We start from the raw sequence: 57,671 nt of genomic DNA on the forward strand, positions 1-57,671 counted from the left end.
AAAAGTACATTACGTGTTTTTTAGTTTGTTTGAACGAAAGTTCATTTTGTTTTCGTTCTTAAGTTGATGGGCATGTGTAATTGCCCCTGATTCCCTTATATTTTTATAAGCGAGCACCGAGTTGTTTAGTTCCCCTTGTTTATCTGGTACAATTTCCTTTTTCAAATCTAACACAAGATCTTCTGTACTTTTCCAGTCTTCTATATAATAACCGTAATATTTCGTCTTTTCTTCATCCGGTACGAGCTTTGCGTATTTCTCAAAATCTTGATCATTTACAATGAGATATTCACTATCATTAAAAACAGAAAAAGGAGTTGGCTTATTTAATTGAACAGACTGCGTTTGTCCGTTAATTTTAATTTCATGCGGTTTCGTACGATCTATCTTCATCATATCGTTCGCCATATCCGTTATGACCATCGTTGCACTACCTGGTGCATTATGAACTTCTCTAACTTGCTCTCTTTTTTGTTTACGTACTTCAGCGTTATATTCTTTTTCTGAAACAATCGCCATTGGCATTTCATGTTCACTGTTAAACATCGTGATTTTTTGAGTTCCAGGAAGTTTTACGTACGTTACTTCTCGCGCTTCTTCAAATCCGTGTTTTTTTATTAATTGTTTTGCTTTTCCTTCTTTGATGACATTATGCGTATATATTCCCTTTTCCTCATACGAAATAGCATGCGGGGTACTAGTTACTGCCTTATAACTCATATCCTCAAAAAATACGTACAGCGTACCAACTGCTGAAGATACTACCGCCGTAATGATAGAAATTACAAATAAAAAACGAGCATTATCTTTCATTTTATAAATAAGATTGCTAAGTACAAACATATTTGGATATGTATAAAAAGATTTTTTTCGTTTTTGTAACGCCTTTAATACAACTGTACTACCTTGTGTAAACAGCAAATAAGTTCCGCCTATCGTCAGCCCTACAATTGGTAAAAACAGAATGATAAAATTCATAAATGTTACTTGGAAGCTAAGTACATATGCAACAATAATACATCCTATACCAACTACGCATAACCATGTAAATGCAAAAGGCTCTACTTTTTGTTTTCTTGCTTCTCTTAATAAATCGATAATTTGCAAGCGTCCTACTGTCCAAACGCTAAACAATGATAGGATTAAAAATAGAATAAAGTATACACCTGCTGTAATCAAAACCGCTTTACTATTCCATACGAGTGGAAGTGTTTTATCTATTTTCAATATTACGCTTAATGCTTGGAAGAATAATTTTGAACAAAGCATACCAAGTCCAATACCTACTACAATTGCAATACTACCTAACATAAGCTGCTCTAATATAATCATTCGGCCAAGTTGAGATTTTGTTCCGCCTATTAATGTTAATAGACCAAACTCTTTTTTCCTTGCTCGTAAAAATGTTGAATTTGCATATAAAATAAAGAGTGCTGAGAAGATGACTACAATATAATTCATTGATTCTAACCCTTTTGAAATCATCTCCCTCATACTAATATTACCGCCTACAACATCTGGATGATAAATGAAGGAAGCATACATGAAAAATACGACTATCGATAAACAACTACTTATAAGAAACGCTTTATAATTACGCCAATTTCCTTTTACATTATTAAGCGCGAGCTGGCGAAAGTTCATGATATTCCCCTCCTAGCATCGCAAGTACGTCCAGAATTTCTTGGAAAAAGGCTTGTTTCGTTCTTCCCTTATGTATTTCTGAGAAAATCTCTCCATCACGTATGAAAAGAATACGTTCGCAATAACTCGCCGCTACTGGATCATGCGTTACCATTGCAATTGTTACTTTCTTTTGTTCATGCAAATCTTGCATCGCGCTCATTAATGATTTTGCCGACTTAGAATCTAAGTTTCCAGTTGACTCATCTGCTAAAATTAGCGTCGGTTCATGAATGATCGCTCTCGCAGCTGCTGCACGTTGTTGTTGGCCACCTGATACTTCATATACCTTTTTGTTTAAAATGCCCTCGATATTTAAAAACTTTGCAATCTCAAGCACTTTTGCATCGATTTCATTTACAGATTTCTTCGCCATTACAAGTGGTAAAATGATATTTTCTTTAATCGATAACGTATCAAGTAAGTTAAAATCTTGGAAAATGAATCCTAAATGTGTACGGCGAAACTCCGCTAATTTTGCAGCACGCATTTGATTAATTTCTTCCCCATTTACAAGCACATGACCTGAAGTTTGCTTATCAATTGTGCTAATAAATTTAAAAGCGTTGTTTTTCCGCTCCCTGAAGGACCCATAATCCCTACAAATTCGCCTTCTTCTATTTTAAAATTTATATCATTTAAAGCAGTCGTTGCTACTGAACCTTTCGATTGGTACACCTTCGTTAATCCTTTTACTTCAAGAACACTCATTTCTAATCCCCCTATGTGTTTTCTTCTTACATTTACTATAAGAAAAATAAGAAAAAGAAACGAGTGATTTCCCTTACAAAACGTTTTGTTATCTTACAGTTTTGTCATTTTTCTCATTAATGTATGATATTCTTCATCTTTTGCAAATTGGAACGTGAATGTTGTCCCTTCCCCTTCAGCCGATTGCACATACATACCGTGATGTAAATTATCACAAATTTCCTTCGTAATATATAAACCCATTCCAGTCGCTTCTCTCGTTTTCCGGCCATTTACCCCTGTAAAGAATGGATCAAATATACGCTTTACATCTTGCTCTGGAATACCGATTCCATTGTCCTGAATATGTAATAACACCTTTTGATCTTTCTCTTCAATTTGAAATTGAATTTCCTTTTTCTCTGCTTCCGAAATTTTTGTATACTTAATTGCATTTACAACAATTTGTCCTATAGCAATACTGAGCCATTTTCTATCAGAGGCAACCATACAAGTATCTTCCTCAAACATCACTTTCGGAAATACAGACGATTGAATGAAAGACTTTCTATTTTCATTAATAATACCTCTAATAATATCTATCACATTTACTACTTCTACTTTATAATCTTTCGCAAACTGCTCTAACCTTGCCATATGTAACGCTAAATCTAAACCATTTAGTATGCGATTATTTTCTTCACGAATACTTTCAACTGTTGCCCTTGCTTCACGATGCTCTTTACCAAACTTCTGTAATAGTAACTCAATAACAGATACCGGTGTTTTCATTTGATGAATCCATTGGTTCATAAATATCATTTGCTGTTGTTCTTTTGCATGTTGTTTATGAACTTCATTCATATATTGCTGTCTTAATAGCGTAAACGATTCAACGACCATCTCTTGCTCTGCCGTATAAGAAGTATCAATAAGTAAGGAATCATGTAATGTATTTCCGCCAGTAACATACTTTTTAATCCTCTTTAAAAACACACTCCGTTTTCGGTAATCGTAAATGAGATATACAGTAAAAACAACTGTCCCTAATAAAAGTCCGTATAACCATGTATTCCAATCAATAGATCGCTTTTCTAAAAGACTTTGCAACTGCAAAACGAGCCCAAATAAACAGAGGCTAACAATGTAAGAAAGAATTAAAGAAAAGCGGTCCATGAGGTAATCTTTAACCTTCATGTCCTTCTCCCCACTCTGTAAGAAGCGCATAACCGTATCCACGTTTCGTTACAATTGCATTTTTAATGCCTAGCTCCTCTAGTTTCTTTCTTACACGTTTTACATTTACGGTTAATGTATTATCATCAACAAAAGCTACCTCATCCCAGAGGGCTTCTAACAATTCTTCGCGCGTTACATATTGATCTGCTTGTTTCATTAAACACTCTAATAAGTAAAATTCATTTTTTGTCAGTTCTGTTTGTTGCCCTTGCCACTCAACAACGTGCTGAGATGGGAATAACAACAGTCCATTTACACCTAAACAATCGCTTTCTGCCGCAGAAGCATATTCACCATACCCACGACGAAGTGCACTTTTTACCTTAGCCATTACAATGTCTAAATGGAATGGCTTCGTAATGTAATCATCTCCGCCATTTTCAATTGCCATTACTTGATCCATTTCCCCCGTTCTTGCAGAAACAAAAATAATTGGTGCATTCGATACAGTGCGGATTTGACGACACCAATAGAAACCATCAAAATACGGTAAATTAATATCAAGTAACACGAGATGTGGATTTACTTTTACAAACTCATCTTTTATATGTCGTAAATCACTTGCTCGAAATGACTGATAGCCATACCTTTCTAAAGGCTCCTCTAATATCCCCGCGATTTTTTCATCGTCTTCTACAATTAATATTTTATACATGTTCACTTTCTCCCCATAAAAAGTTCTTATAAAACCACTTCTTTTTCTATTATAAATTGAAAATTTAATTAGTGGGGATTTTTTCCTGTATAAATCAGACTTTTACGATATAAAAAAAGACTGCCATATTTCGGCAGTCTTAGTCGATAAATTCAAATTCATATTCAAGAATTTTTACAATATCTCCGTCTTTTGCACCACGTGCACGAAGCGCTTCATCAATACCCATTCCGCGCATTTGGCGAGCGAAACGACGTACAGATTCATCACGTGAGAAGTCTGTCATCTTGAATGTTTTCTCGATATCGTAACCAGAGATAACAAACGTGCCATCACTTTCACGTGTAATGTCAAATTTAACACCTTCAGTCTCAAGTTTGTACATTACACTTGTATCAGACTCATCCGCAACTTCATGTATTGGGAATTCAGGTGTTGTTTCTAATAAGTTCGCTACTTCAAATAGTAAATCACGAACACCTTGTTTCGTTACAGCTGAGATTGGGAAGATTTTTACTTCGTCTCCCACTTTCTCTTTAAATGCTTGTAAGTTTTCTTCTGCATCTGGCATATCCATTTTGTTTGCAACAACAACTTGTGGACGCTCCGTTAAGCGAAGATTGTATTCTTTTAATTCATTATTAATCGTTACGTAATCTTCATATGGATCACGGCCTTCTAAACCAGACATATCAATTACATGCACGATTACACGTGTACGCTCAATATGACGCAGGAATTGATGACCAAGTCCAACGCCGGCATGTGCGCCTTCAATTAGTCCAGGAAGGTCAGCCATAACGAAGCTGCGGTTATCACCTGTTTCAACAACACCAAGGTTTGGAACGATTGTTGTAAAGTGATACTCTGCAATTTTCGGACGTGCTGATGATACGACAGATAATAATGTAGATTTACCTACACTTGGGAATCCAACAAGTCCAACGTCTGCTAGTACTTTAAGTTCTAGAATGACATCACGTTCTTGACCTGGTTCCCCATTCTCAGCAATTTCTGGCGCTGGGTTCGTAGCTGTTGCGAAACGTGAGTTACCACGGCCACCGCGGCCACCTTTTGCAATTACAGCTGTTTGTCCATGTGTTACTAAATCCGCAAGAATTTGACCTGTTTTTTCATCTTTTACTACCGTTCCTGGCGGAACTTTAACGATTAAATCTTCAGCTTTACGACCGTGCTGCCCTTTACTCATTCCGTGCTGACCACGATCAGCTTTGAAATGACGTTGGTAGCGGAAGTCCATTAATGTACGTAAGCCTTCTTCAACAACGAAAACAACATCTGCACCTTTACCACCGTCGCCACCTGCTGGACCACCTTTTGGAACATACTTCTCACGACGATACGCAACCATTCCGTTACCACCGTCGCCGCCTTTTACATATATCTTGACCTGATCTACAAACATTATTTCACCACACTTTTTTCAATTGGTTGTAATATAACTGAGACTTCTTCGTCTCTTACTGTATAAGAAATGGAATACCATTTATTGTTTTGGTTCGCAAGCCAATTCTGTAGTTCTTCTACACTCGTTAGCTTACCACGAAAATCAAAAAAGAAACGAGCATTCTCCGCGTCACATTCAATTGTGATACAAACATAATTTTCAACATATACGTCTAAACTATGCTGAAGCATTGAGAAAAATTGATTCGTCCATGTACATACAGTCTCATCTAAGTGAGATAAGTTATGTAAATTCCCTAATACTTCGTACTCCAATAAGCACGGCTGCTGTTTCCAATTATATGTTAAAATCCACTCTGAAAATAAAGGCATTGATAGCCCCATCAGATTGGATTCTTGTCTCGCTTCTTGGACAAAACGATCGATGAGACTATGAATTTCTTCCACTTTTCCAAGGGAAAGGTTTCCTTTCACCATCTGCATACGATTGAGCCAATCATGTCTTGAATGGCGCAATGCATCTATAATTGTCCATTTTTTATTCATTTAGATACTCCTTAATATAGAAAAACTCTAACCTGCACTCAGGTTAGAGTTTTCCGTGAGTTCTTATGCTTCTTGAGCAACAGGATATACGCTCACTTGTTTGCGGTCACGGCCAAGACGCTCGAAGCGTACTACGCCGTCAACTTTCGCGTATAAAGTGTCATCGCCACCACGACCAACGTTAACACCTGGATAAATTTTTGTACCGCGTTGACGGTAAAGAATTGAACCACCTGTAACCGTTTGACCATCTGCGCGTTTAGCACCAAGACGTTTTGACTGAGAGTCACGACCGTTCTTTGTACTACCTACACCTTTCTTAGATGCGAAAAACTGAAGATCTAATCTTAACATACGTTACACCTCCTGCACTTTTTCTATTAAACGGATATACTTTCCGTAATCAAGTTCGATCGTCTTAAGCGAAACAACCAATCCTTCTAAAAGTATCTGTGCTTTTTCTGCTGTATGAACGTCTAAATCATTAGGCAATTCATACGTTAAGAATCCACCATCACTTCCGAGTTCAATAGTTGCCTGCACATTACAAAGTTCTTCCACAGCATTTATGGAACCAAACACAACCGCTGTAGTTCCAGCACAGACAAGATCTTGTCCATGTGGCGCATAATCGGCATGTCCAGTCATTTTAAATGATTGGATACTTCCTAATTTCGTGCGACTTATCGTAATTTTAATCATGTTAACCAGAATTAAGCGTTGATAGCTTCAACAACTAGCTTAGTGTAAGGTTGACGATGACCTTGTTTCTTACGATTGTTCTTTTTCGCTTTGTATTTGAAAACGATGATTTTCTTAGCGCGACCGTGTTTTTCAACTTTCGCAGTAACTGTTGCACCTTCTACAACTGGGCTACCAACTTTCACGTTTTCGCCACCAACGAAAAGAACTTTGTCAAAAGTAACAGTTTCACCAGCTTCAACATCTAATTTTTCAATGTAGATTTCTTGACCAGCTTCAACTTTGATTTGTTTTCCACCTGTTTCGATAATTGCGTACATACTTGCACCTCCTCTTAATTACTAAGACTCGCCAAAAACGAGGTAGACATAAATGCCTTTAAGGAACCTGTCTTGTGCGGTTGTAGCATATAGCCGTTTAGGTGCTATAAACTATAACATAAAGATGTTATCATGAATCATAGACTATTGTCAATGAAAGTTCTAATAACTATTTTTTCCGTTCTATAATTTCTTTTTTACTTCCAAAACGGATAATAGCGTACTTTTCGATCATATCATCTTTGAAATAAATTTCAAATGGAATATTTTTTTGTAATTCTTTTTGCAAAAATTGTTTTTGCAGTTCTTTAGGTGCAGAGATTAATACCGCCTCATCTTCTATATTTCCATATGTAATTAGCTCTCTCTCTAGCTCATACGCAATCGTTTCATATGACATCACATACCCTGTCGCTTTACACGGTGCACACTCTTCAAGTAATACGTCACGTAAAGAATGTTTTTTACGTTTACGCGTCATCTCTAAAATCCCTAACTCTGTAAACCCAAGCACCCTTGTATATGTACGATCATGTTGCATAGCAGCGATGAGACATTCTCTTATTTTTTCTTTATCTTCTCTTCTTTTCATATTAATAAAGTCAATTAATATCATACCACCAATATCACGCAGTCTTAATTGACGCGCTATCTCTTCAGCTGCCACTTCATTTGTACGAAGGACTGTATCTTGTAAATTCTGTTTTCCAGTAAACTTACCCGTATTCACATCAATTACAGTCATCGTCTCCATTTGCTCCACAATTAAATAAGCGCCATTCGGGAGCCACACAATTTTTTGAAGTGCTTTCTCAATTTCACGCTCTATTCCAAAATGGTTAAACATTGAAGATTTTTCATTATAAAAGGACACTTTCTCTTTACCAACTTTTTCTTCTAACTCTTTTACTATACTTCTTGTATCTACAATTACTTTTTCAATCGTTTCAATCGGATTCTCTTGAAATACACGATCTAAAAAAGTCGCCGGTCGATGAAGTAGTAACGGTGCCTTTCCTTGGCCCTCTTTTCTTTTTAACTCTTCATATAACTGCTGTAACCTTTGCATTTCAGCTTGTATTTCTTCAATTTCTCCTTTTTCAGAAGCAGAGCGGAAAATATAACCTCCTGTCCCTTCCACTTCAATTTGGAGTAGTTGTTGCCTTCTTTTATTGTTTTTTATTTTCCGAGAAACCGCGCGCATTTCATCATATGGCATATAAACGACATATTTCCCGGTAAATTCTATGTTCGCTGTCAATTTTGGCCCTTTCGTATCAATTGCCTCTTTCACAACTTGTACGAGTACCGCTTGTCCTTCATGTATTCGATAAGAAGATGGTACATCATCGTACGAAAGATACGCATGTTTTTCTAAACCGATATTTACAAAAGCTGCGTTCATTCCAGCAATCGTTCTTACGATACGTCCAACATAAATATGCCCAACAATCTCTTGTTCTTCATTTCGTTTCCATAAAAACTCAACAATTTTCTTATTCTCTTCAATTGCAACGCGTTTTTCCGATCCAGCGTAGTTCATATATAACGTTTTCAAAATACTTTCCTCACTTTATAATCTTCTTTGCTTTTACAATAATAAAAGATTAGTGCTAACGTCAACACTAACCGATTAATTCTTCAACAGATGAAGTTGTTCGTTTTTCAGTAAAATACGCATAAAGCAATTCATTTTCATCCAATGTGTAATGTTCTTTATATTTTCCGCGGACGATAATAGAATGCTTATAGCCTCTACGAAATTTTGTGAATATCTTATATAAATGATCTTCTGATTGCACCTCAATCGGTGCAATCTTTTCAATTCCTCTTTTGTTCCCATAATAACGTTCTAATAAAAAACGCATAAAGGCATACCGTCTTTGCTTCCATTCTTGATATAACGACACCGCTAAAAATATGAGTAGTACCCACATCATAATATTGTTACTATTCCAAAGTAACTGCCATCCTAGTATGACACTAAAAAAAACACATGATAATTTCATCATCTTTTCATGTGCTTGTAAATAAGGAAAACGATATGATAGTACGTTAAACAATACTTTTCCACCATCAAGAGGCCAAATAGGTAGTAAATTAAACGCTAAAATAATTATATTATTCCACATAAAGAAATAATATAATTCCGCATGAAGCCAACCAGCTTCAAACAACATATAGCCTACCGCCATCATCCAAATATGTTGAATAGGTCCTGCAATTACAACAACTAGTTCCTCTTTCAATGATTTATTCCCATGTTCCTCAAGCTCAGCCACACCACCAAACGGCAAAAGTTGAATCTTCTTAATACGCCAATTATAATGTGCCGCTGCAAAAGCATGCCCAAGTTCATGGATGAGAACGATACAAAATAACAGTAGTAACTCTTTAAAACGTGCCGTGAAAATACCAATGACAATAATAACCCAAAACAACGGATGTACTGAAATCTTTGTTAAAACATCTCTATATTTAATCAAATGAAATCACCTGAATCGGATCAATAAATTTTTCATCCTTTTTTATTGCGAAATAAAACTTACCATTTTTATTATTCGCATCATTATTCACTGTTCCAATTTTTTGTTTCTTTGAAACGTAATCATATAATTTCACTGACATATCATTTAAATTTGCATACCATGACTCCGTACCATCTGCATGCTGAATTTGAACTGTATTACCAAGTTCCTCTTTCTTGCCCGCAAAAACTACTAGCCCTTCATTCACTGACTCAACAGTTGCATTTGTAGCTGTTTGTACAAATACACCTTGGCCATTTTTTTGAAACCCTTGCATTACCTTTCCGGAAGCAGGAATGGCATAATCTTTTTGCTGAATCTTTTCTTCTTTTTTCTCATTAGGCGAATAGAACACGAGCGGTTTTCCAAACTGTTTTTCGTACCATTTCGCTACAGTAGCAAACTGAAATTCTTCTTTCATCACTTTTTCTGTAACAGCTTTAGCACCGTCAAAAGAAGCTGGTGCATTCTTATATAAAATAGCGACAGAAAGAACTAATATTACTGATAACAATACTTTGAAGAAAAACACTTCTTTTCGAAATAAAGGATGAATTTCCTTTTCTCCATCTTCAATAAATACTGTTTCACTATCAAAATTCCCTCCAGCAAAATACTGCTCTTCCTCCATCCTTTCTTGCTCTGCCTTCCTCTTCGCAATCCGTTTTTTAATTTCTTCTACACGTCTATTCTTCATACTGTCTCCTTTCTTTCGTTAAGCTAATGTACATAGAAACAGTTGTATACAGTTTGTACATATGTATGAGCTAGGTATGGAAGATATTCGTGTGAAGAAAAAAGAAAGCACTCCGCAAATATGCGAAGTGCTTTTAACGGATTCCAAAGAAGTTTTTCACCTTTGTAAATACCGATACCTTTTCTTGTTCAAATGCTTGTAATGGGACATTCTCACCCAACAAACGTCTTGCAATATTACGATAAGCTAACGCTGCTTTTCCGCTCGGTTGCAACGCTACAGGCTCACCTGTATTTGTAGCACGAATAACTTCATCATCATCTTCGACAACACCAAGAAGCTCGATTGACAATGTACGTACGATTTCATCAACATCTAACATATCCTGTTCATCAAGCATATGACTACGCACACGATTAATAACAAGTTTCGGTGGTTCAATATCCTCTTTTTCTAAAAGCCCGATAATACGATCCGCATCGCGCATTGAGGATACTTCTGGCGTCGTAACAACAATTGCTTTATCCGCACCAGCTACCGCGTTTTTAAATCCCTGCTCAATCCCCGCAGGACAATCAATTAATATGTAATCATAATCTTGACGTAATACTTGTATTAATTCATCCATTTGTTCAGGTGTTACCGCTGATTTATCACTCGTTTGTGCTGCAGGTAATAAATAAAGATCATCAAAACGTTTATCTTTAATAAGAGCCTGAGGTAAACGGCAACGCCCTTCAACGACATCAACAAGATCAAATACAATACGATTTTCCAGCCCCATTACTACGTCTAAGTTTCGAAGACCGATATCTGTGTCAATTAAGCACACTTTCTTTCCAGATAACGCTAGGGCTGTCCCAATGTTCGCAGACGTTGTAGTTTTACCTACACCGCCTTTTCCAGATGTAATTACTATTGCCTCTCCCACAGCTATACAATTCCCCTTTCTAACTTTGTTAAATTAGGTCTAAGATGAGTGAGAAGTTGCAGTCGATCGACAACAATGTGATTGTTCTCATTAATATACGCACATTCTGCCGCCTCCGCTCCGTCTTCTTTCTCTTCCGGAGCCCGCATTGCCACATCACTAATTCGAAGTTGCATCGGGTTCATAACAGATGCAGCGATTACAGCATCTGAATCCCCATAATAGCCCGCATGTGCAATGCCTCTTAATGATCCTACGACAAAAATATTCCCCCCAGCGATAACCGTTCCGCCTGGATTAACATCACCAATTAACAATAAATTTCCTTTTACATGTAAAACTTGTCCAGAGCGAACAATTTTGGAAATAGGGACGATTTCTGTTTCTTCTTTCCAAGCTATTGCTTCCTCTTTCGTTATAACATCACTTTCAATCGAATCCACAACGAGATTCTTTTTATTACGAATTAACGTACGAATCTCTTCTTGTTGGACTTCTGTTAAATAACGGTTTCCTACTTTCACATGCACTTCAATTAAAGAGCGTCCATCACCATCATAGTAATGTGTAGAAAGCTTTTCATCCAATTCCTTCAATAATTCAGAGAATGAACAACAATCATCTAAATGAAGGGTTATTCCGTCTTTTGTCCCTTTTATTGTTACATTTTGTTGCTTTTTTTCTTCCACTAAAGTTCACCCCACCGATTCAATTCGACATAAAATTAGAAAATCCTTTTTTCTTTTTCTTCCATCGCTTTTGAAAGACGCACTAAATATCGTCTCAGTGGGAAACAAACTATCAATAAGAAAATTGCATTTAGCAATAAAGTAGACAGGAGACGATCTGTGAAAAAGACATACGCCGACATATGAGTACGTCCTAACAAAGTTAAAAATCCATACACATAATACTCTAATGCTACTATGCTAGCTAGTACGATAGAAGTAACAATAAATAAATTCAATTGTAGTACCTTCATCACACTATAAACTAAATAAACTAAAATCGGATACGCAAAAATATATATACCAACAAGTTCCGTGTATACGGTATCAAATAAGAAACCAAATAATAGTCCGTAATAAATCCCTTGGACCGGACTATAGTACACAGTAATAAAACATAACACAATGATAAAGAAATGAGGTGATGCTATACTGTCTTTCCAAAAAACCTCTGTTGGAACAATAGTAGCAAACATATTTTCAAATAAAAAAGCAAAAAGGAGCAAAAGAGGAAGAGCTGCTCTTTTTAAAATCTTCATCATCTCTTCTCCCCCTCCTATTCTAATGGCGCTGAAGGCGTTTCACGTTTCGCAACTACAACATGCTCTACGTCATTTAAATCAGCGGCTGGCTTTACATAAGCTGTTTTTGTTAAACCGTATGGATCCTGCTGAACTTCAACGATTTTTCCAATTACAAGACCTTTCGGGAAAATATCACCGAGCCCAGATGTTACAACTAGTTGATCCTTATCTACCGGTGCATCAGAACCAATCTTTGTGAAAAGAAGTAAGTGCTTTTCTTTATCGTAACCTTCAATCAATCCAAAGATTTTCTCATTCCCTTGTACGATAGCAGAAACACGATTTGTTCGGCTCATAGAACTTAACAATTCTACTGATGATGTAAACTGAGATACACTTTTCACTCGTCCCACTAAACCTTGTGGAGTTAATACAGCCATATCTTTTTTTATTCCTTGCTGTGCCCCTTTATCAAGTCCAACTAAATCGTACCATTTATCTGGATTACGAGAAACAACAGTCGCTGGAATTTCAGTATAACCGCTATTTAACTTATCTTTACCCGTTAACTCTTGTAACTTCTTGTTATCATCTTCTAATTGTTTTACTTTCCCTGATAGACCTGCATAATTGTCTAATTTTGCTTTTAATTCTTTATTCTCTTCATACGTGCGCTTTACATCCTCTACATTTTCAAAGAATCCAGCTACGTATTTCGCTGGCTTTTGGAATACACGTTCTACAACACCAACAGTGTCTTTAACAAACTGCTCTGGCCATGTTAAACTGTTCCGTTCTTTCAATGAGATTCCAATCAATGCCACGAGAAGAATAATACTAACTAACAAAACAATTAATCTTTTGTTTAAGAAAAACTGTGGCACGTTCACACCCTCTTAATTTCATTGATTTTTATTTTGCAATATTATCGAGCAGCAGTTTTGAAAAGATCGATATTGTCTAATGCTTTACCCGTTCCAATTGCTACGCAATCTAATGGGTCTTCTGCAACAAGAACTGGCATATTTGTTTCTTCACTAATTACTTTATCTAAGTTACGTAGTAATGCTCCGCCACCTGTTAATACGATACCACGGTCCATAATGTCTGCCGCTAATTCAGGTGGAGTTTTCTCTAACGTATTTTTAACAGATTCTACAATGGCATCTACTGTATCTTTTAATGCATCTGCAATTTCTTCTGGCTGAATTAGTACTGTTTTTGGTAAACCACTTACTAAATCACGACCGCGAATTTCCATAGGCTCGATACCTTCTGGCTCGCCTGCAGAACCGATTTCTAATTTTAATGCTTCAGCTGTTCTTTCACCGATCATTAAGTTGTAGCTTTTCTTAATGTACTGAATGATTGAATCATCCATATCATCACCAGCAACACGAACTGATTGACTTGTTACAATACCACCTAAAGAAATGATTGCAACTTCTGTTGTACCGCCACCAATATCAACAACCATGCTACCAGTTGGTTCCCAAACAGGTAAGTTTGCACCAATTGCTGCTGCAAATGGTTCTTCGATAGGATAAGCATCACGAGCACCAGCTTGACGAGTCGCATCGATTACTGCACGTCTTTCTACAGCTGTAATACCAGATGGTACACATACCATTACATAAGGCTTACGTGAGAAGAATCCATTTGATTTTTGAGCTTGTTGAATGTAATATTTCATCATTGTTGCTGTTGTTTCGTAATCAGCAATTACACCGTCTTTCATCGGGCGAAGTGCCACAACGTTTCCTGGTGTACGACCAATCATTTGTTTTGCATCGCTACCTACAGCAACGATTTGTTTCGTATCAGTTTGTAACGCTACTACTGAAGGTTCACGTAAAACTACACCTTTTCCCTTTACATATACAAGCGTGTTCGCAGTTCCTAAGTCTATTCCAAGATCGCGAGTAAAGCCACCAAATCCAAACATATTATTTATCTTCCTTTCTTGTTTTCACGGACTCATTTTTTCTTACTTTATATTATAAAAACAGTACGTTTTTTATATCTTTATCCTTTTTGTAGATAATTTTCTACAAAAAACTCATAAATCACATTATAAAACAAAATAAGTAAAAAGCATAGTCTTAAATATGACCTTTTTCCTTTAAACTCACGAATTTATGGTCACCTATTATAATATGATCGAGCACTTCAATTCCGATAATCCGACCGCATTCTACTAAGCGTTTTGTTACTTCAATATCTTCTCGGCTCGGCGCTTGAATTTATCAATAGTAATGTATCAAAAACATAATAAAATCAAACCCTTCACTTTAGCTACATGTATTCAACGCGTTTGGATCAAAAAAATAAGGGCAGGCCAGTGAATTAAAATGAACAGTATTGTTGATTATTCATAAATAAAAAAGGACCTAAATTCATGGTCCTTTTTATGGTGTTCTTGTTTCACTAACGCACCCGTTATTTTAAGTCCACTAATTCACAATTAACTTGGTAAATTAGTATTCCCTTTTGTTTCCCTTTTTTACGAACTCCCACTCGACCTCAATATTTTTTCTAACCCTTTGAAGAAGATTGAAGATTGCTTTTGTTTCTTCTTGTGAAAACCCAGATAATGCGACACCATTGGAATACTCTCCTTCTCTTTTTAAAAACGGGTATACTTTCTCACCTTTCTCAGTTGGAAACAACTTTTTAACCTTTTTATTGTTTTCATCGTTCCTTTTTTCAATAAAACCTTCGGTTTCAAGTTTTTTTATTGCACGGGCTGCTGTTGTTCGGTCCACTTTTATCATTTCCGCCAACTTGTCTTGAATAATGCCTGGATTCTCATATATTCGAACAAGATACAAATATTGTCCTTTTGTTAGGCCATATTCTTTAAATTCAATATTGCTAATCGAATCTAAGGCTCTTGCTATCATTCCAATTTCACGAAGAATTTCCGTCATTATGTATCACTCCCGATTTTTTGTTGCATTTGCAACGAAAATCATATAAATTGTTTTAGGTATGAACTAATTATGACTTGTTAAAAAGAATAAATCCAGAAAGGGACGAAGATAAGTGGAGTTAATAAGAATTACAGTAGATGAGGATTTAAAGACAGCATTTAGTATAAGGAAAGAGGTATTTGTTGAGGAACAGGGCGTACCAATAGAAGATGAGTTTGATGAATTTGATACGCTGAGTGGAAAATGTAAGCACATATTAGTCTATTACAATCAACAACCAGTTGGTACGGGAAGGATAAGAACCCTTGATGGCTTAGGTAAATTGGAGAGGATTTGTATCTTAGAACCATTCCGTAAATTTGGTCTTGGAAAAGTAATTATTAATGCATTAGAAGAAATAGCAAAAGTAATGGGACTGTCCCAAGTAAAATTACACGGACAAACGCAAGCAGAAGGTTTTTATAAGAAACTTGGTTATCGGACTTCATCTGACCCATTTATGGAAGATGGAATCCCACATATTCTTATGCTTAAAGAATTGTCTAAAAAAAACGATAAAGATTTTGAGTAAAGTGAAATATACTTTCTATATATTAGGAATTATAATATTAACCCTTGGTATCTCTCTTACTATACAATCAAACTTTGGAACATCACCATTTGATGCACTTTTGGTAGGTCTATCTATAAACGTAGGTCTTACTGTGGGAAGTTGGGAAATTATAGTAGCTTTAATACTGATATGCTGTAATGCATTTTTAAAAAGACAAAGACCTGAAGTTCTGGGGTTGGTAACAGCCTTTATAACGGGTATTGGTATTGATATGTGGCTTTTCTTATTACACAATCTGATAACACCTGAACTATGGTTAACTAAACTTATTTGTTTTGGAATTGGTTTAGTTGTTATTGGGTTAGGCACTGCAATTTATTTACAAACAAATTTTGCACCAATACCAATTGACCGTTTAACATTAATCATACAAGAATTAACTAAAACGAATATACTGTTTTCGAGAACAGTCATTTATCTCCTATTCTTGATAATGGCAATCGTATTTAGTGGACCAATTGGCATTGGAACTTTATTAACCGTTTGTTTAGGGGGGGTAATACTTAATTTCTTTATGCCAATTACTGAAAGAGTATTAGACCTCGTTTTAATTAAATCTGGTACTTCAGTAAAATATGATTCAGATAAAAACCATTCAATATAGAATGGTTTTTGATTTGTTTCTTCAACTAACCCCCCGTTAACTTAACAGGAAAAATAAAACTCCAGGTTATCATTTCACTTCTATATTGAAATTAGATATAAATCTTAAGAGACACAATGCCGCTAAAACAACTTTCCATGTAATTTTTGAACTTGATCTTTTAATTGTTTGTTTTCTTCTTCTAATGCCTTTATACGGCTTTTTAAGGTCTTTATTAATACATCCTCTGAACGAGAGCTTTTACTTTGTTTACGGGGAACTAATTCACTTATTTGCATCCCCCTTAGGGTCTCTACTCTAGTTCTAATATCTTTTTGTTTGTAAAGCCATGACTTTGAAACATTTGCCCTTTGTGCAACGGAGTTAAAATTAATCTTCTCTTTTTGTAGTGCCATTTCTGAGATTGTCTTTTCTACTCTAATTCTTGTTTTCTCCGACTTTTCTTTTGATAGTTGAATTATGGCAGTTGTGTTACTCTTTCTAGTCATCTTTATTCGTCTCCTTTAACGAATGAATAATCTGCTCTAATCTATTTTTAACACGTTCGTTAGTTTCAACCTGACGCTGCCATTGGTTCTGTTTGGCTCTATTTAGTATTTCCTTAGTTCGGTTTAAATGCTCTTCATGTTCATTTAGAAATTGTTTACTTGTACAGAAGTTCGTACAATCTAAACAAGCATTTGCGTGTGGACAAGGTCCAGCAATTACTGGTAAACGGCAATAGCCATTAGGAAGTGCTTGTGCATTAATATTCTTTTTAAACCATTGAAGATCTGTATTGTCAGCTTCAGTATTTTCCTCACTTAAATCCAGAATGCTACCGTTATTCGTTACTAAAGTTTCCTTGAATTTCGTAAATTCCTTCTTAAGGGTTTCATCAAAAATATGTGCATATCTCGCCGTCATTTCCGGTGATTCGTGACCCAAGAATTTCTGGACAATATGCTGTGGCACTCCGTTATTTATCATTCTAGTGCCAACTGTATGTCGAAAGGCATGAGCATGAAACCGAAAAATTTCCCCTTTGCTGTCCGTTATCTTTTCTTCATAAGCTAATTCATTTAATTTAACCCTAAAGGTATCTTGCTTTAATGGCGAGCCATCTTTTCGGGGAAATACATATACACATCTATCATCGAGTTCATCAGCCACTCTTTGCTCTTGAACTAATATCAATGCAGCAATTTCTTTAGAAATAGGAATGATATGCTCTTTCTTCATTTTCCACTGATAATACTTTAAAAAACAATCCCCTTCTTTATCTGTTATAACGCTCCCTTTTTTCAATGTACAAAGCTCACTGATACGCATTCCGCATTCTTGAAGTACCATGACCATTGTAGCTACATAAGGTTCCAATTTATCTAATTTCCCATTTAATTGTTCGAGTATATGTTCATCAATATAACGTGGTAGTGCCTTCGGCACTTTAGGATAATCTTCTTGAAATATAAGGATTTTAGAAGGCGTATCCTTCCAGTCATACCTTTGAATTGTAGTGAAAAAAACATCTAAAGTAGATATTCGTCCGGTTACGGTACTAGGTTTTAAACCTTTTAAATTAATATAATTATAATATTGCTCAATTTCATTTCTAGTTAATTGATGGATCCTTTGTATACCTTCACAATTTTTGTTCATAAAATTAAAAAACTCTTTTAATTTTGAAGCAATATCTACTACGTGAGAAAAGCTGGCTGTGTTTAACATTAGTTTACAATACCGCTTAACTATTTCTTTAAAATAATCATTTTCAAAACCCTTAAAATTAATCGTGTATTCGTAGGATGTTGGATTTACCTTATCTTCCGGTAATGATAGTTTTCTTCGATTCCAAACATCTTTTTCCCATTCTTCACCATCAAAATAGAAATCCTCATAGAATTCCATAAACTGTTTAAGATGAGTAACGTAATAGGAATTCGCATGTACAGTAACTTTCTGTTGATTTATATCAAGTTTGTAGTTAGTAGTCGTACTTTTTATTCCTTCTTCTGCTAAGTAAGTTCGGTATTCTGTCAAAGCCTTTTTTATAGGTACTTCAGTTATCGATGTGATTTTAGGATATTTTAAATTTAAAAACCCCATCATCCGGCTTATCACTGTTCCTTTTCTAATCCAAACAGATTTTGCATTCCATGCTCCATTATTCAAGTGAAGGTAGTAAAAATATTTTAATTCTGTTTTCAACCAGACATTTTCCACCTTATCGAAATTCACCCAACGATTTCTTAGTGACGGATTCTTACTTAACTCAATTGCACTAGGATGTGGACAAATTCTTATATCCCATCTATCTGCTGCCCAATATCCTTTTAAAACACTTGTCATATTAGCTATTTTTTTATTAATCTCTGTACTAGCGATAAGTTTTCGATTAGTTGCTACACTCGGAAATTTCATTGTCATGTTTCTCTCCCTTGAAGATACTTTTTATATTCATTTTTCATATCTTGATCAGAAAGATGAACATACGTATCAAGTGTTGTTTGTACATGGGCATGCCCTAATCTTTTTTGTACATATGCAGCATCCCATCCACTTCTAATAAGCTCTGTGGCATGCGTGTGACGTAATATATGGGCAGTGAAAGTAATCCCTGTCCGTTTTCCTAGTCTTCTTATTAGGTCTAATACACTTTGATATTTTAGAGGGTGGCCAAAATAAGAATCTTTAAGATTAATAAATATATAATCATGATCTAAATCTTCCCCATATTCATGCACTAAGTAATCGGTATATAAAGCCATTAATTCCTTGCTTACATCGATTGTTCGTTCTTTTTTCAGTTTAATATAAGCTCCATTTTCATTGTGATCCCTTGGCCTAATGTTAATCTGGTTATCCCATGTAGAAATATCTTCAATACGAAGGGATAATACTTCTCCTATCCGAAGTCCCCCTTCATACATAAGCATAATAAGTAACCTATCTCTTTTAGTATGACATGAATCAATTATTACCTTGACTTGTTCATGTTCTAATACTTGTACAAGTTTCTTTTTGACTCTAAGCTTTAAAATATTTTTATTATAAGATTTTCCTTTATTTATATGGTGAAGAAGCCCCTTAAAATTTCTTCCCCTTGTCTCTTTAGACATGTCTATAGCTTTAAAGTCTCCTGTACGATTTAAATACTCTAAGAAACTAGTTACAGCATTAAGTATGGCATTAACTGATGTTTCTTCTCTTTTAGCCCTCTTTGGTTGTAAGTCTATTACCTTTACATTCCCAGTTGGATTTCTTAACCATCCCACAAAGTTTGCCATTTCCTCAAATTGTAAATCTTCTAACCTAATTCCTCTCTGGCTCATAAATTCGTAGAACAGCTTGAGATGATAGCAATAAGTTTTAATCGTATTTGGTGCTTTCCCCGTATTATCCAAGTACTTTATAAATTTCTTAACCGGTTCTACTACTTCAAAGTTTTTATCTAGCAGTATGTATAATGGATATGGTTTTTCCTCCACAATTACTTTCTGAACTTTCATTTCTCCACCACCTTTAAATACTTTAACTACTATGAACTATACCTTTATATATTAAATAGTTAAAGCACTAAAATTAAAAAATCCTAAACTTCGAGTACTTAGAGTACTCTAGTTTAGGATACTATGTTTAAAGGGTCTCCTGAGGGATGGTTATGAAGACATATGATAGAGGCTGCTGCACGGCGAAATGCTTCTTTAAAAACTTCCCTGGGATGTACAATTGAAGAGTTTAAACTTCCAATAAAAATCGTTTGCCTATGTATAACTTGATTCTTTGTGTTCAAATAGAGACATACAAAATGCTCCTGTTGCAAGAAGCGCATTTCTTCCATCATATATCTGGCGCAATCTTCCGGGCTTCGAATGCTGTATCTATTTTGATATTCTAAACGCACCATTCTTCTACCGAGTTCAAAAGCAGCGATGAGCTGTGATGCCTTCGCAACTCCAACACCATGTATACTCACTAACTCTTCTAGCGTTGCGTCTTTCAACATACGTAAACCATCAAAATGATGCAAAATTTTATCCGATAACTTTAAAACTGTTTCTTCTTTAGAACCTGTTCTGAGTAACACTGCAAGAAGCTCCCGATTGGATAAACTTCCAGCCCCTTCTAACAATAAACGCTCCCGTGGCTGTTCTTCTTTGACAACATCACGAATACCGTTCATTTCTCCACCCCTTTATTTGTTCTCTCAAAGAAAATCCCATGCAGTTTTACGCATGGGTTACATCAATATTAAATTGTTTTAATTCCCGAACAAGACGTGAAATTGGTAACCCAACTACACTATAGTAGTCCCCTTGAATATGTTGAACAAAAATAGATCCTTTACCTTGAATCCCATAACTTCCTGCTTTATCCAAAGGCTCTTTTGATGCAATGTATGTGTCAATTTCCTCTTCTGTTAATTCCCAAAACGTAACTTCTGTACGCTCGTAAAAAGTGACTGTTTTGTCCTTTGCTATAATTGCAACACCTGTATACACCTCATGTGTTTTCCCTGATAATAATTGCAACATTTCTTTCGCCTCAGCCCCATTAGATGGCTTTCCAAGAATACGCGACTCATATGTAACAATTGTGTCTGCACCTAACACAATATAATCACTGTTATTTTCTGCTACCGCAGATGCTTTTTGCAGGGCAAGGGACATAACAATATCAGAAGGCGATGAATACGCACCAATCGTTTCTTCTACTTCACTTACAACAATTTCAAATGGTACACCCGCTAACTCAAGCAATTCCTTCCTGCGAGGTGATCCTGAAGCTAAAATAATTTTTTTCATATTTTCTCCTTCCTTTCTCACATGAAGCAGAATCATTTATATCAATCGTATCAAAGGAATAGTTTGTCCACAAATAAAAGAAATATTATTTTCTCTAAACAAAATAATACTTCCTTACCAAAACACGATTATATTCCTGTCATAGAGAAAGCACTTTACTCTAAATTCAAAAGAAAAGAAAGAAGCCTCTACACTTCTTCCTTCGTCATTTCATTATCCTATTATTTCACCTTTTGTGAAACAATTTTTTCGTATGAAAGTATACCATCAATGATAACTTGATTTAATTTCGCTAATGATTCCTTATCATCTTTTCCATCCTTCACTGTTTGCACAGCTACCGACGTATACATATACAATTTCTTCGCTTCTTCCTGCTTCATACTTTTCCCTTCTTTTTCAATCGCTTTCCACTCTTTTTCGATTGCACTTATATCTTTTGCATTACTTTTTTCACTAGCTTGTACGCTAGAAGCATATTTTGCTAAATGAGTATATAATGGCTGTACTTTTGTTAAAAACGCCCCGATTTCTTTATCATCTTTAAGTAACGCTTTATCTGTTATATCCCAGTCCTTTTTCAATACGGAGACATTATCTTTTTTATACTGCGTCATTAATTGGTTTATGCCTTGTTCATCGCTAGCAATACCAACAACTAATGCATACTTATCACCGCTCGGTTTTAAGGCTGCTACACCTCCATTACCTTTCCACTCTTCAAGAGCGGCCTGTCCCTTTTCTTCAGAAGAATAGATTCCTCCTTGAACAAAAAATAATTTCATTGGATCTAATGACGTTCCTGTCTGTGCTTTTGTTTTTCCCTCTTTTGGTGCTGGTGTTTGTTCTGCCGTTCCACCCACCTTTGATTCTTCCTTTCGCATCTGCTTCGAAGCTGTTACTTCACTTCCTCCTGTCGCACCTTGTCCTTTCAGTAACTGTAGCATCCCCATCCCAAACGCCGTACCAATAATAATTGCAGTTGCAACGATTGCAATTAACGTATTGCTCCACTTCTTTCGATTTTTTTCCGTAGACGCTACTTTTGATTTTTGAAACGGAACAACGTTTTTTGGCCTTTCACTTTCTACTACCATCCAGTCAAATTCATCTTTCTTCTTCTCCTCATACTTCGCTTCTGTTCCATTCACTTTCACTGAGATCGTTCGTGATTGCTTGTCCATACACTCACACCTCACCTCTTATCGTTGTCCGCATCATATCATATTCATTTCACAAAAAAACGAGATATTTGTCAGAGGAATTCGCCAAATAACCCTATATATTTATCTTATATGTATGCATTTGACTTCATTTGTAGAACAAAAAAACTAGATAGTACAGACTATCTAGTTTTTTTCGCGAATATATTTTCGAACTTCCGAAATGAAATAAAGAGAACCTGTTATGATAAAAACATCATTTTCTCCAAGCATTTCAACCTTCGTATCAATTGCCTCTTTCCAATTTTCAAAAACTAATTTTGACTCTTCCTTTGCATACGATGCAAGCTCGCCTGCTGAAATAGCACGATCAAAGGCGAATGTTGTAAAAATAATTTCATCGGCGATGCTTTCTAATTGACCTACCATATTGTGCAATTGTTTATCACCAAGGGCAGTAAATAAAACTATTACATTTTTATCTTTGTAATGTGATTCTACCGTTTTCACAAGACTTTCAATACCTTCCGGGTTATGAGCACCATCTATAATAATATCCGGATTACTTTGCAGTTTTTCAAAGCGCCCCACCCAATACGCTTCCTGTAATCCCGTTCTTATTTCTTCTTCCTCAATTAAAAATGATAAGTATGTTTTTACATACATGACTGCCATAAGTGCAAGTGCTGCGTTTCCTACTTGATGGCTGCCTTTCATTGTGATTCGCACATCTTCAAAAGAGGCGAAAGGACAAGTGAAATCGAACTGTTCTCCATCTTCACTAGACTGTTTATGTAACGCTGTAAAATGGTTGCCCATCTCGTATAAGTTTGCCTGATTTTCCTTTGCAACTTTTTGAATGACTTGCAACGCTTCCTCATCTTGCACACCAGTAATAACCGGAACACCAGACTTAATAATTCCCGCCTTTTCATATGCAATTTCTCCTAATGTATTACCTAAAATATGCATATGATCGTGACCGATATTCGTAATAATCGTGAGAACTGGATGAATCACATTCGTAGAATCAAAGCGCCCTCCAAGCCCTGTTTCAAATAAAACAACATCACAGAAATTAACTTTACCGAAGTAACAAATTGCCATAACAGTAATAATTTCAAACTCAGTCGCTTCCCCTAAATCCGTTTCATCTAGTTTTTCAACGACTGGCTTTACCATCTTTACAAGTTCAGTAATCTCTTCATCTGCAATTGGTGTTCCATTCACACTAATACGCTCGTTAAATGTTTCAATATAAGGGGAGGTAAATGTTCCTACCTTATATTTTGCATTTTCTAACATGTAGCGCATATATGTTAACGTTGAACCTTTTCCATTTGTACCAGCAAGGTGAACACATTTTATGTGACGCTCCGGATTTCCGAGCTCTTCTAGCATCCATCTCATTCTTTCTAATCCCGGTTTAATACCAAACTTCAATCGGCTATGAATCCACCCTATCGCTTCTTCGTATGTATGTATCACGTATGCTTTCCCCTTTCAAAAAACAACCTTCATAACCCTATTATACGCAAAGAAAAGAGACTCACCAATATAGTGAGTCTCTAAAAAGCATTTTATTTCTCAAGATCTGCTAGACGTTGGCGAACTGCTTCGCGTTTTTCTAGGTAATCTTGCTCTTTCGCACGCTCTCCTTCAATAACTGCTGCAGGAGCTTTCGCTACGAAACCTTGGTTTGAAAGTTTCTTCTGTACACGTTCTACTTCTTTGTCGAACTTCTCAAGCTCTTTCTCAAGACGCGCTCTCTCTTCATCAAGATTGATAAGATCAGCTAACGGTAAGAATAACTCTGCACCTGTTACGATTGCAGTCATTGCTTTTTCTGGCGCTTGTAAGTCCGTTTGAATTGTTAATTCGCTTGGGTTACAGAAACGCTCAATGTAAGAGCTGTTTTTCGTAAGTTGAGCAAGTACAGCCTCGTCTTTTGCTTTAATTTGCATTTGAACTTTTTTGCTCATTGGCGTATTAACTTCTGCACGGATATTACGAACAGAACGAATGATATCAACTAGAAGGTGCATTTCTGCTGCAGCTTCTGCATCTTGTAAATCTTCGCGTACTGTTGGCCACGCTGCTACTGTAATAGATTCGCCTTCGTGCGGTAAATGTTGCCAAATCTTCTCTGTTACGAATGGCATGAATGGGTGTAATAGACGCATTGTTTGGTCTAATACGTAAGCTAAAATAGAACGAGTTGTTTTCTTAGCTGCTTCATCTTCACCGTATAGAGGAAGTTTCGCCATTTCAATGTACCAGTCACAGAAATCATCCCAAATAAAGTTGTATAATGAGCGACCAGCTTCACCGAACTCATATTTATCCATGTTACGTGTTACGCTTTCGATTGTTTCATTTAAGCGAGTTAAAATCCACTTATCTGCAACTGATTTTTCACCAGTTAAATCGATTTCTTCATATTTCATGTCATCCATGTTCATTAATACGAAACGTGATGCATTCCAAATTTTATTAATGAAGTTCCAAGTAGATTCTACTTTCTCCATGCTGAAGCGTAAATCTTGACCTGGTGCACTTCCCGTTGATAAGAAGAAACGCATTGCATCTGCACCGTACTTCTCGATAACTTCCATTGGGTCAATACCGTTACCAAGAGATTTACTCATTTTACGTCCTTGCTCATCACGAACTAAACCGTGAATTAATACATCTTTAAATGGACGCTCGCCTGTAAACTCTAAACCTTGGAAAATCATACGAGATACCCAGAAGAAGATGATGTCATAACCAGTTACTAGTGCATCTGTTGAATAGTAACGCTTGAAGTCTGCTGCATCTTCATTTGGCCAACCAAGTGTTGAGAATGGCCATAGTGCTGAACTGAACCATGTATCAAGTACGTCGTTATCTTGATTCCAGTTTTCAATATCTGCTGGTGCTTCTGTACCTACGTATACTTCACCAGTTTCTTTATGATACCAAGCTGGAATGCGGTGTCCCCACCATAATTGACGAGAAATACACCAGTCGTGAATATTTTCCATCCAACGTAAATATGTGTTTTCGAAACGCTCTGGTACGAACGTTACTTTCTCTTCTTCTTTTTGCTGAAGCGCTACTGCCTTCTCAGCAAGTGGAGCCATTTTTACGAACCATTGTGTTGATAAGTAAGGCTCAACAACTGCACCACTACGCTCACTATGACCTACTGAATGCATATGAGGCTCGATTTCTACTAATACGCCCGCTTCTTGTAAATCTTTTACTAACGCTTTACGGCACTCGAAACGATCCATACCGTTATACTTACCAGCTTTTTCGTTCATCGTTCCATCTTCGTTCATTACTAAGATACGTGGTAAGTCATGACGGTTACCTACTTCAAAGTCATTCGGGTCATGAGCTGGCGTAATTTTTACAACACCTGTTCCGAAATCTTTTTCTACATACTCATCAGCAATAATCGGAATCTCACGGCCTACGATTGGAAGTGTAACTGTTTTTCCGATTAAATGCTTGTAACGATCGTCTTCTGGATGAACCGCTACCGCTGTATCACCAAGCATCGTTTCTGGACGAGTTGTTGCAAGACGAATGTGGCCAGATCCATCTGTTAACGGATAGTTCATATGGTAGAATGCACCTTGAACTTCTTTATGAATTACTTCAATATCAGAAAGAGCTGTGCGTGTTGCCGGGTCCCAGTTGATAATATATTCACCGCGGTAAATTAAGCCTTTTTCGTATAATTGAACGAATACTTTATTAACCGCATCAGATAAACCTTCGTCTAATGTGAAACGTTCGCGAGAATAGTCTAGTCCTAAACCAACTTTCCCCCATTGTTGACGAATGTGAGAAGCGTATTCTTCTTTCCATTCCCAAGCCTTTTCAAGGAATTTCTCACGGCCAAGATCGTAACGTGAAATACCTTCTTCACGAAGTTTCCCTTCTACTTTCGCTTGTGTTGCGATACCCGCATGGTCCATTCCTGGAAGCCACAATACATCGTAACCTTGCATACGCTTCGTACGAGTTAAAATATCTTGAAGAGTTGTATCCCAAGCATGACCTAAGTGTAACTTACCAGTTACGTTCGGAGGTGGAATTACAATTGTATACGGTTGTTTCTTCTCGTCTCCTGTTGCTTCAAAATATTTGCCTTCTAACCACCACTGATAAAGGCCTTCTTCAACGGACATATGATCATATTTAGTTGGTAAATTCTTTTCCGTGTTTGACATTATTTTCCCTCCTTAAAATAAAAAATGCCCCTCATCCAAAAAAGGACGAGGGACATCGCGGTACCACCTTTATTTACAAACAAATTCAGGAATTTGCTTATACTCTTAATTTGATAACGGACAAATCCGTCTTTTCCTAATGAGAACTATTCCGTTCAGAAAAGATGCTCCAGGGCTACCTTCTAACATAACTATCTAGAGAATCTCCCAGCTAATGATTCTCCTCTCTGAAGACGTTTCTTGTTATACTCTTCCCCTTCAAGGCATTTATATGATTGTTAATTATTATATACAATAGTGTAAAAAACGAAACCTTATTCGTCAAGATAAATTTAATACTACAGCTTTTTGAGTAAAAAAAGAAGATAAGTAACATCCTCTACTTACCTTCTTTATCCGTTCCCTTGCTGGGCAGCTTGTAATTGCGAAAGGAAATATTCTATATTACTAACGAGCCAATGCGCTTGTTGCAAACTCTTTACCCCGAGAAGTTCATTTTCCTCATTACGACGCTCTCTTCTTTTCTTATAAGACTGGATTTGCCGAATAAATTGCGATGGATACGTCATATACGCAAACATGAGTAGTTGCTCTTCTTTCGTAAAAGGGAAATTTTTTTGATACATTTGATACCATTCAAACCGATCACTTCGCGCAATTGGATATGTGTTTAAAGACCGAGAATAAAACCCTACAATATCTTGCACAGGTGTTGCAAACTTCGATTTTTCTAAACTAATAAAATAGCCATTCCGTTCATAATCAAATAAAAAATGATTAAGCGATACGTTACCATGTACAAAAGTAATGCGCGTTGTTTCTTTTTCTTTCATTGCATCGTTCCACTCATTTAATTGCTTCGTCGCAAACTCACGCGCCCTCATTACATGATGATAGTACGTACAATATTGCAATTCAAACGGAGACATATACCACTTCGCTTCCGATTCTACAAGAAACTCTTCTAACATCTCTCCATCACTTTCCCAGCGATCGGATATATTTGTATAATGTTTTTCTAAATCCTCTTCTGTATACGTTTCTTCTTTTACCGTTTTTTGATGCAACGTTCCGAGAGTCTGAAACATTTTATGGTATTGATCATTATCCTCGCCGTTCCCTTCCGCACGCTCTAACCAAGGCATTAAATAATAATTATACGTACCGTCACTTAAAATATAATTTCCGTCCGTCGCATGATATATAGGTACATAATTTGAAAAACCTTTCTCCTTTAAATATTGAATATGATGCAAAAAGTTATTCCGCTCTAACTTCCTGCCTTCTATTTTCTTGAGCGCATATGGACCTTGATTCGTATAAATTTTCGTCACACTTCCGTGCTCTTCCATATGCTGCGTATCCAATCTATATTGCCTTACAATGGGTTCATAACGATTTCGTAATTCCATATCCATACGAATAACCCTTTCTATTCAAAACATAGCCTTTAGAAAAATAAGTGAGTGAAAACACTCACTTATTTCGCTTTTGCTCTTGAAACAGGAATATAAATAATTTGTCCTGTAGTTAAATATATATCTTCTGTTTGATTGACACGGTATAAGTTTTGTACAGATGTTTCATAACGTTCTGCAACAGATTCGATCGTATCTCCTTCTTGCACGAAATACATTCTTAACTTTGTAAATTCTTCTTCCGGTTCTTTCGTAAATAATTTCGTTAAATAAAGCGCATTTTCATCTCGCTGTGAATACGTTTCTTCTTCTTGCTCTTCTTGTTTTTTCGCTTTTTCTTTCTTGAAATCTTTTCGTCCGAACAATTCAAATTGCGGCGTTGTTTCTTTCTCCTCTTCATGCTCTACAAATTCATGTTCTTCTATTTCCTCTTCTTCTACTTCCTGCTCTTTTCTTTCTTCTAGTTGGAACGGTTCAAACGCGTAATCTTCCCACTCATCTGATTCCTTATAAGCTGGTTCTTCTACTTGCGGCGTCGGTCTATTTTCATCCTCTTGCGCTGAATCAACTTCCAACTCAGCATACGCCGTTTCTTTCTCTTCCTCTTCATCCTCGATGCGTTCTTCATCACATAATCCTGTAATAGATATATCCGCTAATAATTGTAAGCAACCATTTTCCTTTAATTCATAATCAAATTCCTCGATGGATACATATAGTTCTTCAATTACTTTCACACGGTTTCTTGGGATCGATATTTCAAGCGGAAAGGAATGAACAAGTTCATTAACCCCATCTTCTCTCGTTTCTACATAATTAATTGACTTCGCTGGCGATAAATCTCTTAATGAATAAGCTGAATCATCTTGCCTTGCAACATACTCTCCCGTTAAATCTAATTGCCCTCTCACAATAACCTCATGATCAAGCTCTTCTATCTCAACGTCTGGATCTAACGAAATTGACAAAAGTTCTTCGACTTCCTGTCCTTTTTGGAACCAAACAGATTCTTTTAATGAAAAACGTAATGAATGATCTGTTGCCACTTCTTTTCCCCCTCCCAAACTATATGTCATTACAGATTTATGTACGGAAAGCTGACTTTATGAATAAAAAAAAATCGCTCTCCTTACGGAGAGCGATTTTCTTTATTCAATTAAGCTTTTAATTTTGACATTGCAATTTCAGCCGCTGCAATCGTCGCTTCAATATCAGCATCACTATGTGCTGTCGATAAGAATAAACCTTCGAATTGAGATGGCGGTAAAAATACCCCTTGTTCTACCATTTCACGATAGTAAGCCGCAAAGAACTCTAAGTTTGAAGATTTTGCTGCATCGTAATTAATAACTGGTTCATCTGTAAAGAAGATACCAATCATAGAACCCGCACGATTGATATGATGTGGAATGCCATGTTTTTCAGCCGCTTTACGTAAGCCAGCTTCTAACATTTCAGCTTTACGCTCAAATTCTACATACGATTCTGGCGTTAACTGTACTAACGTTTCATAACCTGCTGCCATTGCTAGTGGGTTACCTGATAAAGTACCTGCTTGATAAATCGGTCCGCTCGGTGCAACTTGGCGCATAATTTCTGCTTTACCACCGTATGCTCCTACCGGTAATCCACCACCGATTACTTTACCTAAACAAGTTAAATCAGGTGTTACACCGTAATAACCTTGTCCACAATTATAAGCAACACGGAATCCTGTCATTACTTCATCAAAAATAAGCAATGCGCCATTTTGCTCTGTTACTTCACGAAGACCTTCTAAAAATCCTGGTTGCGGAGGAACAACACCCATATTCCCTGCTACTGGTTCTACAATGACACAAGCAATATCATCACCGAATTGTTCGAAAGCGTATTTCACACTTTCTAAATCGTTATACGCTACTGTAATCGTATTTTTCGCTACACCTTCTGGTACACCAGGGCTATCTGGTAAACCTAGCGTTGCTACACCAGAACCCGCTTTAATTAATAACGAGTCACCATGACCGTGATAACAACCGATAAATTTCAAAATTTTGTTACGCTCTGTATAACCACGAGCTAAACGTAGCGCACTCATTGTCGCTTCTGTTCCAGAGTTAACCATACGCACAATCTCAATTGATGGAACACGCTCAATAACAAGTTTCGCTAATTTATTTTCAATTTCCGTTGGAGCACCGAAGCTCGTACCTTTTTCAGCAACAGCTTTTAAAGCCTCAACAACACGATCATTTGCATGACCATGAATTAACGGACCCCATGATAATACGTAATCGATGTATTCATTTCCATCGATATCATATACTTTAGAGCCTTTTCCACGCTCCATAAACAACGGATTCATACCGACAGACTTAAAAGCACGAACTGGGCTATTTACGCCACCAGGCATTAAATCTTGAGCCTCTTCAAACGCTGCAATCGACTTATCAAACTTTTTCATTATTTAGCGCCTCCTTCTTGTAACCATCTTGCTGCATCTTTCGCATGATACGTAATAATTAAATCTGCTCCTGCGCGTTTCATACTAATTAATTTTTCAAGTACAACTTCTTTTTCATTAATCCAGCCATTTTGCGCTGCCGCTTTAATCATTGAATATTCACCGCTTACGTTATAAGCAACGACTGGTAAATTAAAGTTATTTTTCACATCACGAACGATATCTAAGTAAGAAAGAGCTGGCTTTACAATTAAGAAATCTGCCCCTTCCATTACATCTGATTCTGCTTCACGGAATGCTTCCATGCGGTTCGCTGGGTCCATTTGATATGTTTTACGATCACCAAATTGCGGTGCACCATGCGCCGCATCACGGAATGGTCCGTAAAATGCTGATGAATATTTAACAGCGTACGACATAACTGGTACATGTCCAAAACCATTTTCATCTAATGCGTGGCGAATTGCTGTTACGAATCCGTCCATCATGTTTGATGGCGCAATAATGTCCGCTCCTGCTTTCGCTTGGCTTACAGCTGTTTTTGCAAGAACTGCAAGAGACTCGTCATTTAAAATAATACCATCTTCAATTACACCGCAATGACCATGGCTTGTGAATTGGCATAAACATGTATCCGCAACTACTACTAGATCAGGGAATTCACCTTTAATTTGCTGAATCGCACGTTGCACAATTCCATGATCACAATATGCTGATGATCCAACTTCATCTTTTTCAGCAGGTAAACCAAATACAATAACAGAACGAATACCTAAATCAACAACTTCTTGCATTTCAGCTTGCAATAAATCTAAAGATATTTGATATACGCCTGGCATAGAAGGCACTTCATTACGAACATTCTCTCCTTCTAATACAAAAATAGGGTAAATAAAATCTTCCGTATGTAAAAACGTTTCACGCACAAGCGCACGCATGCCTCCACTTTGTCTTAAGCGACGATGACGATTAAATTGTAAAGAGTTCATAGATTTCTATCCCCATTCTTTTATTTTATAGATTCACAAACACATTGTAGTAATGCTTCTACAGTGTACTCTTTCGGCATAATAATATGCGGAAAATAAAGGCTCGCCTCTTTTTCCGTAATAGGCCCTATACAAGCAATTGTACATTTTTTTGTCCATTCTCTCCAGTTTGTATCCTCAAGTAAACGAACAAAACTAGTAACAGTGGAAGGGCTCGTAAATGTAATAATATCTACTTTCCCTACTTCTAACGCTTCTATAAGCTCTTGCTTTTTCTCTACATTTTCTTTCGTACCATATACGATAAGCTCATCTAGAGAAACACCCATTTCACGAAGCGCAACTGGAATTACGTCTCTTGCTAAATTCCCTTTCGGAAATAAAATACGTTCGTTTCCACTTAATCTTTTTACAAACTCTTCTGCAAATACTTCTGCAACAAATGAAGTTGGAACAAAATCCACTCGATAGCCTCGCTTTTCTAACTCTAACTTTGTTTTCACACCTACTGCAGCAATTTTAGTCGTTACAGGTAGCTTCTGTCTCAAACGATCTAGAAAAAAAGCTACCCCATTTTTACTCGTAAAAATAACCCAGTCATACGAATGTAACTGCCCTGCTATATGTTGAATTTGCCTATGAGACATACCTTCCATACGCAAAAGCGGAATTTCCAATGGAATTCCGCTCTTTTTTTTCACCGCTACACTCATTTGTTTTGCTTGATGCTGGGCACGTGTAATCAATACCGTTTTGCCAGCGAGAGCGTTCATATTTATTGTTGCCCCTTATTTGCAGCAAGAATGAGTTCTTTTGCGCCTTGGTTAATTAAACGGTCCGCAGCCTCTAATCCTACTTTCTCTGGATCAGTTCCTACTACTGTCTCTTTCAATAAAACCGAACCGTCCATAGACCCGACAAGAGCTGTTAATTCGATTGCATCGTTTTCCGTAAGAGTTGCATATCCAGCGATTGGAACTTGGCATCCACCTTCAAGTTTATGAAGAAATACGCGTTCTGCTGCCACTGTTTTTTCTGTTACTCCATCATTCATATGAGCTAACAACTGCAGTAAATCTTTATCATCCTCACGACACTCAATCGCTAATGCACCTTGTCCTACAGCAGGTACACATAACGTCTCATCTAAATGTTCTGTAATAACTTCATTATCCCAGCCCATTCTTTGTAATCCCGCTGTCGCTAAAATAATTGCATCGTAATCTTCTTCTTTTAATTTGCGTAAACGTGTGTCGATATTTCCGCGAATCCACTTCACTTGTAAGTCTGGTCTCGCAGCGAGTAGCTGTGCACTACGTCTTAAACTACTCGTACCTAAAATAGCGCCTTCTGCTAACTCTTTAAACGACGCTCCGTTTTTTGAGATAAAAGCATCACGAGGGTCAACACGCTTTGGTGTACAACCAATCATTAATCCTTCTGGAAGTACGGCCGGCATATCTTTCATACTATGTACAGCCATATCAATTTCTTTCGTAAGTAGCGCATGTTCAATCTCCTTCACAAACAAGCCTTTGCCACCTACTTTTGAAAGAGTAACATCTAAAATTACATCGCCTTTTGTGACGATTTCTTTCACTTCAAATTCATATGGTAAACCTAGCGCTTTTAACTGATCAATAAACCAATTTGTTTGCGTTAATGCTAATTTACTCTTTCGTGACCCTACAATAATTTTGCGCATAATTTTCTCTCCTCATTATAAATACCAAAAGTGGAAGTTGGATAAACTGCTTAATAGAAAAATATTAATTAGCATTACGAGAAATGCTCCGATGTTCCACTGCACGATTTTCTTCCCTTGCAACACATCTGCCGCTCGTAAATATAGGCCAGCACAATATACAAATAGAACGACAAAGGACCCGATTACTTTCGTATCATACCAATGGAAATTGTCCAATTTTGTATATCCCCATATGCATCCTAATAAAATAGCTAGTAAGAAAAATGGAACAGAAAATAAATTTAATCCGTAAGACATCGATTCTAGCTTCGGTAAATTCCCTAACCTTCTTAATCTGGCATTCCATTTTTTCTTTTTTAATAGGCGATATTGCAATAAATACATAATAGAAAAAATGAACGATACAGTAAAAGTTGCATAAGAAATAATAGCCATACCGACATGTACATATACAAGCTCCGAAACTAATTGCTCTGCAAGTATCGGCGACATCTTTCCAAGCGGCGTAAAAATAGAAAAAGCGCTTACGCCAAATGCAACAACATTTGTAAAAAAGACTAAAAAATCGATTCTCATAAATCGATTAATGACTAACGACATCGTAATCAATAGCCAAACATAAAAATAAATACCTGATAATAAGGTTAAAAGGGGGTTCGTTTCTGAATCTGTAGCTCTAAGCAACATAAAAATAGAATGCAGAACCCATACAATCGAAAGTAACCAAAAAGCAAATCGGTTCGCCTTTCGGTTACTTTGGAAATAATCTATAAAATATAAACTAATGCTACAAGCATATAAAATAATTGCAATATGATAAATAATACTGTTATTTAAAAAACTCATCCGATCATCCTTCCAAATTATAAAGATGGAACGGATGGTGTCCACGCTCTTTTATGTTCTACTTCTTCCGCACGACTCTCTACGTCTTCCATTTCTAAATCGAAAATCTTTGCAAATAACGCTAATTTTTCGTCTGCTCCCTCTTCAGCAGCTATTTCTTTCGCTACCAAAATTGGGTCTTTTAATAATTGATTAATAATACTTTTCGTATGCTTACTAATTACTTTTCTCTCACGATCACTAAGATTCGGTATTTTTCGTTCCAGACTTTCCATCGTTTCACTTTGGATAGCAAGTGCCTTATCACGAAGGGCTGATATTAACGGAACGACACCAAGTGTACTTAACCACGTTTTAAATACAACAATTTCCTCTTCAATCATAAATTGAATTTTCTCTGCTTCTTTCAAACGCTCAGCACGGTTCGCTTCCACTACTCCTTGCAAATCATCAATGTCATACAAGAAAGAACCTTCTAGCTCATCAATTGCTGGATCAATATCACGCGGCACTGCAATATCAACCATAAATAATGGACGACCAGAGCGCATTTTCTCTACCTTTGTCATCATCTCTTTCGTAATGACATAATCCGATGCACCAGTTGAACTAATTAAAATATCAGCTTCTAATAATGCACATTGTAATTCACTTAAAGGTTTTGCGTGTCCCATATATTTCTCAGCCATTATTTCTGCTTTTGAAAGCGTTCTATTCATGACTGTTACTTTACGAGCACCACTTCCATATAAGTTTTGTAGTGCAAGTTCACCCATTTTACCAGCACCAAGAATAAGTACGTGACAATCTGTTAACTCGCCAAATATTTTCTTCCCAAGCTCAACAGCAGCATAACTAACAGACATCGCGCTTTCACCAATTGTCGTTTCTGAGTGAGCACGTTTCGCCAATGTAATAACTTGCTTAAACAATTCATTAAAAATTGTCCCTGTTGCTTTTACTTGTTGCGCTTCTAAAAAGCTATCTTTTATTTGACCTAAAATTTGCGTCTCTCCAACTACCATAGAATCTAAACCGCACGTTACGCGGAATAAATGATCGATTGCACCATCTTGTTCAAAAATAGTTAAATATGGTGCGACTTCTTCTATTTCAAGCTGAAACCAATCAGCTAAAAACTTCTTAATATAATACCGTCCCGTGTGTAATTGATCGACAACAGCATAAACCTCAGTGCGATTACAAGTTGATACAATAACATTCTCTAACACGCTCTTTTGATTTTGTAATGTAGTCATTGCTTGCTCTAGCTCTGCTGCCTGAAATGTGAGTTTCTCACGAAATTCTACAGGGGCTGTTCGATAATTTACACTAACAACAAGAATATGCACGCAGCATGTCCCCCTTCACCCGTTTTATCACTTTATCTACTATCATAATACAACTTTCCTCTTATGAATCTGACAATCGTGTGAACAACCGATTATTTTTTTATTTATTCTCCATATGTAAGAAAGGAGATTCAGTAAAATGAATAAAATTTTTCTACTTTATAATGATTATAAATTAATAACTCTATTTGTACGTTACCAAAAAAAGCCCTCATAATCAAGTGATGGAAACTATTCCATATAAATTATAACATCATCTTTCCTATCTTCTTTCATCATGAAGGAAAATATGTATGATTGTTCCAAATTGTAGCACAAACTTTCTCAATACAATGTATTTGACATTGTATTTCTTTTTCGTTATATTGGTTTTACAAAATTAAATTGTGCACAACTTAATTAGAAAGGAGTCATTCATGACAGAAGATTCTTTGCATCTAGATAATCAACTTTGTTTTTCTATTTATGCTTGTTCTAGAGAGGTTACACGCTTTTACCGACCATATTTAGAAGAAATGGGCATTACGTATCCACAGTACATTACTTTACTCGTACTATGGGAGCAAGATGGATTAACAGTAAAAGAAATTGGAGAACGTCTATTTTTAGATTCCGGTACGTTAACACCTATGTTAAAACGAATGGAATCGTTAAACCTTGTAAAACGCGTTCGTTCCAAAGAAGATGAGCGAAAAGTGTGTATTGAATTAACAGAACAAGGAAAAGATTTACAAGATAAGGCTTGTTCATTGCCGACAACGATGGCAACAAATTTAGGAATTACAGAACAAGAATATCGTTCTTTATTAATTCAATTAAATAAACTAATTGAAACAATGAAAACAATTAATGATAGAAAAGGGGAATAAACATGGATAAATTATATACTGCTTCAGTAACTGCTACAGGTGGAAGAAATGGAAAAGTAGTATCAGATGATGGCATATTAAATCTTGATGTGAAAATGCCGAAAGCACTAGGTGGTGCAGGCGGAGAGGCAACAAATCCAGAACAACTATTTGCTGCTGGTTATGCTGCTTGTTTTGATAGTGCATTACAACTTGTCATTCGTACGAAACGTGTGAAAGTAGAAAGTACAGAAGTAACTGCTCACGTTTCTATCGGAAAAGATACAGATGGTGGTTTCGGCCTATCTGCTGTACTTGATGTACATGTCGCTGGCGTTTCACATAGCGAAGCACAAGAACTTGTAGAAGCCGCTCACGGCGTATGTCCTTACTCTAAAGCAACACGAGGAAATATTGAGGTTACATTAAACGTACGCTAAAAGTGTATAAAGAAAAAAACGCGCGACATTCGTCACGCGTTTTTTGTTTTTGTAAATTTATGAATTGCTTTCCACGCTTCTTCTTTCCCAAGTCCTGTTTCAGAAGAGAATAGAACGACTTCATCGCCACTTTCAATATCAAGCGTTTCTTTTACAACTTTTAAATGCTTTTGCCATTTCCCTTTCGGAATTTTATCGGCTTTCGTTGCAATAATAATGGTTGGAATGTCATAATGCTTTAAGAAATCATACATCATTACATCATCATTTGTTGGTTTGTGGCGTAAATCAACTACTAATACAGCTGCATCTAATTGCTCACGTGTTGTAAAATACGTTTCAATCATTTTACCCCAAGCCGCGCGCTCTGTTTTAGATACTTTCGCATATCCGTAACCTGGAACGTCCACAAAGTGCATCATCTCATTAATTAAGAAGAAGTTTAATGTTTGTGTTTTTCCTGGTTTAGAAGAAATACGTACTAACTTTTTACGATTTAAAATTTTATTAATAAAGGAAGACTTCCCGACATTTGAACGACCTGCTAATGCAATTTCTGGTAAGTCACCGTCTGGATATTGTTCTGGTTTAACAGCACTAATTACAATGTCTGCTTTTGTTACTTTCATTGTTTCACTCCTACTAATGCGTGCTCCAATACTTCATCTAAATGAGATGCAAGCACAAACGTAAGGTTTTCTTTTACGCTCTCTGGAATATCATCTAAATCTTTCTCATTTTCCGCTGGTAAAATAATCTTTGTTAAACCTGCGCGGTGAGCACTTAATGTTTTTTCTTTTAAACCACCAATCGGTAATACACGACCACGAAGTGTAATTTCACCTGTCATCCCCACTTCTTTACTTACAGGAATACCTGTTAGCGCAGAAATAAGTGCCGTTGCCATCGTAATACCTGCTGACGGTCCATCCTTTGGAACTGCTCCTTCTGGAACATGAATATGAATATCATTTTTCTCATGGAAATCAGGATCAATCTGAAGCTCTTCTGCACGAGAACGAATATAGCTAAACGCTGCTTGTGCGGATTCTTTCATAACATCCCCAAGTTTCCCTGTTAAAATTAATTTCCCTTTACCTGGCGCTACGGACACTTCGATCGCCAGTGTATCGCCACCTGCTGCCGTATACGCTAAACCTGTCGCCATACCAACTTGGTCTGTTTTTTCAGCTTGCCCATAACGGAATATGTGCTTACCAAGTAAATCAACAACGTTTTTCTCTGTTACTACAATACGCTTACGTTCTGCTGTAACGATAATCTTTGCTGCTTTACGACAAACCTTTGCAATTTGGCGCTCTAATGTACGAACACCAGCCTCACGTGTATAATAGCGGATAATTTCAAGAAGCGCTTCATCACGTACTTGTAAATTACCTTTTCGTAAGCCATGCTCTTTTAATTGTTTCGGCAATAAATGTTCACGAGCAATGTGAACCTTTTCAAGCTCTGTATAGCCAGCAATCGAAATAATTTCCATACGGTCAAGTAACGGACCTGGAATACTGGAAAGTGTATTCGCAGTTGCTACAAACATAACTTTCGATAGATCATATGGTTCTTCAATATAATGATCACTGAAGTTATGGTTTTGTTCTGGGTCTAACACTTCAAGTAATGCTGCTGAAGGATCTCCACGGAAATCGTTATACATTTTATCAATTTCATCTAATAAGAAGACTGGATTAACTGATTTCGCCTTTTTCATACCTTGAATAATACGTCCTGGCATTGCTCCAACGTACGTACGACGGTGACCACGAATTTCAGATTCATCACGCACACCACCAAGGGATACACGGACAAAATTACGATTTAATGACGTTGCAATAGAACGCGCTAACGAAGTTTTTCCGACCCCAGGTGGTCCTACTAAACAAAGGATAGGCCCTTTTAATGAATTCGTTAACTTCTGTACCGCTAAATATTCAAGTACGCGCTCTTTCACTTTCTCAAGACCGTAATGATCTTTGTTTAAAATCTCTTCAGAATGAGCAAGATCAATCATATCTTCTGTTGCCTCTGTCCACGGAAGTGCTAATAACCAATCGATATAATTGCGAATAACACCGCTCTCCGCAGAACTTGCTGGTAACTTTTCATAACGATCTAATTCTTTCAGTGCGGCCTTCATTGTTTCTTCAGGCATTCCTGACTGTTCAATTTTCTCACGAAGTTCTTCAACTTCCCCGCCCTTACCTTCTTTATCGCCAAGTTCAGTTTGAATCGCCTTCATTTGCTCACGTAAAAAATATTCTTTTTGCGTGCGCTCCATTGAACGTTTCACTTTTTGTCCAATTTTCTTTTCTAAACTAAGTAATTCTTGTTCATCTTGAATAATTGAAATAAGTGTATGTAATCGTTCTTTCACAGATATGATTTCTAAAATCTCTTGTTTCTGCTTCGTTTTAATTGGCAAGTGAGAAGCAATTAAATCCGCTAATCTTCCTGGCTCTTCTACATCAGCTACCGTTGCAAATGTTTCATTTGAAACTTTTTTCGAAACTTTAATATATTGTTCGAAATGCTCCAGTAATGTGCGCATAAGAGCTTTCTCTTCTAAATCAGCTTCCACTTCTTCCGTTATCGTTTTAATAGAAACTTGCACTACATTTTCTTCTTCGATAAACTCTACTACTTCTGCTCTATGTAAACCTTCTACAAGGACACGAAGCGTACCGTTCGGCAATTTTAACATTTGCTTCACTTTCGCCACTGTACCTACACTATATATGTCATCTTCTTTCGGATCATCGATATTCATTTCTTTTTGCATTGCTAAAAAGATGATATTTTCATCCATTGCCGCCTGCTCTAGTGCTTGTATCGATTTATCACGTCCTACATCAAGATGCAGAACCATCGTTGGATATACGAGAACGCCTCTTAATGGTAGGAGGGGCACGATTCTTTCATTCGTATTCATACTAGACATAGCACCTCCATAATAAATTAAACTCCTGTTCAACTATTTTATATTACAATACATCTAGATGCAATTGCAGAGATTCTCCGCAACTGTAAATCCCTCGTTTTTTCTCCCTTATAAAAGAAAAAAGACTCCGCTTAAGCATACAAACTTAAACGAAGTCTGGCAAATACTATTATCGTTCATTCTCACATTGATTGTGCATCTGTTTCGTCTATCGTAGTATGTACATCGAGCTCTCGATGTATATTTTCCTGTATAAACGTTAGCTCAAATACTTCCTTCAACTTCCGAACAGGAATAATTTCAATTCCTTTTATTGTATACAAAAATGGTTGCATGTTTTCAGCAGGAATGATAACTTTCTTAGCTCCTGCCTTTTTCGCAGCTTTTACTTTTGCGTACACACCACCGATAGGTTTCACTTCCCCGTGTATACTTATCTCACCAGTCATCGCTACTTCATTATTCACATACGTATGATGCACTGCTGAATACACACCTGTTGCCATAGCAATTCCCGCCGAAGGCCCATCAATCGGGATACCACCTGGAAAATTAATATGTATATCGTACCCTTCTGGCAATACATCTAGAGATCGAAGCACTGTTAATACATTATCTACAGAACCTTTCGCCATACTTTTACGACGAATGGATTTCGTTTGACTACCAATACTTTCCTCTTCAACAATTCCGGTAACATTTACCGATCCTTTATCTTTCGCCTTGATTGCTGTTACTTCAATTTCTAATAACGCACCTGTATTTGGTCCGTATACAGCAAGTCCATTTACAAGACCGATTCTCGGAATAGGGTAAATGCGTTTTTCATACTTCGGTGTAAGTTGACTAGAGTGAACAACCCACTCTATATCTTCATCTTTAATGAAAGGACGTTCTTCATTTATTGCCATTCCAGCAGAAATTTGTACAAGATTAATCGCTTCTCGCCCATTTCTTGCATACATCCCGATCATTTCAATACCATTTTCACCGATTTGCATTTCCACTTTGTCAGCCGCATTCTTCGCTACTTTTTGAATTTCTTCTGTATCTAACTCACGGAAGAACACTTCTAAACAGCGCGACCGAATAGCAGGAGGTATCTCATCTGGCGAACGTGTCGTCGCCCCAACTAAGCGAAAATCGGCTGGTAAACCTTTTTGAAAAATATCATGTATATACGTTGGAATCATCGTATTTTCTTCACTGTAGTATGCACTTTCCAAAAACACTTTTCGATCTTCTAGCACCTTTAACATTTTGTTCATTTGAATCGGATGTAGTTCACCTATCTCATCAATAAACAAAATACCACCGTGAGCATCTGTTACCGCACCTTTTTTCGGTTGCGGAATACCTGCTTGCCCCATCGCACCAGCACCTTGATAAATTGGATCATGCACCGAACCAATTAAAGGGTCTGCAATACCACGTTCATCAAACCGAGCTGTCGTCGCATCCAGTTCAATAAATGTTGCATTTGTGCGAAATGGAGATTTTGGATTTCGTTTCGCTTCTTCTAATACGAGACGTGCTGCCGCTGTCTTTCCGACACCTGGCGGACCATATATAATCACATGTTGCGGGTTCGGACCACAAAGAGCCGCTTTTAACGACTTAATCCCGTCCTCTTGCCCTACAATATCTAAAAAGGATGTAGGACGCACCTTTTCCGCAAGCGGCTCTGTTAAAGAAATCTCGCGCATTTTACGAAGCTGTTCTAATTCTTTTTTCGATTCTCGATCAATTGAAACTTTTTGTGTTCGCTGATTTCGAAGTAAATGCCAAAAATACAATCCGACAATTACACCAAAAACAAGTTGAACAAGTAAAAATATATTTGTCCAGCTCATCATTTATTTCCTCCCGCAATGTTTTATCTCTTAGTATTTCCGCGGAGGAACATAGCTAAACATAAAGAAAAACAGCAATTATAAAAATTGCTGTTTCTCCTTCGCATTATGCAGATGTTTTTGTATCAAGTACAGTACCGTCTTGTAACACCAATTTTGGTGCTGCATTATCAGCTACTGTTTCTTTTGTAAGAATACACTTCTCGATATCTTTGCGAGATGGTAGCTCGAACATTACCTCAAGCATTAAGCCTTCAATAATAGAACGAAGTCCACGAGCACCTGTTTTACGTTCAATTGCTTTTTTCGCAATCTCAATTAGTGCGCCTTCTTCAAACTCTAACTCAACATCGTCAAGCTCCAATAGTTTTTGGAATTGCTTAACAAGTGCATTTTTCGGTTTCGTTAAAATATCAACAAGAGCATCTTCATCAAGCGGCTCTAGGTTCGCAATAACTGGAAGACGACCGATAAACTCTGGAATTAAACCAAATCTTAAAAGGTCCTCTGGTAATACGTGAGATAAAACATGCTTCTCATTTACATCAGCATTTTTCTTCTCAGAACCAAATCCAATTACTTTTTCACCAAGACGACGTTTAATAATTGGCTCGATGCCATCAAACGCTCCACCACAGATGAATAAGATATTCGTTGTATCAATTTGAATAAACTCTTGATGCGGATGCTTACGGCCACCTTGAGGTGGAACGCTTGCTACAGTACCTTCTAAAATTTTCAGAAGTGCCTGCTGCACACCTTCACCAGATACATCACGTGTAATTGATGGATTTTCGGACTTACGTGCCACTTTATCAATCTCATCAATATAAATGATTCCTTTTTCCGCTTTCTCTACATCATAATCAGCTGCTTGGATTAATTTAAGTAAGATGTTTTCTACATCTTCCCCAACGTACCCAGCTTCAGTTAAAGATGTTGCGTCCGCGATTGCAAATGGAACATTTAAAATACGCGCTAACGTTTGTGCCAGTAATGTTTTACCACTACCTGTTGGCCCGATAAGTGCGATATTACTCTTCGCTAATTCTACATCATCAATTTTGCTGTTAGAATTAATGCGTTTGTAATGGTTATATACCGCTACCGCTAGTGCTTTTTTCGCGTTATCTTGTCCGATGACATACTCATCTAAAATTTCACGAATTTCTACCGGTTTCGGTACATCTTTGAATTCTACTTCTTCGTCTTTCGCAAGCTCCTCTTGTACAATTTCAGTACAAAGTTCGATACACTCGTCACAAATGTAAACACCTGGACCTGCAACTAACTTTCGGACTTGCGTTTGTGTTTTACCACAGAAAGAACATTTTAATTGCCCTTTTTCATCATTAAATTTAAACATATTTTCACACCCCTTACAAAGTGCTAACCTCTTGCCTTCGTATGTACACGATAAATGTATCGTATGTAAATACATATTATGTCACTACGTGGCGAGAAATACAAATAATATGACTAGTTATGTACAAATAAAAAGTTTTTAAAACTTTTGAAATATGTATATTCGACTTATTAAGGAAGTTTTCCTTCTTCATCGAAAAGTTTTATAAATATATTTCTATATTTATAAAACAAGGCACGATTAAAATCGCGCCTTGTTATTTTATTATGCAGCGTTTTCTACTAAGAAGTCTACAGCTTTACGAACTTTAAGATCTTCAGCTAAAGCGTCTACGCTTCCAAGAGCTTGCTTGATAGCGTCTACTGGCATACCGTACATTTCAGCCATTTTTTCAACTTCTGCAGTTACTTCTTCTTCAGTAACTTCGATGTTTTCAGCTTCAATGATAGCTTCAAGAACAAGGTTGATTCTTACGCGTTTTTGAGCGTCTTCTTTCATTTGCTCTTTTAACTTGTCAGCATCAGTACCTGTGAATTGGTAGTAAAGCTCAAGGTTCATACCTTGTTGGCTTAAACGTTGCTCGAATTCACGAACCATACGATCTAACTCAGTGTCGATCATAGCTTCTGGAATGTCGATTTCAGCGTTAGCAGCAGCTAATTCTACTACTTCGTCACGTACTTTGTGCTCAGCTTCGTGCTTTTTGCCTTCTTCTAAGTTTGTGCGAAGTTTTGCTTTTAATTCATCAAGAGTTGCAACCGCTTCGTCAGCTTCTTTAGCGAACTCGTCGTTTAACTCAGGAAGTTCTTTTGTTTTGATTTCGTGAACTGTTACTTTGAATGTTGCTGGTTTGCCAGCTAATTCAGCAGCATGGTACTCTTCTGGGAATGATACTTCAACGTCTTTAGACTCACCAGATTTAAGACCAATTAATTGCTCTTCGAAACCTGGGATGAATGTACCAGAACCGATTGCTAGAGAGTAGTTTTCGCCTTTTCCGCCTTCAAATGCTTCGCCATCAACGAAACCTTCGAAGTCGATTACAGCTGTATCACCGTTTTCAACAGTTCCTTCTTCTTTAACAACTAGCTCAGCTTGACGCTCTTGTAAAGATTTTAATTCGTTCTCTACATCTTCGTCAGTTACAGTTGTTTCAACTTTTTCTACTGCTAAACCTTTGTACTCACCTAATTTAACTTCAGGTTTCACTGTAACTTTTGCAGTGAAGATAAGGTTAGCATTTTTTTCGAACTTCTCAATGTCGATTTCAGGATGAGCAACTGGGAAGATACCAGCTTCATCGATTGCTTCACCGTATGCTTTTGGTAAGATGATATCTAAAGCATCTTGGTATAAAGATTCAACACCAAAGCGTTGTTCGAATAACGGACGAGGCATTTTTCCTTTACGGAAACCTGGTACGTTGATTGTTTTTACTACTTTTTTGAACGCAGCGTCGATAGAGTTGTTTACTTCTTTAGCATCAACTTCGATTGTTAAAACGCCTACGTTACCTTCTAATTTTTCCCATTTTGCAGCCATTTATTCTTTCCCTCCAACTATAATAATGTATGCACATACCTCTATAGATTAAGATCTTCATTATCTCTTTTTTGAAATAACAAAAGTACAAATAATCCTCTAGCAAAAGCTTTCAGATATAATGTTCCAATCTACTAATTGCCTAAAAGACAACTACGGTATATTTTGTTCGAGAATAATATGAAACATATTAAGTAAGAGAATTACACTTCTCTTCTCTTACAAACAGGCAGATTTCTGCCTTTTGCAACCCTTACATTATAACATAGAATATGCTCGTTTCAAGAACCGAACGATTCTTTTTCATAATTATACGGGCAAATATCCTTCTCTTTCGACACGTAATAACCATTGATAGGCAATATGAAACTCTTCTAATTCAATATTATACGCTGTCATAAGCTCTTCTTCATCAATAGTCAACCCGAAACGCTTTCTACCAATTCTCTCTAAAACAGCAGCCCAAATCTCCACTTTATCCATTAATAGAGCGAATGGGAAAATGCTAATTTGCAATTCTTTCCAATATGTAACCATCGCATCAAATATATCAGGATAATTTTGCTCTAATCGACTTGATAATCTATGTATAATGTTATCGGATTGCTCCTCATTATGACCTGTAAATGCCGGAATTACCTTGATCGTATTCCCAAACTTTTCTACCTCTATCTCTTCTTCTATTTGATTTTCTATCATTTTATATAAAATAGAAGTTTTCAAATAAGGGTGCTGTTTTTCGTCTATTAAAAATTTCTTTAAAATAGGTAATGCAAGATCCAAGTCTTTTAACGAAAGTTGCTGAATCGCTCTTAGCTTTTGCCCAAAGTTTTCTCCAAATATTTCATTAGTAAATTCATCTAACTCAAAATTCGAATCAACTCGTGATGTATCTACTTCATGTAACATACCTTCTGCAAATAAAGCGAGCTGTGCTAATTTTTCCTTTTGCTCAGGCATTACATCTTTCGTTTGCAAAACTTTTTCAACAGTTTCAATAACGCCTTCATAATCATTTGTTTGAACTAAAATTGTCACATACGTTTCAAGAATATCACCAAATAAGACCGCTCCTGTTTCCAGTAACTGTTCACATTTCTCTTTCGCTTCTTCCATATATTTTAATTCTAACAAACAAATAACCGAAGCTAGTTCCGTTTGTTCCGTTTCTGCATTATACTGACGTAATATTTCAAAGCAGCGCAATGCATCTTCGAATTTCCGCTCTTTCAGCGCTAAAAAACCTTCATCAATATAGCGCTCTGATAGTTGCGGAAACAATACGACCGTATTTTCTTTTTTATCCATACGTCCGCCTCTTTTTCTAGATTTTAATTATCTTTAAAGTAAATATATCAAATGAGTAATGAGAACACAACATCCCGAAACCCTTTGTTTGAAATATAGAAATATTTAATTTTTATATTTCAATACAAGTGAATTCCTACTCAAAATTAAAAATATGCAAATAAAAACCCTCAGCAATTCAAGCAGAGGATTCATCATTAATGGAAAGCTTTTATAATAGTGGGGTATATAACAAGGGTAATAATTTGGAGAACAATAATTGCCATAACAATCATGCTAAAGTAGAAGATTGGTTTACTTCGCTTCATTAAAAACATAATGATAAGCATCGTACAAGCAAACAAACTTAAGAAGAACAAACTCGTTGTCGAACTAAGTATACCACTCGGGACAAAGAACAATAACACTACACTACAAGTACCTATAATTCCAAATAACCATTCCATTCATTCACTCATTCCCTTTCCCTCTCATGGTAGTTTCCTCTAAGCGATTAAATGTTTTACAACATCAACTACATACGTTAATTTCTCATACGCTACAAATCCAAAAGCAACTGTTAAACCCGTTACGATTAATCCCTTCATTATTTCTTCCTCCTCGTTTTATCGTTGTTACCTTCATTATAGAGGATTAGCAATTTGTTACCATCGAACTACCTTACAGAATTGTAAGATTTCAAAGAGAGATTGAAAAACACCCCATATCGCTTGAGGTGCTTTCACGGAATTTCTCTATAATCACTTGCAAAATTAACTTTTTTCTCTTGTTTATTTTTCGGAGAATCCACTCTTAAACTAATAGATTTACTAAATAATTTCGGATTGAAATAATAACAACAATCCGTTTGAGGACAATATACACAATACACGTCTATTTCTTCTTTATTCACTTCTTTTGTAGCGACTCCGCTTGCTGTAGAATAACTAGATCGGAATCTTACTTCCAGTATCCCTCTTGCATTCAACTCTCTATATTTCACTTGCACCCTTTTAAATACCCCGCCCTTATATACTACAAGATCAAAGGGCGAATGCTCTGTTTGTGGTATTAAAATCATATATCCTTTTTCATACAAATCAACTTGTGCCTTTAAAACAGCTAAATCTCCTTTTGTTTTTGTATGATGGTACACTTTTTCTCAGCACCTTTTTACATATTTTCAAAATAATATTCGTTCCTTTTCTTAACTTACCTCCCAACATTTTCTCATTAAAAGAAAACTCTTTGTTAAAACCATGTTAATATATTTTTGTATAATTAAGAATTTAATTTACAAGGGGGATTATATATGTTCAAAAAAGTAGCTGCTGATGTTTTAGGGTTAAGTGATGTAGGTTCTGTAATTACACCGAAAGATTATGACAAGGTCGATGCTGATGATTACGTAATGCATGAAGATGGAGAGAAAATTTATTTTCTAATTAAATCGAAATCAGATGAATATTGCTTCACAAACAAAGGATTACTTCACCTAGATGGTACAAGTGCGACAAGCAAAAAACGTACACTACGCCGCTTTAGCTATAGTAAATATCAAATTAAAAACGTAGCGCTTGAAACTGCGGGAACGATTGATTTAGATGTAGAAATTAAATTTCAAATGGGAGATGAACATTATTCAATTGATGTTCATAAAAAACATATCGAGGAATTAAAAGATTTATATAAAGCTTTACTTAAAATCGAAGAAATTTCATACGACAACGACATTACATTGCAGTATGCACATAAAAGTTTAGATATGGCATCTAACGCTTTTAGCCGTATTTCAAACGCACAAGTAAATTTAGCAGAGCAGTTTAAAGAAATGAATGAGATTGCCTTTAACTGGCTTGTTGATACGAAGAAACAATATAATGTGAAAGATTATGGTTTTGTATTTGAGAAGTTTATTAATAACTAAACAAGAAACCCTTGTTATCAAAAGATAACAAGGGTTTTTCAGCGTCCTAGAAGATGTTCAAACTCTCGGCCTGCTCATTTCCGTACTATTTTATATATTTTGATCGCAGTCTTAATATATCTTCCTCTTCTCGAATACCTGCCGATCCTTTCCTCACATTTTTTACGATAGTCCAATCCGGGTTGGTTTCATCACCGATGTTCTGTACTGTAAAGTTGCCATCACCATATTTTCGGTGACCTTCTGCCAATTTCTCCGTTAAATCGTTCTCATTTGATCTCGCCATCTTTGCGCCATCTCCCTTTTTTATACAACCTTCTTAAACTGTCTAACCAATCACAGGTCTAGTCAATTGGAGATTCTCGTTTTCCGCTTCTATTCATTGTAACACACTAACGGGGATAAGTTTCGATAACGGTTGCTCAATCGTACGAGGGCGGTAAAAAGTTTTATAATATTGTAAGTGAACAGTTAGGAGAATCTGGATATGGATTTGAGTTCCATCATAAACCTATTGATTCTTGAAATGAAATAAGAGGAATAGGGCGCATAAATGGCGCTCTTTTCTTCATGCACTTTAATCCGTTACACATAATAATTACCATATATTACGTCATATTTTTTACACCTTTTGCACATACATCAATTTGTAGACAAACAAAAAACCTTGTTATCAAAAGATAACAAGGTTTTTTTTAGCGTCCCAGGAGAGATTCGAACTCCCGACCGACGGCTTAGCTTACCACCATAGCTTTCGCTACCAGCAATTACTGTTTGTAGTCTGGACTATATCTTCACCATTTCAGGTGCGACACGTGTAGTCTCTACGGAACCTCACGATGATTTTCATCATACTTCAGAGTCTTTACCATTAAGTTTCACTTAATCATTCAAAACTCCTTAATCTTTTTCAAGATCGTAAGTTTCCTCGGTATTACCATCAGCCGAACTGTTAAGGCTTCACCGATATAGTGTCGTCCACTTTATAGGTTCTTGTTTCCCTATAAAGGCTCCTATTTTTCTTGAAGGCCGTTGCTCTATCCTGCTGAGCTACTGGGACATGGAGCGGGTGAAGAGAATCGAACTCTCGACCAGAGCTTGGAAGGCTCTTGTTTTACCACTAAACTACACCCGCATATGTTATTTTATTTTTCTTCGTTAGCGCCGTTGCCCTATCGACAATATTTATTATATGTATAACCATACATAAAGTCAACACCTTTTTTAAAAGAGGATAATTTTTCTTATCCTCTTTTAAAAACTGCTTGTTCAACTAGCTGTCCGTCTAGTGTTTCAAAACGAACTTCCATTTGATTTTCATCCATTTCTAATAAAGCAAATGTTTTTTCTACACGCTGACGCGGTAATAAAATACTGCCTGGATTAATAAATAAAACGCCGTCGATTAATTCCGCACCTAATACGTGAGAGTGTCCGAAGCATGCAACTTGCGCCCCTACCTCTTCAGCATGGTACGCTAATGTTTGTAACGTCATTTTCACGTTATGACGATGTCCGTGCACAACTATGAAACGAACACCATCTACATCAGTTACAATTTCGTCTTGAAAGTTAGCATAATCACAATTCCCTTTTACAACATGGAAACCTTGCAACTCTTCATGAGCAGGCGTTAGCTCTGAATCACCGCAATGAATCATGATATCTACTTTCCCTTCATACTTCTCTTTTAACTGCTGTAATTCCTTCACAGAGCTATGACTATCGCTTACGATTAAAGCTTTCATCAATCTCTCTCCCTTATTCTCCTAAAAACCATTCAGGGATTTTTTCTTCTAGCTTACGTAGAGCACGTCCGCGGTGACTAATAGCATTTTTCTCATCTGAACTTAGTTCCGCCATCGCTTTTTTATATTCTTCCACATAAAAAATCGGATCATATCCAAAACCGTTTTCCCCGCGGCGCTGTTCTAAAATATACCCTTCGCACGTCCCATTTACAATGACAGGCTTTTTATCCCCTTCAGGGAAAGCCACTGCTAATGCACAGTAGAAGCGAGCTTTACGCTTATCAAACGGTATTTCATTTAATTCTTGTAAAACTTTATCAATATTCGCTTGATCATCTTTCGGCTCTCCAGCAAAACGTGCTGAATATACACCTGGTTTCCCGTTTAAAGCATCTACAATAAGACCTGAATCATCCGCAATTACAATTGCATTCAATTGTCGACTCAAACTGTCCGCTTTTAAGATTGCATTTTCTTCAAATGTTTCACCAGTTTCTTCGACTTCTTCAATATGAGGAAAATCGTGTAATGATTTCACTTCTAAATCAAATCGCTCAAATAACTCAGCAAATTCACGTACTTTCCCCATATTTTTTGTCGCTACAACAACTTGTTTCATTTTTTCCACCTCTACTCTATATGAGATACGATGTCACCTAACGCTTCTTTTTGCATATCGATCAGTTGGAAAATGCCTTGTTCTGCAGCATCAAGTAATTCATTTAACTGCGCTCTACTAAACGTCGCTTCTTCTCCAGTTCCTTGCACTTCAACGAACTGACCTTTTCCAGTCATAATTACGTTCATATCAACGTCTGCTTTAGAATCTTCTGCATAGTTCAAATCTAAAACAACACCTTGCTCTTCAACAATCCCTACTGACGTTGCTGCTAAATAATCTTTTACTGGAATTTTAGATACTTTTTCTGCTTGTAATAACTTCTCAAACGCTAATACCATCGCTACGTATGCACCTGTAATAGAAGCAGTTCGCGTTCCACCATCCGCTTGAATAACATCACAATCAATCCAAACCGTTCTCTCACCAAGCGCTTCTAAGTCAACTACCGCACGTAATGCTCGTCCAATTAAGCGCTGGATTTCCATTGTACGTCCTGTTACTTTCCCTTTACTTGACTCCCTAATTGTACGTTGTTCTGTCGCACGTGGAATCATCGCATATTCAGCTGTTACCCAGCCCTTTCCTTCTCCACGCATAAATGGCGGGACGCGCTCTTCAATTGTCGCTGAGCAAATTACCTTTGTATCCCCAACCTCAATTAACACTGATCCTTCTGGATGTTTTAAATAATTCGTATGAATATGTATATGGCGTAATTCTGTTTTTTCTCTACCATCTACTCGCATAAAAATAACCTCCTCATAACTACTTGTTAGTATAGCCAAATTTAAATGTATGATATGTATACAATAAAAGAAGAGGAACCCAAAAAGCAATTCCCCTTTCTTACTTAAGTATATCAAATTATTGGCGATTAAAAACTACCTGTATTCACGTTTTCTGGACGATCTACAGGTTTTATTAACTTTCCGCCCTTTTCATCTATAAGATTTGCTTTACCATTTACTTCAATAGAAACGCTTTTCACGCCTTTCTTTTCTGTTAAAGATAAAACTAATGACTTCAATACGTAATTTGAAATCATATTTTTATCTGGGTTTATAAATATATTTTCATTAAAGTTTAATGTAAGATTTCCATCTTGTAATTTCGGATTCGTAATGAGCTTAACTCCTGGATTGAAATCGTTCAGAAGAGATTGATGAATCGGCCCTTTTACAAGTTCATCTACAATTGCTGCATAATCATTTTCTTTTCCTTCTACAACGCGGCGTGTTACTGGTACGTAGTATTGCTGTTTATTATTATTTTGTGCCATAAAATAAAGTGTTACTGGTTTTGTATTTGTTACATCCGCTACTTGCTCATCATCGAAGTTAATACCGTTCGCACGGCTCACCCCTTCACCAAGCGGTGTACCACCAACAGGCATCTTCGCTAATTTTTCACCATTTATTTGGAACTGCACTTGTTTTATTTCTTTAAATTGCGTCAACGTCCATGCAATAGATTCAACGATTTGACGTTCTTCCTCTTTTGCATAGTTTTTCATTTCTTTAGAAAAATCAATGACTGCCGTCCCATCTTTTTTCAAGTTTAGGGTCATCGATGTATTCGCCGGAATGACTGCACGGAACCCATTCGGTAACAAATTCGTTACCGGTCCATCTTTCACAAGGTACTCTAACGTTTGCTGAATAACCTCATTTGCTTTCGGAGTAGGTATAGCTAACGTTTGCGGTACAACATAGCCATTTTTATCAACAAGGTATAGTTCTCTATTCACCGTTTGTCCTTGCTTATCTTTCTTAGATACTTCTTTCTTTCCACCCTCTGTATACGTAACTTGTTTTGGCGGATCAATTTGCTCCGTTGCTTTCTCTTGATTTATAAAGCCACACCCTGTTAGTAAAACAGCGCTCACAGTAGCACCAACAACCCATTTAAAAGTGGATTTAGGCATGCCATTCCCCCCTAAAATCTAAGTTTGTACTATTATGTATACGAGCTGTTTCATGTTTTAGAACAAGCTGTGTTCCCTATAAACAAAAAAACTCCTGATTTCTCAGGAGTTCACTTATATGAATTCTATTATTATTCTTTTTCTAAATAAATATGTTTTACATTTTCAATCGGTTGACCGAACCATTTTGATGCAATTTCTTTAAATAGGCCTATTTTTCCTGTTGTTAAGAAGAGATGATCACTTTGTTCCTCTCCCTCATTCAACATTTTACTATGGTATAAAATGGTACTTACTTCACGTGCCGTTTCATCACCAGAACTAATGAGTTGCACTTTATCTCCCATTACTTGTTTAATAACAGGACCTAAAATTGGATAATGTGTACAGCCTAAAATAAGCGTATCAATATCAGTGTTTTTCAGCGGTTGCAACGTTTCTCTTACAACTTCATACGCCATTTCACTTTCGAAATTACCGCTCTCTACAAGCTCAACAAAAGGTGGACACGCTAAACTTTCTACCATAACACGATTATTAATAGACTTTAACGCTTCTTCGTATGCACCACTTTTCACCGTTCCAATCGTTCCAATAATCCCAACATGATACGTGTTTGTCATTTTTAAAGCTGTACGTGATCCTGGGTGAATAACTCCTACCACTGGAATTGGTAATTGTTTCTGCATCTCTTCTAATACAACTGCAGTTGCTGTATTACATGCAATAACTAACATTTTGATATTTAAATCTAGTAAATGCTCCGTCATTTCCCACGTAAATTGACGCACTTCTTCTCGAGAACGTGGACCATAAGGGCAACGTGCTGTATCCCCTAAATATATAATGCGCTCTTTCGGCAACTGACGAATTAATTCCTTCGCCACTGTTAAACCACCAACTCCTGAATCGATAACACCGATTGCTCTATTCAACTTCATCACCCGTTTTCTCATTCATCATCTTATTTTATCATTATATTTTTCACACTTTAAGTTCGCTCACTTAAACTGCTTCTATATGAAAATTTTCATTTGTACCTGTATAGACTAGGACCTTTTTTATTTTGCTCCTTTTTTTCATAATTTGCAAGACAGAAAAACAACCGACCTTCTATATGAAAGTCGGTTTCTTCTATAATAAAGTACATCTTTAATGCTCCATCTTTTTTTGGAAAGAAGACATTCCTATTAATAAGAAGAAATGAGCAGAAATTAACATGACGATTAAAATAAAATTGAAACGATAACTATTTGTAGATTCCATAATTTTGCTCGCAACAGCTGGTCCAAATGCCATACCGAAAAAGTTAATTAAATTATATAAGCCAAGACCGACTCCAACTTTAGCTGCATGTAATGTTTTCGGTATAAATGTGTTCAATGATACTTGAATGGCAGAATAACTCATAAATGTCAAAATAATCGCCAATACAATAACGACTATACTTCCATTCGGAATAAACCCTAAAATTAAAAAGCCAACAATCATAATGACAGACGCTACATAAATCATATTCACATTTCCAAACGAAGGGACAATCTTTCCAGTAATAAAACTAGACACAATACCAAAGAGTGATGCAACAAATAATACAATTCCGATAACAAATGGAGACAATCCGTGCTCTCTTCCTAACAGTAATGGCAACAATAATAAATTAGCACATAACGCCACATTAATTATAAATCCGACTGTTATTAAACGAAGAAATGCTTTGTTCGAAAACAACTCAATATCGATAAATGGATGCTCCGCTTTCTTCATACGAACCGTGAATAAAAATAAAGAAATTATCGATAACACAAATAGCCAACGATTCATATTGATACCTAGTAAAACAGTCGTAATGAATGCAAATAGTAACGCCGCTCCAATATAATCAAAATGAAACGTTTCATCCGTATGCTGCATTTCTTCTGGCATAAATTTTATAAGCAAGAAAATCCCCACTACTGAAATAACCATAAATAAAAATAAATATGGCCACCCTAGTGTATTTGTAATAGCCCCGCCAACTAAAGGGCCAATACCTACTGCTAATGCAATAGAAGAACTAATCATCGCTAACGCACCAGGCTTCTTATGAGGAATAACTAATTTGGCCACTGCAATCATACTAAGCGCAATAAACGCTGCACCCCCGCTCGCTTGCACTAATCTTGCAAGAATGGTAATCACATAAGATTGATTCATAAATCCAATAATAGAACCCACTACAAATATGATAATCGAAATAATTAATAGTTTTTTTACACTGTAACGATCAGCAAGCTTCCCATATATCATTGAACCAATACCGACAACTAAAGAATAACCTACTACAACCCAACTTACTTTCGATTGACTAATAGATAAATCATGAGCAATATCCTCTAACGCAACATTAAATAAAACCGCATTCATCGGTCCTAATAAAACGATAAAACATAATGTGAAAACAAACCATTTTGAATGATTGTTTATATCTTCCCCCATGTGTAACACCTCTCCTGATTGTAGTAATTGAAAACGAAAAATGAAGTTGTTTAGCTCTTCTATTATCACTAGACAACTTCATCAAATGTATACATTTATCGCGCGACAAATTGAATTCGAAACGAAACATGTACGTTGTTCGATATTCATGGAACTATCATAGTTTCAGCATTACAGTTTGTCAACGAAAAATATACAAAGTAAACTAATTTAGTGTTTTTAGTTTACTTTGTTCAAAAATTGTTATACACTAATTTCGAATCCGATATAAGGAGGACTAACACGGTTATTCAAATTTGCAATTTCTAACTTAATAAAATAATGAACTTGTATACGGAAGAAACATTACAGGAGGATTATGATGAAGAAAAAAATGTTAGTTGTATTAACGAGCGTTGAAAAATATCCAAATTTAAATCGAGCTACTGGCCTTTGGCTTGGTGAAGCTGTTCATTTCGTTAAAAAAGTTGAAGAAGCTGGTTACGAAGTAGATTATGTTAGCCCACAAGGTGGTTATACACCGATTGATCCGCATAGTTTAGCAATGGCGGAGAGCATCGATTGGGAATGGTATCAAAAGAAAGAATTTATGAATCGTCTCGGTTCTACAATGAAACCGAGTGAAGTAAATCAGGAAGACTACGCTGCGATTTATTACGCAGGCGGTCACGGTGTAATTTGGGACTTCCCTGAAAATAAAGAACTCCAAATGATTAGCCGTAGCATTTATGAAAATGGCGGAATTGTTTCCTCTGTTTGTCACGGAGCTGCCGGTTTATTTCATATCACATTAAGTAATGGGGAACGCTTAATTAGCGGTAAAAAAGTAACAGGATTCTCAAATGAAGAGGAAAAACTAGCTGAATTAGATCAATTCGTTCCATTTTTAACAGAAGATGAACTCATTAAAAATGGAGGACTTTACGAAAAAGCTGCACAGCCTTGGGAAGCTTTTGCTGTAGAAGATAATCGTGTTATCACTGGTCAAAACCCAGCTTCAGGCGGTCTAGTAGCTGAATTAGTATTACAACACATAAACAAATAACATGTAATAAAAAAAGCAGATTTTCCTATAGTAATGGAAAATCTGCTTTTTTTACGAAATCATTTGCAAAATAGCCATAACTTCTTTTTCAATTTCCGAATCATCAATTGCTTCTATATACTCCGGTTTAAACAGTTGATACTTCTTTAGTTGATAAAAATCAAGTATCGCTTTCTTTAACGTAATATCGTACTGAATACAAAAAGAATGATCTATTATACGTCTTAACATCACATCATCTTGCACCATAAATAATTGTGCGTTCATTTTATTAAAGTAACCTTGTTCCATACCAGCTTCAAAAAACATTTGCAAATTATGATTACGATTTTGTTGTGCAGCGACTAACCGATCAGATAAGTGCGGATATGCCTCTTTCAAATCTTGTAAAAAGACATCTGAAATGTATGTCACACATTTTAAAGAGTGAATAAACGTCTTTTGGAAACGTTCTGCAAAAGACATACTTTCATCTTGATTATCCGCATCCCCTTCAAGAAGATAGTTCATAAAATCTTCTACCACAGCTTCAATAATCTCATCTTTTGAAGAAAAACGTTTATATAAAGTAGCTTTACTAATATCCATATACTTCGCAATTTCATCTATTTTCAATTGACTAAAACTCGTTTTTCTAATAACGGGCTTTATTTTATTAATATAAGTATTTGCACACGCAACTTTTCTCATTAAAAGAGCCTCCCCTTTTGTCCATACAAAATAGTATAGCAAATTCACGATTAATTATAAATGAAGTCACTATACTCAATACATCTTTTTAGTTTAAGGGGTCATTTATCCTATAAAAAAAGTGCCCGCTACCTTTATGAGTAACGAGCACTTTTTCTATACTTTATTTACAGCTCTTCTTATAGCTTTCCCTATTTCCATACTAGACTGCGGATTTTGCCCTGTAATTAAACGCCCATCTACTACGACGTGCGGCGTAAAATTTGGAGCAACATAAAACAAAGCCCCTTCTTCTTTCAATTTATTTTCTAACAAAAACGGCACTCGCTTTTCTAAATGCACAGCTTTTTCCTCATCATTTGTATAACCTGTTATATGCTTACCCGCACTAAAAAACGAGCCGTCCTTATTTTTCACACCGACTAAAGAACTTACTCCGTGACAAACAGCCGCTACAATTCGGTTGTTGTTGTACATATTCACAATTAAATTTGCAACATATGGATTACCTGGAAAATCTACAATCGCCCCGTGTCCACCACCAAATAAAACCGCATCATAATCCGAAAAATGAACATTTGAGATTGGTTTCGTATTTTGCAATAAAGAAGCGACATGCTTAAATTCACGAGGTATCCCGTTCGGAATAGAAACTCTATCAATCGGCACTCTACCGCCCTGTATCGACACAATATCAACATCAAACTTAGCCTTTTTAAACAAGTTATAAGGAGCTGCGAGCTCTTCCAGCCACAAACCAGTCGGGTGTCCATTCATATCATGAGCGCTTGTTGAAACTAACAATATCCTTTTCAACATATCCCCTCCTTACTACTTATTTATGTATGGAGTGTTCTTATCATTCATGTAGCAAGCGGAAAAAACGATAACAACAAGCTGACCCTTTGTATAAAAGTCAGCTTGTTGTTATCGTTTGAATTCTTTCGTACAAAGATGTTCACAACTTTATAGCTTTTATCTCCAACGCCACGCAATTGTTGTATCCTCCATATGAATAGCAGGTATATCAATCCCTAAATACCGTTGATCATCCTCATCAAAAATAGACCAATTGTCTTCATATAAAAATTCAGGGTCTATGCTTTCAAAATCAAATATACTATCTTCGTCTACCATCTCACGAAAATACTTTTGGAACGGTTTACTATTCTCGTATAGACGAATT

The 57,671-nt window shown here is 36.5% G+C and carries 56 protein-coding genes, 1 tRNA gene, 4 pseudogenes and 2 other annotated features (1 of these 63 running past the window's edge); of the genes and pseudogenes, 7 read left to right on the top strand and 54 right to left on the bottom strand.

From position 1 onward, the window contains the following. Positions 1–75: 75 nt before the first annotated feature. The 19 genes and pseudogenes from PDQ33_RS09940 to PDQ33_RS10030 all read right to left on the bottom strand — a co-directional run. Positions 76–1,644, bottom strand: a pseudogene (locus PDQ33_RS09940) (ABC transporter permease); the annotation flags it as partial. Next, a pseudogene (locus tag PDQ33_RS09945) lies at positions 1,619–2,394 on the bottom strand (ABC transporter ATP-binding protein). The pseudogenes PDQ33_RS09940 and PDQ33_RS09945, both read right to left, overlap by 26 nt. A 93-nt stretch (positions 2,395–2,487) precedes the next feature. Next, positions 2,488–3,570: a HAMP domain-containing histidine kinase gene (locus tag PDQ33_RS09950; protein ID WP_061132106.1), complete on the bottom strand. Its 1,083-nt coding sequence runs from the start codon at positions 3,568–3,570 to the stop codon at positions 2,488–2,490. Then, on the bottom strand, positions 3,560–4,267 hold the full coding sequence (locus tag PDQ33_RS09955) for a response regulator transcription factor (RefSeq protein WP_270755541.1): 708 nt from the start codon (positions 4,265–4,267) through the stop codon (positions 3,560–3,562). The genes PDQ33_RS09950 and PDQ33_RS09955 overlap by 11 nt, the downstream gene beginning before the upstream one ends. Before the next feature lie 139 nt (positions 4,268–4,406). Then, positions 4,407–5,693: a GTPase ObgE gene (gene obgE, locus PDQ33_RS09960; protein WP_000497115.1), complete on the bottom strand. Its 1,287-nt coding sequence runs from the start codon at positions 5,691–5,693 to the stop codon at positions 4,407–4,409. Continuing rightward, the gene (locus tag PDQ33_RS09965) at positions 5,693–6,241 is read right to left on the bottom strand and encodes a sporulation initiation phosphotransferase B (protein ID WP_001037006.1); all 549 of its coding nucleotides are present in this window, start codon (positions 6,239–6,241) and stop codon (positions 5,693–5,695) included. Before PDQ33_RS09965 ends, obgE begins: the two co-directional genes overlap by 1 nt. 63 nt (positions 6,242–6,304) lie before the next feature. Then, positions 6,305–6,595 carry a 50S ribosomal protein L27 gene (gene rpmA, locus PDQ33_RS09970; RefSeq protein ID WP_000944958.1) on the bottom strand — a complete coding sequence of 97 codons (291 nt, stop codon included), beginning with the start codon at positions 6,593–6,595 and terminating at the stop codon, positions 6,305–6,307. Between the two features lie 3 nt (positions 6,596–6,598). Next, positions 6,599–6,943, bottom strand: a complete 345-nt coding sequence (locus PDQ33_RS09975; protein ID WP_001993153.1) for a ribosomal-processing cysteine protease Prp — start codon at positions 6,941–6,943, stop codon at positions 6,599–6,601. A gap of 11 nt (positions 6,944–6,954) precedes the next feature. Then, on the bottom strand, positions 6,955–7,263 hold the full coding sequence (rplU, locus tag PDQ33_RS09980; RefSeq protein ID WP_000270908.1) for a 50S ribosomal protein L21: 309 nt from the start codon (positions 7,261–7,263) through the stop codon (positions 6,955–6,957). Positions 7,264–7,277: 14 nt separating this feature from the next. Then, positions 7,278–7,355, bottom strand: a sequence feature (ribosomal protein L21 leader region). Positions 7,356–7,432: 77 nt separating this feature from the next. Continuing rightward, a complete protein-coding gene (locus PDQ33_RS09985) occupies positions 7,433–8,821 on the bottom strand; it encodes an Rne/Rng family ribonuclease (RefSeq protein ID WP_000855455.1) in 1,389 nt (462 codons plus the stop codon). 67 nt (positions 8,822–8,888) lie between these two features. Continuing rightward, positions 8,889–9,749, bottom strand: a complete 861-nt coding sequence (gene spoIVFB / locus PDQ33_RS09990; protein ID WP_000599049.1) for a stage IV sporulation intramembrane metalloprotease SpoIVFB — start codon at positions 9,747–9,749, stop codon at positions 8,889–8,891. Next, complete coding sequence (gene spoIVFA / locus PDQ33_RS09995; protein WP_061132105.1) at positions 9,742–10,488, bottom strand: stage IV sporulation protein SpoIVFA; 747 nt, start codon at positions 10,486–10,488, stop codon at positions 9,742–9,744. The genes spoIVFB and spoIVFA overlap by 8 nt, the downstream gene beginning before the upstream one ends. A gap of 133 nt (positions 10,489–10,621) precedes the next feature. Continuing rightward, positions 10,622–11,419, bottom strand: coding sequence for a septum site-determining protein MinD (minD, locus tag PDQ33_RS10000; protein ID WP_270755533.1), 798 nt, complete (start codon positions 11,417–11,419; stop codon positions 10,622–10,624). A gap of 2 nt (positions 11,420–11,421) precedes the next feature. Beyond that, complete coding sequence (gene minC / locus PDQ33_RS10005; RefSeq protein WP_000391517.1) at positions 11,422–12,108, bottom strand: septum site-determining protein MinC; 687 nt, start codon at positions 12,106–12,108, stop codon at positions 11,422–11,424. A gap of 35 nt (positions 12,109–12,143) precedes the next feature. Next, on the bottom strand, positions 12,144–12,689 hold the full coding sequence (gene mreD / locus PDQ33_RS10010; RefSeq protein WP_000975746.1) for a rod shape-determining protein MreD: 546 nt from the start codon (positions 12,687–12,689) through the stop codon (positions 12,144–12,146). A 14-nt stretch (positions 12,690–12,703) separates the two neighbouring features. Continuing rightward, positions 12,704–13,555 (bottom strand): rod shape-determining protein MreC, encoded by an 852-nt coding sequence (gene mreC, locus PDQ33_RS10015; protein WP_001135483.1) that lies wholly within the window; start codon positions 13,553–13,555, stop codon positions 12,704–12,706. A gap of 41 nt (positions 13,556–13,596) precedes the next feature. Beyond that, the gene (gene mreB, locus PDQ33_RS10020; protein WP_000466737.1) at positions 13,597–14,616 is read right to left on the bottom strand and encodes a cell shape-determining protein MreB; all 1,020 of its coding nucleotides are present in this window, start codon (positions 14,614–14,616) and stop codon (positions 13,597–13,599) included. A gap of 157 nt (positions 14,617–14,773) precedes the next feature. Further along, positions 14,774–14,905: pseudogene (locus PDQ33_RS10025) on the bottom strand (JAB domain-containing protein); the annotation flags it as partial. A 243-nt stretch (positions 14,906–15,148) separates the two neighbouring features. Continuing rightward, on the bottom strand, positions 15,149–15,601 hold the full coding sequence (locus tag PDQ33_RS10030) for a MarR family winged helix-turn-helix transcriptional regulator (protein ID WP_270755528.1): 453 nt from the start codon (positions 15,599–15,601) through the stop codon (positions 15,149–15,151). A 115-nt stretch (positions 15,602–15,716) separates the two neighbouring features. Here PDQ33_RS10030 and PDQ33_RS10035 point away from each other — a divergent pair, with 115 nt between their 5' ends. Together PDQ33_RS10035 and PDQ33_RS10040 are read left to right on the top strand one after the other, a co-directional pair. Then, on the top strand, positions 15,717–16,175 hold the full coding sequence (locus PDQ33_RS10035) for a GNAT family N-acetyltransferase (protein WP_270755526.1): 459 nt from the start codon (positions 15,717–15,719) through the stop codon (positions 16,173–16,175). 1 nt (position 16,176) lies between these two features. Beyond that, positions 16,177–16,821, top strand: coding sequence for a YczE/YyaS/YitT family protein (locus tag PDQ33_RS10040; protein WP_270755547.1), 645 nt, complete (start codon positions 16,177–16,179; stop codon positions 16,819–16,821). 122 nt (positions 16,822–16,943) lie between these two features. Here the strand turns inward: PDQ33_RS10040 and PDQ33_RS10045 are convergent, their stop codons facing one another. The 16 genes from PDQ33_RS10045 to hemA all read right to left on the bottom strand — a co-directional run bounded on the left by PDQ33_RS10045 (position 16,944) and on the right by hemA (position 35,756). Continuing rightward, positions 16,944–17,309: a DUF6262 family protein gene (locus PDQ33_RS10045; protein ID WP_270755523.1), complete on the bottom strand. Its 366-nt coding sequence runs from the start codon at positions 17,307–17,309 to the stop codon at positions 16,944–16,946. Then, entirely contained in the window at positions 17,302–19,224 is a 1,923-nt protein-coding gene (locus PDQ33_RS10050; RefSeq protein WP_270755545.1) for a tyrosine-type recombinase/integrase, read from the bottom strand. Before PDQ33_RS10050 ends, PDQ33_RS10045 begins: the two co-directional genes overlap by 8 nt. A gap of 2 nt (positions 19,225–19,226) precedes the next feature. Continuing rightward, on the bottom strand, positions 19,227–20,312 hold the full coding sequence (locus tag PDQ33_RS10055; protein WP_270755521.1) for a tyrosine-type recombinase/integrase: 1,086 nt from the start codon (positions 20,310–20,312) through the stop codon (positions 19,227–19,229). 113 nt (positions 20,313–20,425) lie between these two features. Further along, positions 20,426–20,986 carry a RadC family protein gene (radC, locus tag PDQ33_RS10060; RefSeq protein ID WP_270755520.1) on the bottom strand — a complete coding sequence of 187 codons (561 nt, stop codon included), beginning with the start codon at positions 20,984–20,986 and terminating at the stop codon, positions 20,426–20,428. 46 nt (positions 20,987–21,032) lie between these two features. Beyond that, entirely contained in the window at positions 21,033–21,608 is a 576-nt protein-coding gene (locus PDQ33_RS10065; RefSeq protein ID WP_061132104.1) for a Maf family protein, read from the bottom strand. Positions 21,609–21,829: 221 nt separating this feature from the next. Further along, positions 21,830–22,792: a hypothetical protein gene (locus PDQ33_RS10070; protein ID WP_061132103.1), complete on the bottom strand. Its 963-nt coding sequence runs from the start codon at positions 22,790–22,792 to the stop codon at positions 21,830–21,832. 165 nt (positions 22,793–22,957) lie between these two features. Beyond that, positions 22,958–24,259 (bottom strand): bifunctional folylpolyglutamate synthase/dihydrofolate synthase, encoded by a 1,302-nt coding sequence (locus tag PDQ33_RS10075; RefSeq protein ID WP_000582084.1) that lies wholly within the window; start codon positions 24,257–24,259, stop codon positions 22,958–22,960. 92 nt (positions 24,260–24,351) lie between these two features. Further along, positions 24,352–26,997, bottom strand: a complete 2,646-nt coding sequence (locus PDQ33_RS10080) for a valine--tRNA ligase (protein ID WP_000072229.1) — start codon at positions 26,995–26,997, stop codon at positions 24,352–24,354. Between the two features lie 38 nt (positions 26,998–27,035). Continuing rightward, positions 27,036–27,268, bottom strand: a binding site (T-box leader). Positions 27,269–27,389: 121 nt separating this feature from the next. Continuing rightward, on the bottom strand, positions 27,390–28,415 hold the full coding sequence (gene ysxE / locus PDQ33_RS10085; protein ID WP_000367001.1) for a spore coat protein YsxE: 1,026 nt from the start codon (positions 28,413–28,415) through the stop codon (positions 27,390–27,392). A gap of 62 nt (positions 28,416–28,477) precedes the next feature. Continuing rightward, positions 28,478–29,461, bottom strand: coding sequence for a stage VI sporulation protein D (gene spoVID / locus PDQ33_RS10090; RefSeq protein ID WP_270755516.1), 984 nt, complete (start codon positions 29,459–29,461; stop codon positions 28,478–28,480). A gap of 110 nt (positions 29,462–29,571) precedes the next feature. Next, complete coding sequence (hemL, locus tag PDQ33_RS10095) at positions 29,572–30,861, bottom strand: glutamate-1-semialdehyde 2,1-aminomutase (protein ID WP_270755513.1); 1,290 nt, start codon at positions 30,859–30,861, stop codon at positions 29,572–29,574. Continuing rightward, the gene (gene hemB / locus PDQ33_RS10100; protein ID WP_001087058.1) at positions 30,861–31,850 is read right to left on the bottom strand and encodes a porphobilinogen synthase; all 990 of its coding nucleotides are present in this window, start codon (positions 31,848–31,850) and stop codon (positions 30,861–30,863) included. The genes hemL and hemB overlap by 1 nt, the downstream gene beginning before the upstream one ends. 20 nt (positions 31,851–31,870) lie before the next feature. Further along, positions 31,871–32,623 (bottom strand): uroporphyrinogen-III synthase, encoded by a 753-nt coding sequence (gene hemD, locus PDQ33_RS10105; RefSeq protein WP_061132101.1) that lies wholly within the window; start codon positions 32,621–32,623, stop codon positions 31,871–31,873. Positions 32,624–32,625: 2 nt separating this feature from the next. Continuing rightward, a complete protein-coding gene (gene hemC / locus PDQ33_RS10110) occupies positions 32,626–33,555 on the bottom strand; it encodes a hydroxymethylbilane synthase (protein ID WP_001226412.1) in 930 nt (309 codons plus the stop codon). Between the two features lie 15 nt (positions 33,556–33,570). Continuing rightward, entirely contained in the window at positions 33,571–34,404 is an 834-nt protein-coding gene (locus tag PDQ33_RS10115; RefSeq protein WP_000008993.1) for a cytochrome C assembly family protein, read from the bottom strand. Positions 34,405–34,421: 17 nt separating this feature from the next. After that, entirely contained in the window at positions 34,422–35,756 is a 1,335-nt protein-coding gene (gene hemA / locus PDQ33_RS10120) for a glutamyl-tRNA reductase (protein WP_000547851.1), read from the bottom strand. Between the two features lie 416 nt (positions 35,757–36,172). On the opposite strand from hemA, the gene PDQ33_RS10125 reads away from it, so the two are divergent. Further along, positions 36,173–36,625 (top strand): MarR family winged helix-turn-helix transcriptional regulator, encoded by a 453-nt coding sequence (locus tag PDQ33_RS10125; protein ID WP_000133920.1) that lies wholly within the window; start codon positions 36,173–36,175, stop codon positions 36,623–36,625. 2 nt (positions 36,626–36,627) lie between these two features. After that, complete coding sequence (locus PDQ33_RS10130; RefSeq protein WP_000359781.1) at positions 36,628–37,044, top strand: organic hydroperoxide resistance protein; 417 nt, start codon at positions 36,628–36,630, stop codon at positions 37,042–37,044. A 32-nt stretch (positions 37,045–37,076) separates the two neighbouring features. Here PDQ33_RS10130 and ysxC read toward each other — a convergent pair whose 3' ends face one another. The 8 genes from ysxC to PDQ33_RS10170 all read right to left on the bottom strand — a co-directional run bounded on the left by ysxC (position 37,077) and on the right by PDQ33_RS10170 (position 47,204). Next, positions 37,077–37,673 carry a ribosome biogenesis GTP-binding protein YsxC gene (gene ysxC / locus PDQ33_RS10135; RefSeq protein ID WP_000869113.1) on the bottom strand — a complete coding sequence of 199 codons (597 nt, stop codon included), beginning with the start codon at positions 37,671–37,673 and terminating at the stop codon, positions 37,077–37,079. Next, positions 37,670–40,000, bottom strand: a complete 2,331-nt coding sequence (gene lon, locus PDQ33_RS10140; RefSeq protein WP_270393967.1) for an endopeptidase La — start codon at positions 39,998–40,000, stop codon at positions 37,670–37,672. The genes ysxC and lon overlap by 4 nt, the downstream gene beginning before the upstream one ends. Before the next feature lie 182 nt (positions 40,001–40,182). After that, positions 40,183–41,853 carry an ATP-dependent protease LonB gene (lonB, locus tag PDQ33_RS10145; protein ID WP_061132264.1) on the bottom strand — a complete coding sequence of 557 codons (1,671 nt, stop codon included), beginning with the start codon at positions 41,851–41,853 and terminating at the stop codon, positions 40,183–40,185. A 106-nt stretch (positions 41,854–41,959) separates the two neighbouring features. Continuing rightward, on the bottom strand, positions 41,960–43,219 hold the full coding sequence (gene clpX / locus PDQ33_RS10150; RefSeq protein ID WP_000472282.1) for an ATP-dependent protease ATP-binding subunit ClpX: 1,260 nt from the start codon (positions 43,217–43,219) through the stop codon (positions 41,960–41,962). Positions 43,220–43,483: 264 nt separating this feature from the next. Continuing rightward, positions 43,484–44,761 (bottom strand): trigger factor, encoded by a 1,278-nt coding sequence (tig, locus tag PDQ33_RS10155; protein WP_000729258.1) that lies wholly within the window; start codon positions 44,759–44,761, stop codon positions 43,484–43,486. 309 nt (positions 44,762–45,070) lie between these two features. Beyond that, positions 45,071–46,069: a hypothetical protein gene (locus PDQ33_RS10160; protein WP_061132100.1), complete on the bottom strand. Its 999-nt coding sequence runs from the start codon at positions 46,067–46,069 to the stop codon at positions 45,071–45,073. A gap of 197 nt (positions 46,070–46,266) precedes the next feature. Next, positions 46,267–46,515: a hypothetical protein gene (locus PDQ33_RS10165; RefSeq protein WP_001983650.1), complete on the bottom strand. Its 249-nt coding sequence runs from the start codon at positions 46,513–46,515 to the stop codon at positions 46,267–46,269. 275 nt (positions 46,516–46,790) lie between these two features. Beyond that, the gene (locus tag PDQ33_RS10170; protein WP_000274735.1) at positions 46,791–47,204 is read right to left on the bottom strand and encodes a group I intron-associated PD-(D/E)XK endonuclease; all 414 of its coding nucleotides are present in this window, start codon (positions 47,202–47,204) and stop codon (positions 46,791–46,793) included. A gap of 156 nt (positions 47,205–47,360) precedes the next feature. Here PDQ33_RS10170 and PDQ33_RS10175 point away from each other — a divergent pair, with 156 nt between their 5' ends. After that, positions 47,361–47,975 carry a PH domain-containing protein gene (locus PDQ33_RS10175; RefSeq protein ID WP_000475206.1) on the top strand — a complete coding sequence of 205 codons (615 nt, stop codon included), beginning with the start codon at positions 47,361–47,363 and terminating at the stop codon, positions 47,973–47,975. 85 nt (positions 47,976–48,060) lie between these two features. On the opposite strand, the gene PDQ33_RS10180 is transcribed toward PDQ33_RS10175, so the two are convergent. Continuing rightward, complete coding sequence (locus tag PDQ33_RS10180) at positions 48,061–48,261, bottom strand: hypothetical protein (protein ID WP_000124456.1); 201 nt, start codon at positions 48,259–48,261, stop codon at positions 48,061–48,063. A gap of 152 nt (positions 48,262–48,413) precedes the next feature. Between PDQ33_RS10180 and PDQ33_RS29160 the strand changes: the two are divergent. Beyond that, positions 48,414–48,500 (top strand): annotated as a pseudogene (locus tag PDQ33_RS29160) (DUF6572 domain-containing protein); the annotation flags it as partial. Positions 48,501–49,036: 536 nt separating this feature from the next. Here the strand turns inward: PDQ33_RS29160 and PDQ33_RS10185 are convergent. The 7 genes from PDQ33_RS10185 to PDQ33_RS10215 all read right to left on the bottom strand — a co-directional run bounded on the left by PDQ33_RS10185 (position 49,037) and on the right by PDQ33_RS10215 (position 54,750). Beyond that, positions 49,037–49,110: transfer RNA gene (locus tag PDQ33_RS10185), tRNA-Gly, on the bottom strand. A 109-nt stretch (positions 49,111–49,219) separates the two neighbouring features. Continuing rightward, the gene (locus tag PDQ33_RS10190) at positions 49,220–49,723 is read right to left on the bottom strand and encodes a metallophosphoesterase (RefSeq protein WP_000645498.1); all 504 of its coding nucleotides are present in this window, start codon (positions 49,721–49,723) and stop codon (positions 49,220–49,222) included. A 13-nt stretch (positions 49,724–49,736) separates the two neighbouring features. Further along, positions 49,737–50,345 (bottom strand): XTP/dITP diphosphatase, encoded by a 609-nt coding sequence (locus tag PDQ33_RS10195; protein WP_061132090.1) that lies wholly within the window; start codon positions 50,343–50,345, stop codon positions 49,737–49,739. Positions 50,346–50,356: 11 nt separating this feature from the next. Beyond that, positions 50,357–51,094 carry a ribonuclease PH gene (gene rph / locus PDQ33_RS10200; protein ID WP_001261765.1) on the bottom strand — a complete coding sequence of 246 codons (738 nt, stop codon included), beginning with the start codon at positions 51,092–51,094 and terminating at the stop codon, positions 50,357–50,359. Positions 51,095–51,222: 128 nt separating this feature from the next. Beyond that, on the bottom strand, positions 51,223–52,272 hold the full coding sequence (gerM, locus tag PDQ33_RS10205) for a spore germination protein GerM (RefSeq protein WP_001126762.1): 1,050 nt from the start codon (positions 52,270–52,272) through the stop codon (positions 51,223–51,225). A gap of 131 nt (positions 52,273–52,403) precedes the next feature. Next, the gene (gene racE / locus PDQ33_RS10210) at positions 52,404–53,213 is read right to left on the bottom strand and encodes a glutamate racemase (protein WP_000773996.1); all 810 of its coding nucleotides are present in this window, start codon (positions 53,211–53,213) and stop codon (positions 52,404–52,406) included. A gap of 211 nt (positions 53,214–53,424) precedes the next feature. Then, positions 53,425–54,750, bottom strand: coding sequence for an MFS transporter (locus tag PDQ33_RS10215; protein ID WP_000503385.1), 1,326 nt, complete (start codon positions 54,748–54,750; stop codon positions 53,425–53,427). A 361-nt stretch (positions 54,751–55,111) separates the two neighbouring features. Here PDQ33_RS10215 and PDQ33_RS10220 point away from each other — a divergent pair, with 361 nt between their 5' ends. After that, positions 55,112–55,795 carry a type 1 glutamine amidotransferase domain-containing protein gene (locus tag PDQ33_RS10220; RefSeq protein WP_061132089.1) on the top strand — a complete coding sequence of 228 codons (684 nt, stop codon included), beginning with the start codon at positions 55,112–55,114 and terminating at the stop codon, positions 55,793–55,795. A 51-nt stretch (positions 55,796–55,846) separates the two neighbouring features. Here the strand turns inward: PDQ33_RS10220 and PDQ33_RS10225 are convergent, their stop codons facing one another. The 3 genes from PDQ33_RS10225 to PDQ33_RS10235 all read right to left on the bottom strand — a co-directional run. Continuing rightward, positions 55,847–56,485: a TetR/AcrR family transcriptional regulator gene (locus PDQ33_RS10225; protein WP_001233027.1), complete on the bottom strand. Its 639-nt coding sequence runs from the start codon at positions 56,483–56,485 to the stop codon at positions 55,847–55,849. 156 nt (positions 56,486–56,641) lie between these two features. After that, complete coding sequence (locus PDQ33_RS10230) at positions 56,642–57,304, bottom strand: type 1 glutamine amidotransferase domain-containing protein (protein ID WP_000919613.1); 663 nt, start codon at positions 57,302–57,304, stop codon at positions 56,642–56,644. Positions 57,305–57,460: 156 nt separating this feature from the next. Then, positions 57,461–57,671, bottom strand: the 3' portion of a protein-coding gene (locus PDQ33_RS10235; protein ID WP_270393978.1) for a hypothetical protein. Its footprint extends 77 nt past the window's final position; only the last 211 of its 288 coding nucleotides appear in the window; its start codon lies beyond the right edge, outside the window — the gene reads right to left on this strand; it ends in the stop codon at positions 57,461–57,463.

The sequence above is a fragment of the Bacillus cereus group sp. Bc031 genome (assembly GCF_027716265.1).
Taxonomy (GTDB): Bacteria; Bacillota; Bacilli; order Bacillales; family Bacillaceae_G; genus Bacillus_A; species Bacillus_A paranthracis.

What these genes read in the sequence shown, in the direction of transcription:
- PDQ33_RS09950 (WP_061132106.1), bottom strand. Translation starts at nt 3,570, where the DNA reads ATGAAGGTTAAAGATTACCTCATGGACCGCTTTTCTTTAATTCTTTCT.
- PDQ33_RS09955 (WP_270755541.1), bottom strand. Translation starts at nt 4,267, where the DNA reads ATGTATAAAATATTAATTGTAGAAGACGATGAAAAAATCGCGGGGATA.
- obgE (WP_000497115.1), bottom strand. Translation starts at nt 5,693, where the DNA reads ATGTTTGTAGATCAGGTCAAGATATATGTAAAAGGCGGCGACGGTGGT.
- PDQ33_RS09965 (WP_001037006.1), bottom strand. Translation starts at nt 6,241, where the DNA reads ATGAATAAAAAATGGACAATTATAGATGCATTGCGCCATTCAAGACAT.
- rpmA (WP_000944958.1), bottom strand. Translation starts at nt 6,595, where the DNA reads ATGTTAAGATTAGATCTTCAGTTTTTCGCATCTAAGAAAGGTGTAGGT.
- PDQ33_RS09975 (WP_001993153.1), bottom strand. Translation starts at nt 6,943, where the DNA reads ATGATTAAAATTACGATAAGTCGCACGAAATTAGGAAGTATCCAATCA.
- rplU (WP_000270908.1), bottom strand. Translation starts at nt 7,263, where the DNA reads ATGTACGCAATTATCGAAACAGGTGGAAAACAAATCAAAGTTGAAGCT.
- spoIVFA (WP_061132105.1), bottom strand. Translation starts at nt 10,488, where the DNA reads ATGAAGAATAGACGTGTAGAAGAAATTAAAAAACGGATTGCGAAGAGG.
- mreD (WP_000975746.1), bottom strand. Translation starts at nt 12,689, where the DNA reads ATGATGAAGATTTTAAAAAGAGCAGCTCTTCCTCTTTTGCTCCTTTTT.
- mreB (WP_000466737.1), bottom strand. Translation starts at nt 14,616, where the DNA reads ATGTTTGGATTTGGTGGCTTTACTCGCGATCTTGGAATAGACTTAGGA.
- PDQ33_RS10030 (WP_270755528.1), bottom strand. Translation starts at nt 15,601, where the DNA reads ATGACGGAAATTCTTCGTGAAATTGGAATGATAGCAAGAGCCTTAGAT.
- PDQ33_RS10045 (WP_270755523.1), bottom strand. Translation starts at nt 17,309, where the DNA reads ATGACTAGAAAGAGTAACACAACTGCCATAATTCAACTATCAAAAGAA.
- PDQ33_RS10050 (WP_270755545.1), bottom strand. Translation starts at nt 19,224, where the DNA reads ATGAAATTTCCGAGTGTAGCAACTAATCGAAAACTTATCGCTAGTACA.
- PDQ33_RS10055 (WP_270755521.1), bottom strand. Translation starts at nt 20,312, where the DNA reads ATGAAAGTTCAGAAAGTAATTGTGGAGGAAAAACCATATCCATTATAC.
- radC (WP_270755520.1), bottom strand. Translation starts at nt 20,986, where the DNA reads ATGAACGGTATTCGTGATGTTGTCAAAGAAGAACAGCCACGGGAGCGT.
- PDQ33_RS10065 (WP_061132104.1), bottom strand. Translation starts at nt 21,608, where the DNA reads ATGAAAAAAATTATTTTAGCTTCAGGATCACCTCGCAGGAAGGAATTG.
- PDQ33_RS10070 (WP_061132103.1), bottom strand. Translation starts at nt 22,792, where the DNA reads ATGGACAAGCAATCACGAACGATCTCAGTGAAAGTGAATGGAACAGAA.
- PDQ33_RS10080 (WP_000072229.1), bottom strand. Translation starts at nt 26,997, where the DNA reads ATGTCAAACACGGAAAAGAATTTACCAACTAAATATGATCATATGTCC.
- ysxE (WP_000367001.1), bottom strand. Translation starts at nt 28,415, where the DNA reads ATGGATATGGAATTACGAAATCGTTATGAACCCATTGTAAGGCAATAT.
- hemL (WP_270755513.1), bottom strand. Translation starts at nt 30,861, where the DNA reads ATGAAAAAGTTTGATAAGTCGATTGCAGCGTTTGAAGAGGCTCAAGAT.
- hemB (WP_001087058.1), bottom strand. Translation starts at nt 31,850, where the DNA reads ATGAACTCTTTACAATTTAATCGTCATCGTCGCTTAAGACAAAGTGGA.
- hemD (WP_061132101.1), bottom strand. Translation starts at nt 32,623, where the DNA reads ATGAACGCTCTCGCTGGCAAAACGGTATTGATTACACGTGCCCAGCAT.
- hemC (WP_001226412.1), bottom strand. Translation starts at nt 33,555, where the DNA reads ATGCGCAAAATTATTGTAGGGTCACGAAAGAGTAAATTAGCATTAACG.
- PDQ33_RS10115 (WP_000008993.1), bottom strand. Translation starts at nt 34,404, where the DNA reads ATGAGTTTTTTAAATAACAGTATTATTTATCATATTGCAATTATTTTA.
- PDQ33_RS10125 (WP_000133920.1), top strand. Translation starts at nt 36,173, where the DNA reads ATGACAGAAGATTCTTTGCATCTAGATAATCAACTTTGTTTTTCTATT.
- PDQ33_RS10130 (WP_000359781.1), top strand. Translation starts at nt 36,628, where the DNA reads ATGGATAAATTATATACTGCTTCAGTAACTGCTACAGGTGGAAGAAAT.
- ysxC (WP_000869113.1), bottom strand. Translation starts at nt 37,673, where the DNA reads ATGAAAGTAACAAAAGCAGACATTGTAATTAGTGCTGTTAAACCAGAA.
- lon (WP_270393967.1), bottom strand. Translation starts at nt 40,000, where the DNA reads ATGTCTAGTATGAATACGAATGAAAGAATCGTGCCCCTCCTACCATTA.
- lonB (WP_061132264.1), bottom strand. Translation starts at nt 41,853, where the DNA reads ATGAGCTGGACAAATATATTTTTACTTGTTCAACTTGTTTTTGGTGTA.
- clpX (WP_000472282.1), bottom strand. Translation starts at nt 43,219, where the DNA reads ATGTTTAAATTTAATGATGAAAAAGGGCAATTAAAATGTTCTTTCTGT.
- tig (WP_000729258.1), bottom strand. Translation starts at nt 44,761, where the DNA reads ATGGCTGCAAAATGGGAAAAATTAGAAGGTAACGTAGGCGTTTTAACA.
- PDQ33_RS10160 (WP_061132100.1), bottom strand. Translation starts at nt 46,069, where the DNA reads ATGGATAAAAAAGAAAATACGGTCGTATTGTTTCCGCAACTATCAGAG.
- PDQ33_RS10165 (WP_001983650.1), bottom strand. Translation starts at nt 46,515, where the DNA reads ATGGAATGGTTATTTGGAATTATAGGTACTTGTAGTGTAGTGTTATTG.
- PDQ33_RS10175 (WP_000475206.1), top strand. Translation starts at nt 47,361, where the DNA reads ATGTTCAAAAAAGTAGCTGCTGATGTTTTAGGGTTAAGTGATGTAGGT.
- PDQ33_RS10180 (WP_000124456.1), bottom strand. Translation starts at nt 48,261, where the DNA reads ATGGCGAGATCAAATGAGAACGATTTAACGGAGAAATTGGCAGAAGGT.
- PDQ33_RS10190 (WP_000645498.1), bottom strand. Translation starts at nt 49,723, where the DNA reads ATGAAAGCTTTAATCGTAAGCGATAGTCATAGCTCTGTGAAGGAATTA.
- PDQ33_RS10195 (WP_061132090.1), bottom strand. Translation starts at nt 50,345, where the DNA reads ATGAAACAAGTTGTTGTAGCGACAAAAAATATGGGGAAAGTACGTGAA.
- rph (WP_001261765.1), bottom strand. Translation starts at nt 51,094, where the DNA reads ATGCGAGTAGATGGTAGAGAAAAAACAGAATTACGCCATATACATATT.
- gerM (WP_001126762.1), bottom strand. Translation starts at nt 52,272, where the DNA reads ATGCCTAAATCCACTTTTAAATGGGTTGTTGGTGCTACTGTGAGCGCT.
- racE (WP_000773996.1), bottom strand. Translation starts at nt 53,213, where the DNA reads ATGAAGTTGAATAGAGCAATCGGTGTTATCGATTCAGGAGTTGGTGGT.
- PDQ33_RS10215 (WP_000503385.1), bottom strand. Translation starts at nt 54,750, where the DNA reads ATGGGGGAAGATATAAACAATCATTCAAAATGGTTTGTTTTCACATTA.
- PDQ33_RS10220 (WP_061132089.1), top strand. Translation starts at nt 55,112, where the DNA reads ATGAAGAAAAAAATGTTAGTTGTATTAACGAGCGTTGAAAAATATCCA.
- PDQ33_RS10225 (WP_001233027.1), bottom strand. Translation starts at nt 56,485, where the DNA reads ATGAGAAAAGTTGCGTGTGCAAATACTTATATTAATAAAATAAAGCCC.
- PDQ33_RS10230 (WP_000919613.1), bottom strand. Translation starts at nt 57,304, where the DNA reads ATGTTGAAAAGGATATTGTTAGTTTCAACAAGCGCTCATGATATGAAT.